This window comes from Glycomyces dulcitolivorans (genome assembly GCF_003265355.1).
Lineage (GTDB): Bacteria > Actinomycetota > Actinomycetes > Mycobacteriales > Micromonosporaceae > Glycomyces > Glycomyces dulcitolivorans.
This window is the reverse complement of the sequence record NZ_QFRW01000327.1, coordinates 1-55745: the sequence shown is the minus strand read 5'-3', so window position 1 is coordinate 55745 and position 55745 is coordinate 1. Positions and strand designations below refer to the sequence as shown.

At 70.6% G+C, this 55745-nt stretch carries 51 protein-coding genes, 1 tRNA gene and 1 pseudogene; 29 read left to right on the top strand and 24 right to left on the bottom strand.

Going from position 1 to position 55745, the window contains the following annotated elements; all coding sequences use genetic code 11:
- The 3 genes and pseudogenes from DI269_RS27340 to DI269_RS25315 all read left to right on the top strand — a co-directional run.
- Positions 1-209, top strand: a pseudogene (locus tag DI269_RS27340) (hypothetical protein); the annotation flags it as partial.
- A 188-nt stretch (positions 210-397) separates the two neighbouring features.
- Complete coding sequence (locus DI269_RS27335; RefSeq protein ID WP_157975202.1) at positions 398-1678, top strand: WXG100 family type VII secretion target; 1281 nt, start codon at positions 398-400, stop codon at positions 1676-1678.
- A 3-nt stretch (positions 1679-1681) separates the two neighbouring features.
- Positions 1682-2326 carry a hypothetical protein gene (locus DI269_RS25315; protein ID WP_112141202.1) on the top strand — a complete coding sequence of 215 codons (645 nt, stop codon included), beginning with the start codon at positions 1682-1684 and terminating at the stop codon, positions 2324-2326.
- A 1-nt stretch (position 2327) separates the two neighbouring features.
- On the opposite strand, the gene DI269_RS25310 is transcribed toward DI269_RS25315, so the two are convergent.
- Both DI269_RS25310 and DI269_RS25305 read right to left on the bottom strand, forming a co-directional pair.
- The gene (locus tag DI269_RS25310) at positions 2328-3509 is read right to left on the bottom strand and encodes a hypothetical protein (RefSeq protein WP_112141201.1); all 1182 of its coding nucleotides are present in this window, start codon (positions 3507-3509) and stop codon (positions 2328-2330) included.
- Positions 3509-4741 (bottom strand): hypothetical protein, encoded by a 1233-nt coding sequence (locus DI269_RS25305; protein WP_112141199.1) that lies wholly within the window; start codon positions 4739-4741, stop codon positions 3509-3511. Before DI269_RS25305 ends, DI269_RS25310 begins: the two co-directional genes overlap by 1 nt.
- A 107-nt stretch (positions 4742-4848) precedes the next feature.
- On the opposite strand from DI269_RS25305, the gene DI269_RS25300 reads away from it, so the two are divergent.
- The 4 genes from DI269_RS25300 (at position 4849) to DI269_RS25285 (ending at position 8154) form a co-directional block, all read left to right on the top strand.
- Entirely contained in the window at positions 4849-5253 is a 405-nt protein-coding gene (locus DI269_RS25300; RefSeq protein ID WP_157975201.1) for a YbaB/EbfC family nucleoid-associated protein, read from the top strand.
- A complete protein-coding gene (locus DI269_RS25295) occupies positions 5250-5651 on the top strand; it encodes a YbaB/EbfC family nucleoid-associated protein (protein WP_112141195.1) in 402 nt (133 codons plus the stop codon). Before DI269_RS25300 ends, DI269_RS25295 begins: the two co-directional genes overlap by 4 nt.
- 67 nt (positions 5652-5718) lie before the next feature.
- Positions 5719-6600: a hypothetical protein gene (locus DI269_RS25290; protein ID WP_157975200.1), complete on the top strand. Its 882-nt coding sequence runs from the start codon at positions 5719-5721 to the stop codon at positions 6598-6600.
- Positions 6601-6771: 171 nt separating this feature from the next.
- Positions 6772-8154, top strand: a complete 1383-nt coding sequence (locus DI269_RS25285) for an RNA-guided endonuclease InsQ/TnpB family protein (RefSeq protein ID WP_198667744.1) — start codon at positions 6772-6774, stop codon at positions 8152-8154.
- Here DI269_RS25285 and DI269_RS25280 read toward each other — a convergent pair.
- Positions 8078-9082, bottom strand: coding sequence for a Gfo/Idh/MocA family protein (locus tag DI269_RS25280; protein ID WP_112141191.1), 1005 nt, complete (start codon positions 9080-9082; stop codon positions 8078-8080). The two genes, DI269_RS25285 and DI269_RS25280, sit on opposite strands and share 77 nt — an antisense overlap.
- Positions 9083-9261: 179 nt before the next feature.
- Between DI269_RS25280 and DI269_RS25275 the strand changes: the two genes are divergently transcribed.
- Positions 9262-9906 carry a copper resistance CopC family protein gene (locus DI269_RS25275; protein WP_112141189.1) on the top strand — a complete coding sequence of 215 codons (645 nt, stop codon included), beginning with the start codon at positions 9262-9264 and terminating at the stop codon, positions 9904-9906.
- Between the two features lie 40 nt (positions 9907-9946).
- On the opposite strand, the gene DI269_RS25270 is transcribed toward DI269_RS25275, so the two are convergent.
- From DI269_RS25270 to DI269_RS25250, 5 genes are read right to left on the bottom strand one after another with little or no spacing between them, the layout of a single operon-like run.
- The gene (locus DI269_RS25270; protein ID WP_112141187.1) at positions 9947-10375 is read right to left on the bottom strand and encodes a molybdenum cofactor biosynthesis protein MoaE; all 429 of its coding nucleotides are present in this window, start codon (positions 10373-10375) and stop codon (positions 9947-9949) included.
- A complete protein-coding gene (locus tag DI269_RS25265; RefSeq protein WP_112141185.1) occupies positions 10366-11529 on the bottom strand; it encodes a molybdopterin molybdotransferase MoeA in 1164 nt (387 codons plus the stop codon). Before DI269_RS25265 ends, DI269_RS25270 begins: the two co-directional genes overlap by 10 nt.
- Positions 11526-12017: a MogA/MoaB family molybdenum cofactor biosynthesis protein gene (locus tag DI269_RS25260; protein WP_112141183.1), complete on the bottom strand. Its 492-nt coding sequence runs from the start codon at positions 12015-12017 to the stop codon at positions 11526-11528. Before DI269_RS25260 ends, DI269_RS25265 begins: the two co-directional genes overlap by 4 nt.
- Entirely contained in the window at positions 12005-12472 is a 468-nt protein-coding gene (gene moaC, locus DI269_RS25255) for a cyclic pyranopterin monophosphate synthase MoaC (protein WP_112141181.1), read from the bottom strand. The genes DI269_RS25260 and moaC overlap by 13 nt, the downstream gene beginning before the upstream one ends.
- Positions 12473-12525: 53 nt before the next feature.
- Positions 12526-12930, bottom strand: coding sequence for a hypothetical protein (locus DI269_RS25250; RefSeq protein WP_112141179.1), 405 nt, complete (start codon positions 12928-12930; stop codon positions 12526-12528).
- A 125-nt stretch (positions 12931-13055) separates the two neighbouring features.
- On the opposite strand from DI269_RS25250, the gene DI269_RS25245 reads away from it, so the two are divergent.
- On the top strand, positions 13056-13424 hold the full coding sequence (locus DI269_RS25245; protein WP_112141177.1) for a hypothetical protein: 369 nt from the start codon (positions 13056-13058) through the stop codon (positions 13422-13424).
- Positions 13414-13824 (top strand): hypothetical protein, encoded by a 411-nt coding sequence (locus DI269_RS25240; protein WP_112141175.1) that lies wholly within the window; start codon positions 13414-13416, stop codon positions 13822-13824. Before DI269_RS25245 ends, DI269_RS25240 begins: the two co-directional genes overlap by 11 nt.
- On the opposite strand, the gene DI269_RS25235 is transcribed toward DI269_RS25240, so the two are convergent.
- Positions 13817-14443, bottom strand: coding sequence for a hypothetical protein (locus tag DI269_RS25235; RefSeq protein WP_112141173.1), 627 nt, complete (start codon positions 14441-14443; stop codon positions 13817-13819). The genes DI269_RS25240 and DI269_RS25235 overlap by 8 nt on opposite strands.
- Positions 14440-16860: an FtsK/SpoIIIE domain-containing protein gene (locus DI269_RS25230; protein ID WP_112141171.1), complete on the bottom strand. Its 2421-nt coding sequence runs from the start codon at positions 16858-16860 to the stop codon at positions 14440-14442. Before DI269_RS25230 ends, DI269_RS25235 begins: the two co-directional genes overlap by 4 nt.
- A gap of 329 nt (positions 16861-17189) precedes the next feature.
- Between DI269_RS25230 and DI269_RS26640 the strand changes: the two genes are divergently transcribed.
- From DI269_RS26640 to DI269_RS28740, 3 genes are all read left to right on the top strand, one after another.
- On the top strand, positions 17190-17846 hold the full coding sequence (locus tag DI269_RS26640) for a DUF1449 family protein (protein WP_115509868.1): 657 nt from the start codon (positions 17190-17192) through the stop codon (positions 17844-17846).
- Between the two features lie 138 nt (positions 17847-17984).
- Positions 17985-20048: an SPFH domain-containing protein gene (locus DI269_RS25220; protein WP_112141169.1), complete on the top strand. Its 2064-nt coding sequence runs from the start codon at positions 17985-17987 to the stop codon at positions 20046-20048.
- 183 nt (positions 20049-20231) lie between these two features.
- Positions 20232-25175, top strand: a complete 4944-nt coding sequence (locus tag DI269_RS28740) for a DNA repair ATPase (RefSeq protein WP_112141167.1) — start codon at positions 20232-20234, stop codon at positions 25173-25175.
- Between the two features lie 141 nt (positions 25176-25316).
- Here the strand turns inward: DI269_RS28740 and tnpB are convergent, their stop codons facing one another.
- A complete protein-coding gene (gene tnpB, locus DI269_RS25210) occupies positions 25317-26561 on the bottom strand; it encodes an IS607 family element RNA-guided endonuclease TnpB (RefSeq protein ID WP_112141165.1) in 1245 nt (414 codons plus the stop codon).
- A 306-nt stretch (positions 26562-26867) separates the two neighbouring features.
- Here tnpB and DI269_RS25205 point away from each other — a divergent pair, with 306 nt between their 5' ends.
- The 7 genes from DI269_RS25205 (at position 26868) to DI269_RS25175 (ending at position 35410) form a co-directional block, all read left to right on the top strand.
- Positions 26868-27545: a hypothetical protein gene (locus tag DI269_RS25205; protein ID WP_112141162.1), complete on the top strand. Its 678-nt coding sequence runs from the start codon at positions 26868-26870 to the stop codon at positions 27543-27545.
- A gap of 147 nt (positions 27546-27692) precedes the next feature.
- Entirely contained in the window at positions 27693-30296 is a 2604-nt protein-coding gene (clpB, locus tag DI269_RS25200; protein ID WP_112141160.1) for an ATP-dependent chaperone ClpB, read from the top strand.
- A 50-nt stretch (positions 30297-30346) separates the two neighbouring features.
- Positions 30347-31573 (top strand): ArsB/NhaD family transporter, encoded by a 1227-nt coding sequence (locus DI269_RS25195; RefSeq protein WP_112141158.1) that lies wholly within the window; start codon positions 30347-30349, stop codon positions 31571-31573.
- A 90-nt stretch (positions 31574-31663) separates the two neighbouring features.
- Entirely contained in the window at positions 31664-32662 is a 999-nt protein-coding gene (locus DI269_RS25190) for a hypothetical protein (protein ID WP_112141156.1), read from the top strand.
- Positions 32663-32694: 32 nt separating this feature from the next.
- Positions 32695-33471 (top strand): hypothetical protein, encoded by a 777-nt coding sequence (locus tag DI269_RS25185; protein ID WP_112141154.1) that lies wholly within the window; start codon positions 32695-32697, stop codon positions 33469-33471.
- Between the two features lie 14 nt (positions 33472-33485).
- Complete coding sequence (locus tag DI269_RS25180; RefSeq protein ID WP_157975199.1) at positions 33486-34523, top strand: hypothetical protein; 1038 nt, start codon at positions 33486-33488, stop codon at positions 34521-34523.
- A 59-nt stretch (positions 34524-34582) separates the two neighbouring features.
- The gene (locus DI269_RS25175) at positions 34583-35410 is read left to right on the top strand and encodes an MOSC domain-containing protein (RefSeq protein ID WP_198667742.1); all 828 of its coding nucleotides are present in this window, start codon (positions 34583-34585) and stop codon (positions 35408-35410) included.
- 47 nt (positions 35411-35457) lie between these two features.
- Here the strand turns inward: DI269_RS25175 and DI269_RS25170 are convergent, their stop codons facing one another.
- On the bottom strand, positions 35458-36396 hold the full coding sequence (locus tag DI269_RS25170; protein ID WP_157975198.1) for a DUF6528 family protein: 939 nt from the start codon (positions 36394-36396) through the stop codon (positions 35458-35460).
- Positions 36397-36536: 140 nt separating this feature from the next.
- On the opposite strand from DI269_RS25170, the gene DI269_RS25165 reads away from it, so the two are divergent.
- Positions 36537-36950, top strand: coding sequence for a hypothetical protein (locus DI269_RS25165; protein WP_112141146.1), 414 nt, complete (start codon positions 36537-36539; stop codon positions 36948-36950).
- A 23-nt stretch (positions 36951-36973) separates the two neighbouring features.
- On the opposite strand, the gene DI269_RS25160 is transcribed toward DI269_RS25165, so the two are convergent.
- The 6 genes from DI269_RS25160 to DI269_RS25135 are packed head-to-tail and all read right to left on the bottom strand — an operon-like array spanning position 36974 to position 40014.
- Positions 36974-37315 (bottom strand): hypothetical protein, encoded by a 342-nt coding sequence (locus DI269_RS25160; protein ID WP_157975197.1) that lies wholly within the window; start codon positions 37313-37315, stop codon positions 36974-36976.
- 54 nt (positions 37316-37369) lie between these two features.
- Positions 37370-37870 (bottom strand): hypothetical protein, encoded by a 501-nt coding sequence (locus DI269_RS25155; RefSeq protein WP_112141142.1) that lies wholly within the window; start codon positions 37868-37870, stop codon positions 37370-37372.
- A 6-nt stretch (positions 37871-37876) separates the two neighbouring features.
- Complete coding sequence (locus DI269_RS25150) at positions 37877-38593, bottom strand: hypothetical protein (protein WP_112141140.1); 717 nt, start codon at positions 38591-38593, stop codon at positions 37877-37879.
- Between the two features lie 4 nt (positions 38594-38597).
- Positions 38598-39299, bottom strand: coding sequence for a WXG100 family type VII secretion target (locus DI269_RS25145; RefSeq protein ID WP_112141138.1), 702 nt, complete (start codon positions 39297-39299; stop codon positions 38598-38600).
- 2 nt (positions 39300-39301) lie between these two features.
- On the bottom strand, positions 39302-39622 hold the full coding sequence (locus DI269_RS25140; RefSeq protein ID WP_112141136.1) for a type VII secretion target: 321 nt from the start codon (positions 39620-39622) through the stop codon (positions 39302-39304).
- 5 nt (positions 39623-39627) lie between these two features.
- Positions 39628-40014, bottom strand: coding sequence for a YbaB/EbfC family nucleoid-associated protein (locus tag DI269_RS25135; RefSeq protein WP_112141134.1), 387 nt, complete (start codon positions 40012-40014; stop codon positions 39628-39630).
- Between the two features lie 358 nt (positions 40015-40372).
- On the opposite strand from DI269_RS25135, the gene DI269_RS25130 reads away from it, so the two are divergent.
- On the top strand, positions 40373-42421 hold the full coding sequence (locus tag DI269_RS25130; RefSeq protein ID WP_198667741.1) for a DEAD/DEAH box helicase: 2049 nt from the start codon (positions 40373-40375) through the stop codon (positions 42419-42421).
- A gap of 72 nt (positions 42422-42493) precedes the next feature.
- Entirely contained in the window at positions 42494-43078 is a 585-nt protein-coding gene (locus DI269_RS25125; RefSeq protein WP_232822899.1) for a DUF4291 domain-containing protein, read from the top strand.
- A 46-nt stretch (positions 43079-43124) separates the two neighbouring features.
- On the opposite strand, the gene DI269_RS25120 is transcribed toward DI269_RS25125, so the two are convergent.
- Positions 43125-43200, bottom strand: a tRNA-Arg gene (locus DI269_RS25120).
- Between the two features lie 107 nt (positions 43201-43307).
- The gene (locus DI269_RS25115) at positions 43308-43991 is read right to left on the bottom strand and encodes a hypothetical protein (RefSeq protein ID WP_112141127.1); all 684 of its coding nucleotides are present in this window, start codon (positions 43989-43991) and stop codon (positions 43308-43310) included.
- A gap of 129 nt (positions 43992-44120) precedes the next feature.
- Between DI269_RS25115 and DI269_RS25110 the strand changes: the two genes are divergently transcribed.
- The gene (locus DI269_RS25110) at positions 44121-45248 is read left to right on the top strand and encodes a winged helix DNA-binding domain-containing protein (RefSeq protein WP_112141125.1); all 1128 of its coding nucleotides are present in this window, start codon (positions 44121-44123) and stop codon (positions 45246-45248) included.
- 27 nt (positions 45249-45275) lie between these two features.
- Here the strand turns inward: DI269_RS25110 and DI269_RS25105 are convergent, their stop codons facing one another.
- From DI269_RS25105 to DI269_RS25095, 3 genes are read right to left on the bottom strand one after another with little or no spacing between them, the layout of a single operon-like run.
- Positions 45276-46973 (bottom strand): DUF885 domain-containing protein, encoded by a 1698-nt coding sequence (locus DI269_RS25105; protein WP_112141122.1) that lies wholly within the window; start codon positions 46971-46973, stop codon positions 45276-45278.
- Positions 46970-47914 (bottom strand): prephenate dehydrogenase, encoded by a 945-nt coding sequence (locus DI269_RS25100; protein WP_112141120.1) that lies wholly within the window; start codon positions 47912-47914, stop codon positions 46970-46972. The genes DI269_RS25105 and DI269_RS25100 overlap by 4 nt, the downstream gene beginning before the upstream one ends.
- Complete coding sequence (locus DI269_RS25095; protein ID WP_112141118.1) at positions 47914-48252, bottom strand: GroES family chaperonin; 339 nt, start codon at positions 48250-48252, stop codon at positions 47914-47916. The genes DI269_RS25100 and DI269_RS25095 overlap by 1 nt, the downstream gene beginning before the upstream one ends.
- 204 nt (positions 48253-48456) lie before the next feature.
- Between DI269_RS25095 and DI269_RS25090 the strand changes: the two genes are divergently transcribed.
- The 5 genes from DI269_RS25090 (at position 48457) to DI269_RS25070 (ending at position 54606) form a co-directional block, all read left to right on the top strand.
- On the top strand, positions 48457-49818 hold the full coding sequence (locus DI269_RS25090) for an AI-2E family transporter (protein WP_112141117.1): 1362 nt from the start codon (positions 48457-48459) through the stop codon (positions 49816-49818).
- Positions 49815-51752 carry an ATP-dependent DNA helicase gene (locus DI269_RS25085; RefSeq protein WP_112141115.1) on the top strand — a complete coding sequence of 646 codons (1938 nt, stop codon included), beginning with the start codon at positions 49815-49817 and terminating at the stop codon, positions 51750-51752. The genes DI269_RS25090 and DI269_RS25085 overlap by 4 nt, the downstream gene beginning before the upstream one ends.
- Before the next feature lie 339 nt (positions 51753-52091).
- Positions 52092-52721, top strand: coding sequence for a DUF47 domain-containing protein (locus tag DI269_RS25080; protein WP_112141113.1), 630 nt, complete (start codon positions 52092-52094; stop codon positions 52719-52721).
- A gap of 2 nt (positions 52722-52723) precedes the next feature.
- Entirely contained in the window at positions 52724-53749 is a 1026-nt protein-coding gene (locus DI269_RS25075) for an inorganic phosphate transporter (RefSeq protein WP_112141111.1), read from the top strand.
- A gap of 95 nt (positions 53750-53844) precedes the next feature.
- Positions 53845-54606, top strand: a complete 762-nt coding sequence (locus tag DI269_RS25070) for an NUDIX hydrolase (RefSeq protein WP_112141109.1) — start codon at positions 53845-53847, stop codon at positions 54604-54606.
- Here DI269_RS25070 and mshD read toward each other — a convergent pair.
- Positions 54593-55549, bottom strand: a complete 957-nt coding sequence (gene mshD, locus DI269_RS25065) for a mycothiol synthase (RefSeq protein ID WP_112141107.1) — start codon at positions 55547-55549, stop codon at positions 54593-54595. The two genes, DI269_RS25070 and mshD, sit on opposite strands and share 14 nt — an antisense overlap.
- Between the last annotated feature and the right edge of the window lie 196 nt (positions 55550-55745).

Sequence of the window (55745 nt, the reverse complement as noted above, 5' to 3'; positions counted from 1 at the left end):
GTGGTGCCGGAGCCGGTGCTGGCGGCGGTCGCGGCGCTGGTGGTCGCGGGGCCGGCATGGGTCGCGGTGGCGCCATGGGCGGCATGATGGGCGGCGCAGGCGGCCGTCCGGGCGGCGCTCCGGGCGAGGACGGCGAGACCGGCACCTGGCTCACCGAGGACGACGACGTGTGGGGCATCGGGAACGAGAACGAAGACCCGTACGCATAGAGCAGTAACCGAGACCGGGTCGGCGGCGAAAGCCGCCGGCCCGGTTTTCCAGTTCAGCGACAACGCGCCAACTGTCGGCGCAATCGCCTCAGTCCCCCCATGGCGTGCGTGCGATAGCTTGGAACGACGGCGCCGCGGCCGCCCCGCTCGCGCGCGCCCCTCAGCCCACCATGTCCAGAGGAGTTCGCATGTCGGATCAACACGGCTCTGACATCACCCAGTACGGGACCCCCGAAGCGCCCGGGGACTTCAGGCGCGCCGTCAACTCCACCCCGGTCGTCGGTTCCGCGACCAGCCTCGCCGAGAACATCTACGGCACCATCGCGGGCGACGACCGCCTGTCCTCGGCCGCGGGCATCCCCGGCGACATCGCCGGGATCGCCATGCAGGGCCTGCTCGCCGTCCGCGACCCCATCTACGCGCTCGTCAACGCGGGCCTCGGGTTCCTCATCGAGCTCATCGAGCCGCTCCAGGACCTGATGGACCAGGTCGCCGGGGACAAGGACGAGATGGCCCGCCAGGGCGAGGTCTGGGGCCAGGTCGGGGACGCGCTCGGCGCGCTCAGCGACGAGACGGGCAGCGCCGTCCGGTCGAACCTCACCGGCTGGTCCGGGGAGGCCGCCGAGGCGGGGTACAACCAGCTCAACGCCATCGAGGCCGCGATCATGGCCTGCTCGAAGGAGGCCGTGAGCGTCCAGACGATGCTCGGCTGGGCGCAGGCCCTGTCCGAGGCGATCGAAGGGTGCATCCGCTCGATCGTCGCCGAACTCCTGTCGTGGCTGGTGACGCGCGGCCTGATCGCGCTGGCGAACAGCGCCTGGTCGTTCGGGGCGTCGGTGGCGACGTTCATCCTCGGCGCCGTCGCCAAGGGCTACGCGATGTTCATGCGGGCCATGCAGTGGGTGCAGAAGAGCGTCAAGGTGTTCTCGAAGCTCGCCACGGTCATGCTGAAGTTCCTCGGCAAGAACCCGTTCCGCGGCATCAACCCCGCCAACGGCTTCGAGCTCGCCGGGAAGGGCCTGTGGCTCGGCGTCCTCAAGAACGTCGGCGTCAAGGCCGGCCTCGGCCTCCTCCAGGGACGCGGCACCGCCCAGAACACCGCGAAGAGCGCGGTGATGCACGCCGGCTGGAACGGGAGCTCGGGCGGCGCCGGCCGGACGGAGGTCGACCTCGCGTCGCTGGAGACCACGGCGGGCAGCTTCGACGGCCTCGCGACGAACGCCGGGTCGATCCAGAACGTCGCGCAGGACGCCTCGGTCACGCAGATGACCTGGGGCCTCACCGGCGCGTTCGGGTTCGAGGACGCCTACAAGGAGAACACGGAGGGCCTCGCCGAGGCGATCATCGCGATCGAGGACGCGCTCGGCGGCTCCGCGGTCCAGCTGCGCGGCACCGCGGCCGACTACCAGTCCGCCGACGACCAGGCCGCGGCCGAACTCAACCGCATCCTCCAGGAATTCGAGCGCTGACGCATGGCGAAGGACCCGGCGGTCGACCTCACCCGCGACGCCCAGCGCCTCCTCGGGGCGGGCTGGCTCGAACCCGAGGAGCGCCTCATCGAGGCGACCCCGGTGTGGCGGCTGCCCGCCCTGGAGGGCATCCCGAAGCCGCCGTGGCCTTCGCTCGGCAAGCGGGCCGTGAAGATCGTCGGGTTGACGCTGCTGTGGATCGTCGGGTCCGTCGTCGTGCTGATCGTGCTCTTGTTCCTCGCCGACGGTCTCGGCGGAGGCGGCGGTGAGAGCGGCAGCACGCGCACCAAGGGGCCCTCGATCGTCTTGCACGGCAAGGGCCGCGAGTCCTTCGCCGGGCGCCTGGTCACTCCGGGGATTCGCCGCCGCGGCTGGTGGGTTTTCACGAACCGCCGCGTCGCGTTCGTCGCCCCCCGGGGCCGCGTGAGCGCCAAGTTCTGGAGCGGTTCGGGACCGGAGAACGAGTTCACGGGCCCCGTCCCGCTCGACACGGTCGCCGAGGTCCGCGACACCGCCTACACCTATGAAGGCGAGGTCGACCGCGTGCGCCGCACCAGGATCCTGCGCCGCCGCAAGCCCGCCGGGCTCTACAAGCGAATCAGGTTCGCCGACGGCTCCGGCATCGACTTCCGCCGCCGCCACCAGTAGGTCAGGCGTTCCCCGGCCAGATCCGCGGCGGCACCCAGTCGTCGGGGTTCGCGTTGTTCTGGTACGTGCGGCCCACGATCGTCTTGGCGCGCTTGGTGATGCGGTGGGCGATCTCGGCGGGCAGGGCTTCGAAGGACTCTGAAACCGGGTCCCAGATGCGGAAGACGCGGACCGGGACGTGGACCACCGCGGCGTCGCCGACGCCGGGGACGTCCAAAGTGAACTCGGTCGAGGCCTCGCCCGCGTAGTCGACCCGGAAGCGGTGCGGGCCAGGGGAGAGCGGGTAGTGCCAGGCGGCCCAGTCGCAGGGGACCTCCGCGTCGTCGATCCAGGTACGCAGGGTCCCGGCGTGGGCGAGGGCGAGCGCGTCTCCAGTGCCCGCGTAGGCGATCGACCCGTCGGGGCCGCGGGTGGCGCGGTACAGGAACAGGTCGAAGACCAGCAGCGGGCCGCCGGTCGCCTTGCCGCGGGCGTCTTCCGGGGACGGGTACGCGGTCGCGCCCGCCTCAGCCTGGGACGCGTCAAGGCGGTTGCCCTTGGCGCGCTTGTGAAGCGACCGGGTCGCGAGGAATCCCATGAGCCCGCCGCCGCCGAGCAGCACGAAGGCGGCGATGCCGGCCGGGCCCGCGACGGCGGCGGCGCCGACCGCGGAGGCGATGACCGCGGTCAGGAGCGCGAGCGCCCCCACGACCGCGAGGAGGCAGCCAGCCCCTGAAGCGTTCGCCGCGCGACCACCGAGGACCGGCAGGAGGTCGGCGGCGTCGCGGACGCGGTACAGCTGGGTGCGGTAGTCGACCTGGTGGCGCACGGCCACACCCTGGCCGGTCGTGAAGTGGACCCGTTCGCCCGCAGCGACGTCGAAGGCGGCGCTGGCGGCATCGGCGCCCTGGACGTCGAGGCGGTGGCGGCCCGGCGCGACTTCGAACTGGTAGCGGCCGTCGCCCGCGGCGACCGGGGCGCCGTCCAAGAGGAGCACGCCGGTGCGGTCGAAGGTCGTTGCGGTGCAGACGAGGACGTCGAGCAGGCCCGATCCCGCGCCCGGATCGAGCGTCGCGGAGCGGCCCGCGCGGTAGTCCGCGACGGTGTCGAAGCGCAGCCGGGGCGCCTCGGGCGCCTCGCAGCGGCGGCCGTCGCGGTCGCGGTAGGCCTCCGGCGGGGCGCCGAAACCGGGCCCGGGGGCCATCAGCCGTTGAGCCCGTCGACGATCGAGGAGTCCGAGGGCCCGCCCGCGCCGGCCATGTTGCCGGTCGCGCCGACGAACTTGATGCCGGCCTCCGCGAGCGGGGAGGCGGCCTTGCCGAGGGTCTCGACGACCCGGCCGAGGATGGTGTTGGCCTGGAGGAACGCGTCGACGGCGGTCTTGTACCGCTTGAGCGCCATGACGATCGACTGGATCGCGGAGCGGATCGAGTTGATCATCGCGGCGACGGCCGCGCCGCCGAAGGTCACGGCCGACAGCGGCCCGGCCGCGGCCCACGTGATGATCTGCTGGCTGCACCACTTCCCGGCGATGTCCAGGAGGGTCTTGCGGATGAGGGTCGCGATGAGCTCGGTGACCTGGAGAAGGCCCTGCATGACCTGGATCTTGTCGCCGACGTCGATGACGGCCTCGGCGAACTGGGCGATCTTGTCGCGGGCGGCGTCGCCGTCCTGCCCGGCCCACTCGGTGAGCATCTCCTCGGGGACCTTCGCGACGGCCTCGCCGATCGGCGGCAGCGCGTCCTTGATCGGGTCCCACCGCTGGATCTCGGCGTTCATCCGCTCGCCGTTGCCGGTGACCATGCCGACCAGGTCGTCGATGGGCTGGATGAGCGAGATGAGGAAGTCGAGCCCGGCCGAGAACAGGAACATGAGCGGGTCGGTGACCATCTGCGCGACGTCGTTCATGGTGCCCAGCAAGGAGTTCGAGACATCCGAGACGGCCCCGATGAGCTCCCCGGCGTTGTCGGCGCGCCCGACCTTCTGGATCTTCTCGGCCGTGTCCATGACCCCGAAGATCGGCTTCGCGTACGACTGCTTCTTCGACTCGGCGGTCTCGAACATCTGGAAGTTCCCGTTGCCGTCGGTGAACGTCGAGCCGCCCCAGTTGATCGAGGACCCCAGGCCCTCCGGCGCGTACTTCGCGAACTCCTGCGCGGTCGCCATGTCGATGTTCTGCCAGGACTCGCGGCACTCCTTGAGGCGCCCCGCATGGCCCTCCAGGCCCAGGGCGAGCATCTCGAACATCTCGCGCAGCTCGCCGAGCATCTGGTAGTAGCCGGGGGAGAAGAACAGGCCGGGGACGCCCCACGCCATCATGTCGAGGCCCTCCTCGTCCGCCTTGCCCTTGAGCTGCTGGGCGGCGGGCAGCTGGCCCCTGAGCTGCTGCTCGGCGGTCTCCAGCTGGGCGGGCGTGACGCCGACCGGTTCACTCATGGGGCACCTCTGACGCTTGGGGCGGGCACGGACTCGTGTCAATATAACGAAGCACCCCAAACCGCGCCACCGGCGAACCTGTTCACACCCGCAACGCAGGCGAGCAGGTGGCCGTTAGCATCGTGTGGATCACCGCGGCCGAACCCGAGGCCGCGCCTGCCCGGGAGGAGAGCGGTATGCCGGAGGATCCGGCCGAGGACATGCGCCGCAAGGCCAAGGACATCGAGCGCCTCGCCGTCGAGCTCGAAGGCGAGGCGGTCAGCGAGGACGGCGCGGTCCGCGTGGTGACCGGCGCGGCCGGGAACGTCAAGGAGCTGGACCTGCGCATGAGCGTGTACCAGATGTCCGGCGTCGAGCTCGGCGAGCTCATCGTCGAGACCATCCGCGCCGCCGACCGCAGGACGCAGGCCGACCTCGCCCAGCGAGTCAGCGCCATCATGGGCACCGCCCTGTCCCCCGACGACATCGGCGGCTCGGGTCTGGCCCCCATCGACCCGGAGGAGCCCCGATGAGCGACCGCGAACGCCCGACCGACCCCGAGTCGATGATGCGCCGCCTGGAGCAGATGCAGGCCGAGGCCGAGGCGATGCTCGCCAAGTTCAACGACCTCAGCGAGCAGCTCGGCGCCGACGCCGTCGAGGTCTTTTCCGAGGACGGCCGCATCCGCGTCAAGCTCGACGCCGAGGGCAAGGTCGCCGAGATCGGCATCGACGAGTACGCGATGCGCATGCGACAGTCCCTGTCGCCCACCATCATGGCGCTCATCCAGGAGGCCAGCGCGACCCACGCGCTCAAGATGGCCCAGATGGCGCAGTCCCTCGTCGGCGACAAGATCGACGTCATGGGCATGGTCAACCGCGACATGCCCGAAAGCCTGCGCGACAAGGCCCGCGACAACCTCGACCGCTAGGACGGGGCCCTCCGGGGCCCCGCCGCAGCGTCACCTCCCGGTTGCCGTAAACCGGTATCTTGCTCGCATGGGAATGAAAGACCGCCTTGAGCAGATGAAGCAGCGCGCGCAGGACGCCGGGAAGATGGTAGTCGACGTCGGCGTCGAGAGCGCCCGCGAGAAGCGCGACGCCGCGACGGGCTTCGCCAAGGGCAAGGTGGACGCCGCCACCGGCTACGCCGTGCAGAAGCGCGACGCCGCCAAGGACCTCGCCGTGAACACGAAGTCCGCGTTCAAGGAAGGCGACTTCGAGGAGCTGCTCGCCCGCCTCCCGCTGCCGGCCCGGCCCGTCCAGGAGGACTGGCAGTGGAGCCTCGCGAAGCTCATCACCGCCGGGAACAAGCCCCCCACCGGCACCGGGATGCTCCTGGGCCTGCTCGACAACTTCGGGACCATCGACATCGGCCCCAAAGAGGTCGGCTTCGACGGCGGCACCGCCAAGTGGCACAAGGTGAAGGCCATCCGGACCCGGTCGCTCGACGGCATCCTCCAGAAGCTGTCGACCGACACGTTCACCGAGACGATCGAGAACCTCCTGCCGCCCGTTCCCGGCCGCGGCTGGGTCTCCGAGAAGGCCACCTCCGCGATCTTCACCCTGTGGGCCATGGTCGCCGACCTCGCCATCCGCGACCCCGAGGCCGGGCGCCGCCAGGTCGTCTGCGAGATCGAGTACAAGGGCTGGATCTTCACCAAGGAGGCCGCGACCGGGTTCTTCACCGGCCCCGTCATGGCGCTGCTGCCGAACCTCGACCAGATCTTCCGCGAGGAGGCCGCCAGCCGCGGCGTCCTCGTCGAGCAGGCCGAGGACACCGCGATCGAGAACGCCGAAGCGCGCGTCGCCTGGCTGCGCGAGAAGCACGCCGCCATCGCCGCGAAGCGCGCCGAGGCGCAGAAGGCGATCGAGTACTAGCAGGCCGGTGCGCGGGGGAGCCCGCGCACCGCGCTACCGGTTTTCCGGAGAGGGCTCCGTCATTTATGGCGGAGGTGAATCCGGGCGATTGCCTGCTCGCAGTCCCGCGGAACGGGGCTGGGGTGAGCAGAGATCCACTGAATTGTCGTACCCTTGGTTTAGGTTTGAGGGGTGCTACTTCGTTATCGGTACCGGGTGTATCCGACAGCGCCACAGCGGGTTTCGCTCGCGCGGGCGTTCGGGTCGGCCCGGGTCGTCTACAACGACGCGGTGGCTGCGAGGAAGCACGCACACGCCGATGGTCTGCCGTACCCGACCACGGCGGTCCTGTCGAAGCAGTTGATCACCGAGGCGAAACGCACTCCTGAACGGTCGTGGCTCGCCGAGGTGTCGGCCGTGGTGCTCCAGCAGGCTTTGGCGGATGCCGACCGGGCGTTCCAGAACTTTTTCGCTTCGGTCAAGGGGAAGCGAGCCGGGGCTCGGGTGGGCCCGCCGCGGTTCAAGCGGCGGTCGAACACGCAGACGATCCGGTTCACCCGCAACGCCCGGTTCAAGGTGCTCGGGAACGGGCGCCTGCGGTTGCCGAAGATCGGGGACGTGAAGGTGGCCTGGTCTCGGGCAATGCCTTCCGAGTCCAGCTCGGTCACGGTCGTCAAGACGCCAACGGGGAAGTACTACGCAAGTTTCGTCGTAGCCGTCGAGGATGGCGCGAACCTGCTCGAACCGCTCACCGATCCGGACGCTGAGACCGGGATCGATCTCGGGCTCAAGGATTTCGCGGTCCTGCGCGGGGGCAGGGTGATCGAGTCACCGAAATTCTTCCGCAAGCTCGAACGGAAGCTTGGGAAGGCGCAGCGGGTGCTGGCCCGCAAGACGAAGGGCTCGGCGAACCGGGCCAAGGCCCGGGTTCGGGTCGCGAAGGTCCACGAGAAGATCAAAGACACCCGGTCCGATTGGGTCGACAAGCGGGTGAAGATGTTGGTGGGCGAGAACCAAGCTCTCTATGTCGAAGACTTGTGTGTCAAGGGCCTGGCTCGGGGGCGGGCGGCGAAGTCGATTCATGACGCGTCGTTCGGCATGTTCCTTGCCCGGCTCGAATCTAAGGCCGCACGTTCGGGCCGGACGTTCGTCAAGGTCGACCGGTTCTTCCCGTCCACCCGGTTGTGCTCAGCGTGCGGGGCGCTCACCGGACCGAAGGGCTTGGAGGGCTTGAAGGCCCGGGAGTGGGCCTGCGGGTGCGGCGCGATCCATGACCGGGATGCGAACGCGGAGATCAATATTCGCCGTGAAGGTAAACGTATGGTGGCCGAGGGGCACTCGGACACGGTAAACGCCTCTGGAGGAGACGTCAGACCAGGGACACCTGGCAGACTCCGCAACCCCCGCATGGGACAGAATGAGGAACCCGTCCGTAGCGGTGCCGTGTCAACGGTGCCCGAGCCGGGAATCCTCGTCCCTTTAGGGCGCGAGGAGGATGTCAAGACTGCTTCGGGTGGGTCTCGCCGGGGTAGCGGAGCCCGATCTGGGCCCGCACCTCGTCGAGGATCTCCATGACCTCGATGGTGGACTGCGGCGGCACCAGGGTCGACTCCAGCCGGCCCTGCCGCAGTGCGCGGTGCACTTCGAGCGCCTCGTGGACGTAGCCGTGGCCGACGTACGGCGCCTCGAACTCCCGGGACGGCCCGTCGTACCGGACCAGCGTGTACCCGCTCGGCCGGTACGCGTAGTCCCGCAGCTCGATCCGGCCCTCGGTCCCCGCGATGACGACCTCGTTCCCGGGCCCGCCGCGGTAGGAGCACGACAGCTGCGCGACCGCCTTGGGGTACTTCAGGGTGATCGCGGTCTGCGCGTCGACGCCGGTCACCTCGTCCATGACGGCGACGGCCGACACCGACTCGGGGACGCCCAGCGCCAGGTGCGCCAGCGTCACCGGGTACACGCCCAGGTCGAGCAGGGCGCCGCCGGCGAGCTCGGGATTGCGCAGCCGGTGCGAGGGCGGCAGGTCGCCGCCGCCGAACGAGAAGTTCCCGTTGACGGACACGACCTCGCCGATCATGCCCTCCTTGATGGCCCGCCGCATCTCCCGGATCGCCGGGTTGCAGCGGGTCCACATGGCCTCCATGAGGAACCGCTGGTGCTCGCGGGCGACGTCGAACATCGTCCTGGCCTGTGCGGCGTTGTACGCGAACGCCTTCTCGCACAGCACGTGCTTGCCGGCCTCCAGCAGCCGGAGCGTCGGCAGATAGTGATGGGAGTGCGGGGTCGCGACGTAGACGATGTCCACCTCGTCGCTCGCCGCGAGCGCCTGGACGGAGTCCAAGGCGTGAGGGATGTCGTACTTCTTGGCGAACGCGGCGGCGCGCTCCGCCGATCGAGAGGCCACAGCGGTGACGCGGCAATCGTCGAGGAGGGCAAGATCTTCCACAAAGGTCGATGCGATTCCGCCGGTCGCCAGGATTCCCCATCGGATCGGTTCAACCATGGACGTAAGCACACCACAACTTCCGGCGATCGTCAACACGAGGGTGAGCGGTACTATCTCCGCCAACCGGGCCTTTTTCGCGCAACCCGGTGACGGTGTGTGATCGCGTCTCGTCCCCTGGTAGGCGGTGTGACGATTCCCCCACTGGGGAACCGGTCCGGCCGTGGCACTATGGCGAAATGCAGACGACCCGAATCAAAGGCGGCATCGCGCTCGCGCTGGCCGCCCTGGCCGGCGGGGCGATGTCGCTGGGCTGGTCCCTGGTGACCGCCGCCCCCGCCTCCGCGCACGCCGCGCTCACGGGCACCGACCCCGAGGACGGCGCCGTCCTCGCGGAGGCGCCCGCCGAGGTGTCGGCGACGTTCTCGGAGAACCTCGACGGGCCCTCCACCGAGATCGCGGTGACCGACCCGGCCGGTGCGGTCATCGACGTGGCCGACCCGGCGTACGACGGCGACACGTTCACCCAGCCGATGCTGTACACGACCCCCGGGACCTATATGGTCGCGTTCCGGGTGATCTCCGAGGACGGGCACCGCATCGACGACTCCCTCGAATTCACCGTCGAGTCGATCCCCGAGGGGCTCTACGCGCCCGGCTCGAAGCCGACGACCGACGCGACCGAGAGCGCCGCCCAGACCTCGGCGGCCCCCGAGTCGTCGTCCGAGGAGGCGACCACCGCGGCAGCGGCCGAAGAGGACTCGAACGCCGGCGCCGCGCTCGCGGCGATCCTGCTCGGCCTGCTCATCATCGTCGTCGGCGGCGTGGTCCTGGTGAAGACCTTGGGCCGCAGAAAGAACGACGCCGGCACCACCGAGAGCTGACTCAGGGGCAGTTCACTCACTCCGCTGTGCCGCCGGGTCCTCAGGGACAGTTCACCCATTCGTCCGTGCCATCGTCGAAGTACTGGTGCTTCCAGATCGGCAGGCGGGCCTTCACCTCGTCGACCAGGTCGGCGCAGGCGTCGAACGCCTCCTTGCGGTGCTCGGCCGCGACGGCCCCCACCAGCGCCGGGTCGCCGATCGCGAGGTCGCCGACCCGGTGCGAGACGACGACGCCGCGCACCCCGGGCCGCGCCGCGATCTCCTCGGCGATCCGCCGCAGCTCCTCGTCCGCGGACGGGTGGCCCTCGTAGGACAGCGAGAGGACCCCGCGGCCGTGGTCGTGGTTGCGGACCACGCCCGCGAACGAGACGACCGCGCCCGCTTCGGCGGCGGCGACCGCCCGTTCATGCTCCTGGACGTCGAGCGGGGCGTCGACGACTTCGGTCCTGATCACGTTGCTCACTGCCAAACCCCCGGAACGGTCGCGAGGTCGACGACGCGCCCGGCTGAGGCCGCGTCGTCAGGAGGGACCACGGCGAACCCGGCGGCGCCCGCGAGGCCGCGGAGCATCGCCGAACCGTGGTGGGCCAGGCGCCGCCCGGCCGGGTCGACCAGCGCGAGGTGCGTGAACGAGCCGCGGCCCGGCACGTCCTCGGCGAGCTCGACCGTGCGCAGCGGCGGCAGCGGCAGGCCGCGCAGGCCCGCCAGGAGCGGCGCGACGATGGTGACGACCGCGATCACGGCCGACTGCGGATTGCCGGGGAGCCCGGCGATGAACTTCCCGTCCGCGGTGCGCGCCAGCAGCATCGGGAACCCCGGGCGCACGGCGACGGTGTTGAGCACGTACTCGGCGCCGATCTCGGCGAGCGCGGCGTGCAGGTGGTCGACCGGGCCGACCATGGTGCCGCCGGTGGTGCACACCAGGTCGGCGTCGGCGAGTCCCTCGCGCAGGGCCGCGACGTGCGCTTCGAGCGTGTCCTCGACCGGGCCGAGGCTCGGCCCGGCGTCGGCGCCCGCGGCCGTGAGCAGGTGGGGGACCATCGGGCCGAGCGCGTCGCGGATCCGGCCCTTCCCGGAGACGCCGCTGGTCAGCAGCTCGTCGCCGAAGACGACGACGCGGGCGCGCGGCCTCCCGTGCGCGGGCAGCGTCAGGTGCCCGGCGGCCGCGGCCAGGCCGATCACCGGCGGGGTGACGGGCGTGCCCGCGGGCAGCAGCTCCTCGCCGCGCCGGGCCTCCTCGCCGGCCTCGCGCCACTCGGGCGCGTGCGGGCCGTCGACGAACCCGTCCTCGACCGCGCTGTGCTCCAACCGGATGATGCCGTCGGTGCCTTCGGGCACTTGCGCGCCGGTCGCGATCTTCACGGCCGCACCGGAACCGAGCTTCTCGGGGATCTGCCCGGCGAGCACTTCGCCGGCGATCCGCCACGGGGCCGGCCCGGCGATCGCCCAGCCGTCCACGGCGGAGGTCGGGAACGCGGGCAGGTCCGACACGGCCACGAGCGGCGCGGCCAGCGCCGACCCGGCGGCCTCGTCGAACGCCAGCTCGGCGGGGGCCGGTTTCGCGTCGTAGCCTGCGGCCCAAGCGGTCTCGCGGGCCTGCGTCCAGGTGATGGGGTCGGTCATGCGTTCCTCTCATGGTCGCCGTCGTGCAGCTGGGCGACCGCGTGCTTCACGAACTTCGCCGTCAGCACGGTCAGCCCGTCCTTCGCGGCGCCCCTCGACCCGGCGAGGTTCACGATCAGGGTCCGGGAGGCGACGCCGGCGATGCCGCGCGACAGGGCCGCGTGCGGGGTCTTCGCGAGGCCGACCGCGCGGATCGCCTCGGCGATCCCGGGGACCTCGAAGTCCACGACCGAACTGGTCTCCTCCGGGGTCAGGTCGAGCGTGGTCAGGCCGGTCCCGCCGGAGGTGACCACCAGGTCGGCGCCGTCGGCGACGGCCTGCCGGAGCGCCCGGCCGACCTCGGCGCCGTCGTGGACGACGACCGGGCCGGTCACGTCGAAGCCGCCGGCGCGGAAGCCCTCCACGAGGATCGGCCCCGACTCGTCCTCGTACACCCCGTCGGCCGCCCGGTTCGAGGCGACCACCACGGTCACTTTCACCTGTGCCATGCGCCGGTCTTCCCCCCGAGCTTCTCTTCCACCTTGATGTCGGTGATGACCGCGGCCGGGTCGACCGCTTTGACCATGTCCACCAACGTGAGGCCCGCGACCGACACGGCAGTCAGGGCCTCCATCTCGACGCCGGTGCGGTCGGCGGTCTTGACGCGCGCGGCGATGTCCACGCCCTCGTCGGTCACCGTCAACTCGACCTTCACCCCGCTGATCGCGATCGGGTGGCACAGCGGCACCAGGTCCGGGGTGCGCTTCGCGGCCATGATCCCCGCGATCCGCGCGGTCGCGAGCGCGTCGCCCTTGGCCAGGGAGTTCTCCCGCAGCGCCGCGACCACCTCGGGCGTGGTGACGAGGCGGCCGGTCGCCAGGGCCGAACGCTGCGACACGTCCTTGCCGGACACGTCGACCATCCGGGCGCTGCCGTGGGAGTCCACGTGGGTGAGGTCTGCCATGCAGCGAAGTCTAGCCGCGGGGAGTGACGGCGCCGAGGTTCTGAAGCGCGCGGCTACCGGCTCCGGACGCTGCTCAGGATCGCGAGGTTCACGCCCACGCCGCTCGCGAGCGCCGGGAAGACGAGGATCAGCGGGAGCAGCGCCTCGAACCGGGACGGCAGGCCGAGCCCGGGCAGGGGCCCGACCAGGACGTCCGGCTCCATGCCGGCCTCGTAGTCGCCGAGGATCGTGATCGGCTCCGGGCCCGAGCCCTGGTCCACGGTCGCGCCCGACCGCATCCAGTTCCCGTCGGTGCACCAGGTGCCCACGCAGAACGGCTCGTCCGGGTTCGGTTCGACCGTCGCGGTCCGGTACTCGCCCCAGAACAGGTAGGAGACGCACCAGACGACCACGGTGAGGGGCACGGCGACCCACAGGAACAGGCCCAGGGCGATGCCGGCCGACTTGACGAAGCGCATGGAGTTCTCCGGAGCGTGGTGGTCGAGGGATTCGAGGGTCCACTGAGATTAGCGGTGCCCGATCCGGATCACGGCGCGGCGGCCGCCCGGACCCGCCGCCGCGGGCCTGTATTAGCGTCGGGTGCGTGATCGAATGGCTCTACCTGGCCGCCCAGGCCGCGGCGCTGGCGATGAGCGCCTGGTTCTTCGTCGAGACCGCCCGCTCGCAGCGGGTGGGGCGGCGCCACTTCGTGGGCGTCGGCGTCCTCGAAGCCGTGCTGCTCGCGCAGCTGGTCGTCGGGATCGCGATGGTGCCGGGCGAGGCCGGCGGCGGCAAGGCGCTGTTCTTCTCGTATCTGGTCACGGCCCTGCTGGTGCCGGTCGCGGCGGCCTTCTGGGGTTCGATCGACCGCAGCCGCTGGGGCATCGGCACCGTGGCGGCCTCCGGTGTCGTCGTCGCGGCGCTGCTGCTGCGCATCCACCAGATTTGGGAGTTCCAGATCCATGTCGGCTGAACCCCAGGCGCGGGCCCCGCGGTCGCTCGCGGACGGCTTCGGCCGCCTCATCGTGCTCGTCTACGTCGTGTTCGCGGTCTCGGCGGGCGCCCGCGCTGGCTACCAGGTCGCGACCAAGTTCGGTGACGCGCCGGTGAGCTTCACGCTGAGCGCCGTCGCCGCCGCGATCTACCTGGTCGCGGCGGTCGCGATCATCCGCGGCGCGGCCCGCACCGCGCTCGCGGCGGTCGGGATCGAACTGGTCGGCGTGCTCGCCGTGGGCGCGTTGAGCTTCGCGGACCCCGGCTGGTTCCCCGAGCCGTCGGTCTGGTCCCACTTCGGTTCCGGGTACGGGTACGTCCCGCTGGTCCTGCCGGTCGTCGGGCTGGTCTATCTGATCAAGCGCCGCCGCTCTAGCTGAAGAACCCGAGGCACGCGACCACCAGGGTCGAGCCGCACAGGACGAGGCCGAGGCGGAAGTTCCGCTCCAGTTTCGCGTGCTCGTCGCCGATGCGCGGGCGCGAGGCGACGCCGATCGTCAACCAGCCCAGGCAGAACGCCGCCAGCGGTGCGGCGATGAGGATCGCGCCGAGGACGATCGCGCCGGTGAGGTCGTCGGCGCGCACGGTGCGGAGCACGAAGAGCTGCACGACGACGCACGCGAGCGCGAACACCCCGTAGACCAGCCCGTTGCGCTCGTCGGCGCGCCACCGAGGCAGCCACGGGGCCCGGTGGGCGAGGTACTTGGCGTCGTCGAGTTCGGTTGCGGCCGTATGGAGGTCCTGTTCGGCGGCGGCGAGTTCGGCGTTCGGGTCGCCCAGAGGTGCGGGTGCGGCGCTGCGCTGCGGGGGCGCGGTGCGGGCGGTTCGGGCGAGTTCGTCGACGGCGGCCCGCTGGGAGGCGGCCTGCTCGGCGAGCCGCTGCGTGCGCTGCCCGAGGGTCTCAGCGACCGTGGCGGTCCGGGCGGCGGCCTCGTCGGCGGTGCGGCGGGCCTCGTCGAGGCGCCGCAGCTGCGCGAGGTAGTCGTCGAAGGCGCTCACTGGCGGGTCCTCTCGATCGAGCCTTCGCCGCTGCGCTGCGGGCCGGGCGCGTGGCCTTCGGGGCGCGAGAACGGGACGACGAGGCGCCCGCCCGCGGTGTCGGCGTGCCGGTCGACCAGGAGCGCCCGCCCGGGCCGGGGCGCCCAGTGCTGGAACTGGGGTCCGAAGTGGCCCATGATCTCCGAGCCGGGGAGGTTGAGGACGAGCGCGCAGGCGACGTCCTCGCGTCCGGCGCTGCCGCCGATGTCGTCGGTGAAGCGGCGGAGGTTGCGCCACCAGCCGAGGAGGTGGACGCCGCGGGCCGGGCCGGTCCGCAGGAGGTCGCGGAGGGCCTTCTGCCCCTTGGCGTCCAGGGCGGCGGCGTCGAGGCCCCAGGCGGCGAGGACGGTGCCGTCGGGGATCTCGGCGAGCGTCGCCGCGAACGCGTCAGGGGCGACCTGCGCGGCGGTGCGCCGCAGGTCGGCGTGGCCGGTGAAGTCGACGCCCCACACCTGGGTCCCGTTGCCCGCCAAGGTTTCCACTGCGGCTTCGAGGGCTTCGCCGCCGACGGGGTCGGAGCCGAGGATCGCGAGGCTGCGGCCGGGCCGGCGGTCGAGGTCGACGCCGGCGGCGGCGAGGTGGAGTGAGACCTCGCGGCCCAGGAGCGCGCGTCCCGGTTTCCGTTCCCCCGGAAGGGCGTCGGCGAGGTGGACGGGCCGGTAGCCGTAGAAGACGCGGGGCGCGCCGACCCCGGCGTGGGCCCGCCCGAGCTGCTCGCGCAGCCGCAGCATGACCTCGGCGTCGGTGTCGGGGAAGCGGGCGATCCGGTCGGCCCCGGCGGTGCCGCCCTCGGGGTTGACGACGACCTGCCCGAGCGAGATCCGCGCGGCCGCATCGTTGTTGGGCTCCAGGACGGTGCGCGCGCCGGGCAGGGCGATGCGCATCGGGAACTGCCCGAAGATCGAGTCCTTCTTCGCCCACAGCGCCTCGATGCCGGAGATCGTCTGCGAGGCGAGCACGAGGTGGACGCCGTACGAGCGGCCCTTGCGCGCCAGGTTCTCCAGCAGCGCCACCGCTTCGGAGGCGACCCGGTCGTTCCCGGCCAGGAGCACCTGGAACTCGTCGGCGACGCACACGATCCGCGGGTACGCCTCGTGCTGGCGCAGCCCCGCGAACGAGTTGGTGCCGTAGCGCTTCATGACGTTCGAGCGCCGCGTCATCTCCTCGTTGAGGGTCTTGAGGACCGCGAGGCCGTACTCGCGGTCGGACTCGACGCCGACGGCCCGCGCGTGCGGGATGAAGCTCGGGTCGCGCTCGGTCGGGATGAACTCGGTGAACGACACGCCCTCTTTGAAGTCGAGGAGGAACAGCGCCAGATCCGAAGGGGCGTAGCGGGACGCGAGCCCGTACAGGACGTCGAGGAGGAACACGGTCTTGCCGCCGCCGGTGCGTCCGCCGACGAGCCAGTGCGGGGTCGCGTCGTCGAACCGCAGCCGCACCTCCCCGGCCGCGTCGCGCCCGATGAGGACTTCCAGGCCCCGGGCCGGGTCGCCGGCCTCGGGGGTCGCCGGGATGAGGTCGGCGAACGTGAGGGTCGCGGCGGCCCTGGCGCGCTCGGCGAGCCGCAGGGCCTCGCCCGCCAGAAACGACGGGTCGGGGGCCTCGGGCCAGGCGACCGGCGCGGCCAGGCGGTCGCCGCGCCCGAACGGCGCCGCGGGCGGGTTCGCGACCTCGACATGGTCCCCGACGGCGTGCATGACGGCGGCCTGCGGGAGGTCCGGGAGGCCGCAGCCGAGGACCGTGACCCCGTGCGCGAGACCGGACCTCGCGAGCGCGTCGATCCGCTCCACGAGGGTGCGCGGCGCGTCGCCGAGGGAGGCGACGACGAGCAGGAGCCGGTCGGTGCGGCGGCCCGCGATGTGCTCGGCCACTTGGGATTCGGCGAGCGCGACGGCATCGGCGGCGGCGCGCGCGTCGGTCGCGACCGCTTCGATGACGCCCGCGTCGGCGAGGGGCCGCAGGGGCGCGAACGAGGCGCCGAGGGTCGCGGTGTCGATGCCGACGACGCGCAGCCCGTTCGGTTCGCGGGTCGCCACGGCGTGCAGGACCGCGGTCCGCACCAGGGCCGCGACGCCCTCGACGCGCGCGTCGACCGAGGTCGCGAGGTGCCCGCGGGACCCGAACGGGACCAGCAGCGGGATCGAGCGGCCCTCGTGCAGGACGATGCGGCCCGCTTGGAGCAGTTCGGGATCGGTGCGCAGGTGCTGGGCCGAGGCGGCGGCCGCGTCGGATATCTGACGTTCCGCGGCCAGGAGCGCGGGGTCCACAGGGGTCTGGAAGGCGGCGTCGCCGAGCCGCTGGGCCGCGAGGGCGGCCCGGGCGGCGGCCGTGTCGCAGGCCGCGGCCGCGTTCGCCAGCGCAGTCTGGAAACCGGGCACCTGGCCTCCCCTTCAAGCGGGTTCGGGACCGCACCGGGCGCGCCCGGACGGCGACTGTACAACCGGTCACACCTTATCGCGGGACGCCACGGCGCGCCGTGGCGCGGGCGCGAACGTCCGCTTTGCGCAACCTTCCCCCGGAGGGACGCGTGCATTACCCTAGAAGCAAGCCCGATCTCGCTGACCCGCGAGTGCCCTGACCCGCCATACCCGCGCGTGCGGAACGCCCCGCGCGCACGGCCCACAGCAGAACCGTCGACGCGACCCGCGCGCCGCCCCGCGGCGTCCGCGAGCCGTCCCCCGGATTCGCCGAGAAGGACCCGTGCCCCATGAGTGAGTTCCTGGATATCGCCCTATCCTTCCCTCCGGTCGTCTTCTCCTTCGGGCTCGTCCTCGTGGTCCTGTACTGGCTCGCCGTCGTCGTGGGCGCCCTCGACGTGGACGTCGTCGACGTCGGCCCCGACCCCGAGATCGAGGCCGGCGGCTTCTGGGGCGCGTTCGGGTTCGGCGCGGTCCCCTTCACCGTCGTCCTGTCCCTGTGGATCACCCTCGGCTGGATCGTCACCGTCCTCGGCACCACGTGGGTGCGCAGCGCTGACGTGTTCATCCCCGCCGCCGCCTCCGGCATCGCCGTGCTCGTCGCCGGCCTCGGCGTCGGCATGCTCGGCGCGAAGCTCCTGACGCGCCCGCTCGCGCGGCTCTTCGACGACGCGCCCGCCACGAACCACGCCGACCTCGTCGGCAAGGTGTGCATCGTCCGCACCGGCACCGTCACCCTCGACTCCGGTCAGGCCGAGGTCATCGACGAGGAGGGCGCGGTGATCCTCATCAACGTCCGCCGCTCCGCGCACGAGCCCGCGGGCATCGACGACAGCCTCTTCGCGCGCCACTCCAAGGTCGTCGTCTTCGACTACGACCAGGTCGACCAGGTGTTCCTCGTCGTCCCGGTCGCGCTTCCTCCGGACTTGGACATGCTCGGGGTATAAGGGGCCTTTGAGGACTTCGCCCGTCCCGGGATCGTGCCGCGGGCGCCCGCGCGGACCCCGCGACCGGCGGGCCTTGGCTATCGTGAAGCCACGCCCGTAACTTCCGACCCCCCTCGAAGTCTCGTAAGGAACCACCGAATGGACGCCTCCAACTCGGCTACCCTGATCACGCTCGTGGTCGCCGCCCTCATCTTCCTGGGCCTGCTGCTCATGATCGTCCGGCTCTACCGGAAGGTCGCCCCCGGCCAGGCGCTCGTCGTCACCAAGCTCCGCACCCGGAAGGTCTCGTTCACCTCCGCGCTGGTCCTCCCGATCATCCACCGGGCCGAGTACATGGACATCTCGGTGAAGACCATCGAGATCAACCGCGCGGGCAAGGACGGCCTGATCTGCCAGGACAACATCCGCGCCGACATCTCCATCACGTTCTTCGTGCGGGTCAACGCCACGGTCGACGACGTGCTCAACGTCGCCGGCGCCATCGGCACCAAGCGCGCCTCCGACCAGGAAACGCTCCAGGAGCTGTTCAACGCCAAGTTCGCCGAGGCGCTCAAGACCGTCGGCAAGCAGCTCGACTTCACCGACCTGTACACCAACCGCGACGAGTTCCGCGACCGCATCCTCAACGTGATCGGCACCGACCTCAACGGCTACTCCCTTGAGGACGCCGCGATCGACTACCTCGAGCAGACCCCCATGGATCAGCTCGACCCCAAGAACATCCTCGACGCGCAGGGCATCCGCAAGATCACCGAGCTCACGGCGAAGGAGTCGGTGACCACCAACGAGCACCGCCGCCACGAGGAGAAGGAGATCAAGCGCCAGGACGTCGAGGCCCGCGAGGCCGTCCTCGAACTCGAACGCCGCCAGACCGAGGCCGAGATCCGCCAGCAGCGCGAGATCGAGACCCTCCGCGCCCGCGAGTCCGCCGAGGTCCAGAAGGTCCAGGCCGAGGAGCGCCTCAAGTCCGAGACCGCGCGCATCAAGACCGAGGAGGCCACGGGCATCCAGCACGAGAACCGCCTCCGCGAGATCGCCGTCGCCGAGAAGAACCGCGAGCGCGTCCTCGCCGTCGAGACCGAGCGCATCGAGAAGGACCGCGTCCTCGAAGTCGTCGCCCGCGAACGCGAGGAAGAACTCGCCCGCATCGCCGCGAACAAGGAGCTCGAAGCGCAGAAGCGCGACATCGCCGACGTCATCCGCGAGCGCATCGCCGTCGAGAAGACCGTCGCCGAGCAGGAAGAGGGCATCAAGCGCCTGCGCGCCACCGAAGAGGCCGAGCGCGAGCGCCAGCGCGTCATCATCCTCGCCGAGGCCGAGGCGCAGGAGAGCCTCGTCAAGGACATCAAGCGCGCCGAGGCCGCCGAGGTCGCCTCCAAGCACCTCGCCCGCCAGCGCCTCACCGAGGCCGAGGCCGCCCAGCAGGCCGCCGAGCTCGAAGCCCGCGCGAAGATCCGCCAGGCCGAAGGGGACCAGGCCATCGCGGCCGCCCCGGGCCTCGCCGAGGTCCAGGTCCGCGAGGCCGAGGCCGACGCGATCGAGAAGGGCGGGCTCGCCGAGGCCAAGGCCGCCGAGGCGAAGGGCAAGGCCGAGGCCGAGGCCCAGGCCGCCATCGGCAAGGCCGAGGCGACCGCGACCGCCGCGAAGGGCACCGCCGACGCGAACGCCCTCAAGGAGCGCCTGCTCGCCGAGTCCGCGGGCCTCACCGAGAAGGCCGTCGCCATGGACGCGCTCTCGAACGCCTCCCGCGAGCACGAGGAGTACCGCCTCCGCCTCGAAGCCGAGAAGGAGCTGCGCGCCATGGAGATCGAGGCCCGCCGCTCGATCGCCGAGCAGCAGGCCGGGGTCATCGCGGCCGGGCTGTCGAAGGCCGACATCTCCCTGGTCGGCGGCGACACCCAGTTCTTCGACCGGGTCGTCGGCGCCATCGGCTACGGCAAGGCCGTCGACGGCTTCGTCGCCCACTCCGAGGTCGCCCAGACCGCGGTCGCCGCGTGGGGCAACGGGTCCACGTCGTTCGCCGAGGACCTCAAGGGCGTCCTCGGCGGGATCGGCACCGAGGACGTCAAGAACCTCACCGTCTCCGCCGCGCTGCTGAAACTCATCAACGGCGGCGGCGACGAAGGCGCCCTGAACGGCCTGCTCGCCAAGGCGAGGGAACTCGGCGTCGCCGAGAAGCCCGCCCTGGAGATCGCCAGGTAGCCGCGACCGGGCACCGCGGGCCCCGCCACCCCAGGGGCCCGCGGTGCCCCCGCGGCGCCGGGGCCGACCGGCCCGTCACGCCCACCGCACATCAGCCGTTCGCTCCGGTTCGCGGGTGCTGTCTGGAACCAGCACCCGCGGACCGGAGCGGGACATCCGACCCGAACGCTCCCAGGGGAACCCATGGCCGAAGAGAAGACCGCCGCAGCCGCACCCGCCGACCCCGCCGCGCAGAGCCTCGACGGCGGCACGTACGAGGTCCTCTCCTCCCGCCTCGCCGGCTACGCCGCCGAGCTCGCCGACCGGGCCGAGGCCCTCAACGCCGCCCGCACCGGCGCGTTCGGGTCCACCGAGCTCACCCTCCTGGGCACCACCCGCATCCGCACCGCGAACAACTGCGTCCCGCGCGACATCGCCCGCGTCGGGGACCGCCTCCTCTTCGGCTACAACGTCCACATGGGACTCAAGTCCCAGACCGGCGTCGCCGACGTCTTCGCCCTGCACGACTTCGAACGCGACAACGGCAATTTCGCGTTCACCGAGGTCACCGAACCCGGCCACGTCCTCGACGACCCGAAGTTCACCACCGACTTCACCGAGATCTACCGGTACTACCGCTCCGCCGAACTCCTCCAGGTCCGCGAGGTCGACACCCGCCTCCTCGCCGTCTTCAAGATCGGTGAGCAGCTCGCCGACCAGCGCGTCCTGCGCTGGCAGCTCCAACCTGACGGCACCGCCGCCTACATCGACGCGCGCGGCGAGGCCGATGCGGTCTGGCCCGAGCCGTACGACTTCGAGTGGACCCAGACCACCCGCGAGCACCACGTCACCGGCCGCCACCCGCACGTCTCCATCGAGGACGAGATCTTCGTCGAGTGCATCAACGGCGACCTCACCGTCAAGATCGAGGACAACACCGACTCCGGCGAGGGCGTCTACTCCGAGCCCGTCGCCGAGCCCCTCCAGTCCCTCGCCGACGCCGAGATCGCCTACGCCCGCATCGGACCCCTGATCATCCTGCGGATCCTCCCGTACAAGGAGACCGTCGCCCGCCACCTCGTCTACAACACCCGCACCGCCACCGTGGTGCGCGCCGACGCGATCGGCGCCGCCTGCCGGCGCCTCCCCGAGGACCACGGCGTCATCTTCCCCGGCGGCTACTACCTCAACGAGGGCAAGCTCAAGACCTTCGACCACGACAGCGCCGGCCTGCGCTTCAAGAAGATCATCCGCTCGCCCAACGGCGAAGACGTCCTCTACGTCTTCTACGACCAGTCCGAGGGCCGCTCGCTCCTGCTGCCGTACAACGTGATCCGCAAGGAGGTCGCGGCGCCGATGAGCGTCCACGGCTACGCGGTCTTCGACGACGGCACCCTCGTGGCCTTCCGCAGCACCGGCGACGAGGCCACCCGCGTCCACCCGATGCAGGTGTGGGCCACCCCGTTCTGCTCCGAAGCGCACGCCGCCGCAACGGAATCCGGCGACACCCCGATCCACCGCATCGGCAACGCCGAGGCCGTCCGCGCCGTCTCCGACGCGCTCTCGGTGGCCCGCATGGTCCGCGAGATGCAGCCCGCGCAGGCGGTCTTCGAGGCGCTCATCGCCGCCGCCGTCCGCTGCCTCGACGACTACCCTTGGCTCGGCGACGAGGGCCTCCACGGCCTGGACGCCAGCCTGCGCCAGGTCCGCGACACCGCCGAGGCCGTCCTCGACGAGTACGCCACGGTCGCCGAGCTCACCGCCGAAGCGACGAAGGCCCTCGAACTCGCCCAGACCGACACGGTCAAGCTCCTGCGCCGCGCCCGCGGCGAGACCCCCAAGAGCGCAGAGGAATGGGTCGGGCTCCTCACCGAGCTGCGCGGCGCCTCCGGGCACCTCGTGACGCTCCGCGAGACCCGCTACATCGACCTCGCCGGCATCGACGTGCTCGCCGCCGACGTCGCCGAATCCCTTGCGACCACAGGGCGTCGGGCCGTCGCGTTCCTGGAGCGCGAGGACGCCTTCACCGCCTACCACGAGCAGATCGCCGACCTCGAACGCAAAGCCGAGGCGATCGAGACCGTGGCCGAGGCGAACCCGGTCCTGGAGGACCTCGACGCCCGCCAGAAGGGCCTCGAAACCCTCACCGAGGTCGTCGCGAACCTCGACATCGGCGACGCCGTCGTGCGCACCGCGATCCTCGGACGCGTCTCCGAAGTCCTCGCCGCCGTCAACCGCGCCCGCGCCGCGCTCGGCGCCCGCCGCCGCGAACTCGCCGTGGGCGAAGGCAAAGCGGAGTTCGCCGCCGAGTTCGCGCTCCTCGGCCAGTCAGTCACCGCCGCGATCAGCGCCGCCGACACGCCCGCCGCCTGCGACGAGCAGCTGGGCCGGCTCCTGCTCGCCATCGAGAACCTCGAAACCCGCTTCGCCGACTTCGACGAGTTCCTGACCCAGCTGGGCGACAAGCGCACCGACGTCTACGAGGCCTTCTCCTCCCGCAAACAGCACCTCCTCGACGAGGCCGCCCGCCGCGCCGAACAGCTCGCGGCCTCCGCCGACCGCATCCTCGAAGCCGTCGCCCGCCGCACCCTCACACTGTCCTCACTGGACGAAGTGAACACGTACTTCGCGACCGACCCGATGGTCGAGCGCCTGCGCAAGGTCATCGGCGAACTCCGCGGCCTCGACGACACCGTCCGCGCCGAGGAGATCGAGGGCCGCATCGCCGCCGCCCGCGCCGAGGCCGGGCGGGCCCTGACCGACCGCATCGACCTCTTCGACGGCGACGCCGTCAAGTTCGGCGAGCACCGCATCCCCGTCAACACCCAGCCCCTCGACCTGACGCTGGTGCCCACGGGCGACGCACTCGCCTTCTCGCTCACCGGCACCGACTACCGCCACGTCGTCGACGACCCGGAGTTCCGCAAGACCGCCCGGTTCTGGAAGCAGCACCTGCCCTCCGAGGACGAGACCGTCTACCGGTCCGAGCACCTCGCCGCGGTCCTCCTCCACGAGCACGGCGCCGCGAAGCTCCTCGCCGAACCCGACCTCCCGAAGTTCGTCTCCGCGGCCGCCGCCGAACGCTACGACGAGGGCTACGAGCGAGGCGTCCACGACGCCGACGCCGCCGCGATCCTCGCCGAGGTCCTGCGCCTGCAAGGCACCGCGGGACTGCTGCGCTTCCCCGCCGCCGAACGCGCCCTCGCGCGCCTGTTCTGGCACACCGCGGACGGTGACGAGGCCATCGATGCCAAAGCGCTCCAGGCGACCTGGACCGCCCAGGCCCGCTCGCTCGCCCGCGCCCGCGACACCTTCGGCCGCGCCGACGTCATGACCGGCCTCGTCGCCGACCTCGAAGCCGCCCTCGCGGGCTTCCTGACCGCCGCCGGCCTCACCGCCCGGGCGCAGTCCCCGTTCACGCCCGATCCGCGCCTCGCCGCCGAGTACCTCGCCGAGCAGCTCGCCTCCGGCACCGCGTTCGCCGCCTCCGACCGGGCCCGCGCCCTCCTCGCCGCCTTCGAGAGCCACATCGGACCCACCGCGTGGGCCGCCCTCGACGACGACCTCGCCGCCCTCGGCGCCGTCGGACTCCGGTGGGACCTCGCCTGGAACTGGCTCGACGCCTTCACCGCCCAGGCCGACGGCGACCGCTTCGACCGCGCCGACCTCCCCGAGGCCCTCGCGCTGCTCGTCGCCCCCGGCGACGCCACCGCCCTCGCCGCCGAACTCACCGCCCAAGTCCCCGGCCTCCTGGGCACCCACGCGCGCATCGAGAACCGCGTCCTGTCCTTCCGCCTCGACGAGTTCCTGGCCCGCACCGGGCGGTTCCGCCGCGACGTCCTCCCCGGCTACCGCGCCTACCAGCGCCGCCGCGCCGACGTCATCGAAGCGCACCGCAGCACCCTCCGCATCGAGGAGTTCAAACCCAAGACGATGGCCGGGTTCGTGCGCAACCAGCTCATCGACGACGTCTACCTCCCCCTCATCGGCGCGAACCTCGCCAAGCAGATCGGCGCCGGCGCGGGCGAGGGCCGCCGCACCGACCAGTCCGGGATGCTCATGCTCATCTCCCCGCCCGGCTACGGCAAGACGACCCTCATGGAGTACGTCGCCGACCGGCTCGGAATGCTCCTGGTCAAGGTCAACGGCCCCGCGCTCGGGCACGAGACCACCTCCGTCGACCCGGCCGACGCGCCGAACGCGACCGCCCGCGCCGAGGTCCAGAAGATCAACTTCGCGCTCGAATGCGGCTCGAACGTCCTGCTCTACCTCGACGACATCCAGCACACCAACCCCGAACTGCTCCAGAAGTTCATCTCCCTGTGCGACGCGCAGCGGAAGATGGAGGGCGTCTGGAACGGCCGCACCCGCACGTACGACCTGCGCGGCAAGCGATTCGCGGTGTGCATGGCCGGCAACCCGTACACCGAGGCCGGCCAGAAGTTCCGCATCCCCGATATGCTCGCCAACCGCGCCGACGTGTGGAACCTCGGCGACGTCCTCTCCGGACGCGACAAGGTCTTCGCCCAGTCCTACATCGAGAACGCGCTCACCTCGAACAAGGTGACCGCCCCGCTCGCCGGGCGCGGCCGCGCCGACGTGCAGCTGCTCATCCGCCTTGCCGCTGGCGACCCGACCGCCGCCCCCGACGGCCTCGCCCACCCGTACTCGGCGGGCGAGCTCGACCAGGTGCTGTCCGTGCTCCGCAAGCTGGTGCGCATCCAGGAGACCGTGCTGCGCAACAACCTCGCGTACATCGCGTCCGCCGCGACCGACGACGCCGCGCGCACCGAGCCGCCGTTCCTGCTCCAGGGCTCGTACCGGAACATGAACCGGCTCGCGGAACGAGTCGTTCCGGTCATGAACGACGACGAACTCGAAGCGGTGATCGACGACCACTACGCGGGCGAGGCGCAGACCCTCGCCTCCGGCGCGGAGTCGAACCTGCTCAAACTCGCCGAGCTCAGAGGACGCCTGGGCGGCGACCGCGAGACGCGCTGGGAGGCCGTCAAGGACGCCTTCCGCCGCGAGCAGACCCTCGGCGGATCGAGCGACGATCCAATGTCGAGGGCGGTCGGCGCCATCACGCTGCTGTCGGACCGCGTGGCCGGAATCGAGTCTGCTCTTCAGCGAAGGCATGTTGACTGACCCGCGGCGCTAGCCCGCAGTGCCGTTCGAATTCCGTGGGCTTCTGCCATGGGATCCGATCCTCATAGGATTGACCGACCATCAGGTCGGCCTTCCCGCAGCAGTACCGCTGCCAGCGGGGCTGGTCTTGTGCGGTTTCTGTCAGGCTGTTTTAGCGTCGCCCGGCAACTCCAGGTCGACGGCTGCGTGCACCAGGTTCGCCAGGTTGCGCGCAGCATTGGCATCGCGGTCGAGCACGAATCCGCAGTGCTCGCACCGGTAAGTCCGCTCGGACGGGGACAGCTTGGCTTTCACCGTCCCGCAGTTCGAGCAGGTCTTCGAGGAGGGCAGCCACCGGTCGGCCACCACGATGTTCCCGCCGTTCCAGGCGGTCTTGTACGCGAGCTGCCGCCGAAACTCGCCCCACCCGGCATCCGAGATCCTGCGGGCGAGTCTGCGGTTCTTCACCATCCCGGCGACGTTGAGGTCTTCGACCACGATGGTGCCATAGGTCCGTGCGAGCCGGGTGGTCAGTTTGTGCAGGGCATCGCGACGCTGTTCGGCCACTCGGGCATGTGCTTTGGCAAGGGCGTCCTGGGCCCGGAGCCAGCGGGCGGACGGCGGAGTCCCGGGTGCGGGGCCCTGCCGTCGGGCGAGTCGACGTCCCGCCCGGCGGAGTTTTGAAAGGGCCTGGTCAAGGTGTCGCGGGTTGGGAATGAACTCGCCGGTGGACAGTACTGCAAGATGTTTGACTCCGAGGTCGACGCCGACCACCGCGGTCGGGCGCTCAGGCACCCGTTCTCGATGCTCGATCTCGCAGGTGAAGGACACGAACCAGCGGCCCCCTCGCCCTTTGGAAAGCGTGGCCGACAGGATGCGGCCGGTTCCGCGGCGAAGGTGCCGGTGAAGCTTCGCGGTGTTCTCACATGTGCGGATCGTTCCGAGGCGGGGAAGCGTGAGGTGTCGGCGGTCGTCTTCGACGCGGATCGCACCGGTCGTGAACGAACACGAGAGGCGGGAGCGACGCGTCTTGAAGCGTGGGAAGCCCATCGGCCTACCGGCGCGCCTACCCTGCTTGGACCCGCGCCAGTTCTTGAGCGCGGCGGCGAGGTCTGCGCAGCCGGAGGCGTATGCCTCCTTGGAGTTCTCGCTCCACCAGGGCGCGACCGAATCCTTGCGGGAGTTCCATGCCTTCCGCAGCCCGTAGGCCGACCATTCCACGTTCGGAGTCAGATCCGGCTCGGCGATGCCGTAGGACCGTTCGGCCTCTCGCTGATCGAGGTTTGCCTTGACCAGGGCGAGCATGTGGTTGTACACGAACCGGCGCCCGCCGCAGTGGGACAGAAAGGCCGCTACCTGCTCGGCGCGCGGGTCGAGCGCGAACCTGTATGCCCTCACCACCTTCATTCGTTCGCCTCCTCGGGTCGGTCAATCCTGGGAATTTCATACACCGGATCTAACGAATGTCGACCCGGAAAGTGACGCCGATACACAAGAAATTCTTTGCTCCGGGTCGTGCGGGCGGCGAAGCCGGATCGTCTTGATCGCAACCCGAAGCGTTCTGGAGCTGGACCAGCGCAGCACGGTACGGTAGACCTCGCCCGCTCCTTTGAACATCGGTGCATGGCAGCACGCGTAAGCACTCACAACAAAACAGCCACGAAGCGGTTTTCAAGCCCTGCAACCGCTGACCATTGAATGAGGGAGGTCCCCGTGCCGACGAAGACGGGAGATAAGGTCCGGATCATCGTCCTGGGCACCGGCCCCGACGCCGACACCGCCCGCGCGATCGCAGAGTCCGACGCCGATGTCGCGCTCGCCAAACAGTTCACCAAGACCGTGACCCACCTGGTCGTCGACGACACCGTCAAGCCCGCCGAGCCCCGCGTGAAGAAGGCCGAGGAGGCCGGCGTTCCGGTCCTCACCGTCGCCGAGTTCCGCGACCTGCTCACCGCCGGCGCCGAGGACGAGGAGTCCGCGGCCGAGGAGACCGCCGAAGCCGCCGAGGTCGACGAGGCCCCCGACGCCGGCCCCGAGGTCGTCGACGAGCCCGAGACCGCCGCCGCGACCGCGGACGTCGAGCCCGAACCCGTCGCCGAAGCCGAGCCCGAGCCCGTCACCGCGCCCGCGGCGGAGCCGGTCGAGGAGCTGGAGCCGGTCGCCGAGGACGAGAAGCCCTCGGAGGCGGCCCCGACTGACACCGTCGAGACCGAGCCGGTCGCCGAGGCGATCGACGAGCCGGAGGAGACCGCGGCCGACCCCGAGAAGGCCGTCCCGTCCCAGGCGGAGGCGCCCGCCATCGAGACCACCGACGCCGGGGCCGAGAAGTCCAAGCCCGGCTTCATCGCCAAGATCAAGTCGATCTTCGGTCTCACCGGCGCCCGCAAGTAGCGTCCGGAAGCCGAAAGCCCCGAGCCCGCAGGGCTCGGGGCTTTACGCTTTTCCCGGTTCGCTAAGGGCGAACGCGTAAGGTTTCGACGTTAAAACTTGAGCCGTCTAGACTCAACTTGCTACCCGACGAGAGGAAGGCAGACCGCAGTGGACGTCAACCGCCTGACCACCAAGAGCCGCGAAGTGATCTCCCAGGCCGCGCGCACCGCCGCCGCGAACGGCAACCCCGCCGTGGAGCCCTGGCACCTCCTCGACGCGCTGCTCACCGTCGACGGATCCACCGCGCCCGGCCTCCTCCAGCTCGTCGGCGTCACGCCCGGCACCGTCTCCACCGAGACCGAGCGCCGCATCGACGAGCTGCCGTCCGCTTCCGGGCCGTCGGTGTCCGAGCCGTCCATGGCCCGCGACTCCCTGCGCGCGGTCAACGCCGCCGACAAGATCGCCACCGACTACGGCGACGAGTACGTCTCCACCGAGCACCTCCTCGCCGGCCTCGCCCAGGCCGGCGGCGAGACGGGCCGCCACCTCGCCGACCTCGGCGCCACCGACAAGAAGCTCATCAGCTCCTTCCCCACGCTGCGCGGCGGCGACCGCAAGATCTCCTCCTCCGACCCCGAGCAGGGCTACAAGGCCCTGGAGAAGTACGGCGTCGACCTCACCGAGACCGCCCGGTCGGGCAAAGTGGACCCCGTCATCGGCCGCGACACCGAGATCCGCCGCGTCATCCAGGTCCTGTCGCGGCGCACCAAGAACAACCCGGTCCTCATCGGCGAACCCGGCGTCGGCAAGACCGCCATCGTCGAGGGCCTCGCCCAGCGCATCGTCGCCGGCGACGTCCCCGAGTCGCTGCGCGACCGCCGCGTCATCCTCCTCGACCTCGCCAGCATGATCGCCGGCGCCCAGTACCGCGGCCAGTTCGAGGAGCGCTTCAAGTCCGTCATGGAGGAGATCAAGTCCTCCGACGGTGAGATCATCCCCTTCATCGACGAGCTCCACACCATGGTCGGCGCCGGCAAGTCCGAGGGCTCCCTCGACGCCGGCAACATGCTCAAGCCCGCCCTCGCCCGCGGCGAGCTCCACATGATCGGCGCCACCACCCTCAACGAGTACCGCGAGCACATCGAGAAGGACGCCGCCCTCGAACGCCGCTTCCAGCAGGTGTACGTCGGCGAGCCGTCCATCGAGGACACCGTCGCGATCCTGCGCGGCCTCAAGGAGCGCTACGAGGTCCACCACGGCGTCCGCATCACCGACTCCGCCCTCGTCGCCGCCGTCCAGCTCTCGGCCCGCTACCTCCCCGACCGCCGCCTCCCCGACAAGGCCATCGACCTCGTCGACGAGGCCGCCTCGCGCCTGCGCATCGAGATCGACTCCCGCCCCGAGGAGATCGACCAGGTCGAGCGCGCCGTCCGCCGCCTGGAGATCGAGGAGACCGCCCTCCAGAACGAGACCGACGACCCCGCCTCCGCCGAGCGCCTCGCGTCCCTCCAGCGCGAACTCGCCGACCAGCGCGAGCGCCTCGCCGTGCTCTCGCGCCAGTGGGAGTCCGAGAAGGGCCGCATCTCCAAGGTCTCCGACATCAAGGAGGAACTCGACGACCTCAAGACCCAGGCCGAGCGGGCCGAACGCGAATACGACCTGGAGAAGGCCGCCCAGCTGCGCTACGGCCGCATCCCCGAACTCGAAGGCCAGCTCGCCCAGGCCGAGGCCGACCTCGCCAGCGCCGACACCGACCCGGCCCACCAGCCGATGCTCAAGGAGGAGATCGACGCCGACGAGATCGCCGACGTCGTCTCCGCGTGGACCGGCATCCCCGCCGGGCGCCTCCAGGAGTCCGAGACCCACAAGCTCCTCCACGCCGAGGAGGTCCTCGGGGAGCGCGTCGTCGGCCAGCTCGAAGCGGTCACCGTCGTCTCCGACGCGCTCCGGCGCGCCCGCGCGGGCCTGTCGGATCCCAACCGGCCCACCGGGTCGTTCATCTTCGCCGGCCCCACGGGCGTCGGCAAGACCGAGCTCGCGAAGGCCCTGGCCGAGTTCATGTTCGACGACGACCGCGCCATGATCCGCATCGACATGGGCGAGTACACCGAGCAGCACTCGGTCGCCCGCCTCATCGGCGCGCCGCCCGGCTACGTCGGCTACGAGGAGGGCGGCCAGCTCACCGAGCCGGTCCGCCGCCGCCCCTACTCCGTGGTGCTCCTGGACGAGGTCGAGAAGGCCCACCCGCGGGTCTTCGACACGCTCCTCCAGGTCCTCGACGACGGCCGCCTCACCGACGGCCAGGGCCGCACCGTCGACTTCCGCAACGTCATCCTCATCATGACCTCGAACCTCGGCTCCTCGGCCCTGGTCGACCCGCTCCTGGAGGACTCGGCGAAGCGCGACCAGGTCCTGGCGTCGATCCGCAGCCACTTCAAGCCCGAGTTCCTCAACCGGCTCGACGACATCGTCATCTTCCACGCGCTCGAACACGACCACCTCAAGGAGATCGTCACCGTCCAGCTCGGCCACCTGGAGCGCCGCATGGAGACCCGGCGCCTGCGCCTCGACGTCAACGACGCCGCCAAGTCCTGGCTCGCCGACCGCGGCTTCGACCCCGTCTACGGCGCCCGCCCGCTCCGCCGCCTCATCCAGTCCGCCATCGGCGACCCGCTCTCCCGCGAGCTCCTCGAAGGCAAGATCATCGACGGCGACACCGTCAAGGTCGCCACCACCGACCTCGGCGACAAGCTCACCGTCACCAAGGGGTAGTCCGTCACTGACCGTGGCCGCCGGGCCGATCGGTTCCTACCATTGGCCCGGTGACCGAAACCCCGACGCGCGTCCGGCGTGCCCTCGACTGGCTCGACCTGGTCAGCCTCGGCGTCCTCGCCGCCGGGCTGCTGTGCTGGGCCACCGGGGCGCTTCCCACGGACGGCGCGCTCGCGAGCCTCGGGCGCGTCGCCCCGCTCGTGCTGTTCCTCGGCACAGTCATGGTCATGGTCGCGATCGTCCAGGCCTCGCAGCTGTTCGACGTCGCCGCGCTGGGCCTCGCCCGCCTCGCCCGCGGCAGCCACGCCGCGCTGTTCGCGGCCTGCGTGCTCCTCGCCTCCGCGACCACGATCTTCCTCAACCTCGACACGACGATCGTGCTGCTCACGCCCGTCATGCTCGCCCTCGCCGCCGCCACCCGCGCCCCGGCCCTCGCGCTCGCGATGACCACGGTCTGGCTCGCGAACACCGCGAGCCTGCTCCTGCCAGTCTCCAACCTGACGAACCTCCTCGCCGCCGACCGCATCGGCCTCGACCCCCTCGCGTTCGCCGCCCGCATGTGGGCCCCGCAGCTCGCGGTCCTCGCCGTCACCGCCCTCTGCCTGTGGGTCGGTTTCTGGCGCCGCCGCCACCGCGAACGGGACCGTTATCTCGTCCCCGCCGAGCCGCTCCCGATCCGCGACCGACGCTTGTTCTGGACCGCTGCCGCGGTCTGCGCCGGGTTCGTCCTGGCCGTGGTCGCCGAGGTCCCCATCCAGATCGTCTCGACCGCCGCGGCCGCCGTCCTCGTCGCCCACTGCGTCCGGCGCCGCCGCGACCTGCTCTCCTGGCACCTCATCCCGTGGCGGCTCCTCGTCCTCACCGCGGGCCTGTTCCTGCTGGTCCCGGCCGTCATGCGCCACGGCGGCGACGCCCTCGTCTCCCATCTCGCCGGCAGCGGCGCCGGCGACGCGGGCGTCTTCCGCGCCGGCCTCACCGGCGCGGGCCTGTCGAACCTCGTCAACAACCTGCCCGCCTACGCCGCCGTGGAATCGGTCGTTCCGCACGGCAGCGGGGACGCGCTCCTCGGCGTCCTCATCGGCACCAACGTCGGCCCGCTGATCCTGCCGTGGGCCTCCATGGCGACCCTGCTCTGGTTCGACCTCGTCACCGGCCGCCGCCCCGGCGTCCCCGAGGACCAGCGGATCCGGGTCCCGCTCGGGCGCTTCGCCGCGACCGGCGCGGTCCTCGCAGTGACCGCCACGACCGCGGGCCTGGCCGCGCTCGTCTGGCTCTGAGCACACGACCGATCCGGAACGCAATACCACTATGGAATGAAAGTTCGCGGTTCGACCGAATAAGCCGTCATCATTGGTCATAGTGCTCCCATGGCCATCTCTGGGAACACGGGCCCCACGCGACGCCTGACCCGCCGCACCGTCCTCACCGGCGCGGCCGCCCTCCTCGCCGGAGCCGCGGCCGCCGCCGCGAGCCCCGCCCGCGCAGCAACCGCCCCCCACATCTATGCCGCTGCCACCGGCTGGACCGGGCGCGGCGGCGAACTCCTCGTCCTCACCGCCGAGACCGATTCCGACCGCGCCTCCGACCATGTCCTCCGCGTCCTCGAACCCGCCGAAGCCGCCGACGGCACCGTGACCGGCGTCCTCGGCCCGCCCCTCCCGCTGCCCCTGCCCGCCGACTTCACGCCCCACTCGATGGCCGCGACCGGCGCGACCCTGTGGCTCACCGGCGCCAGGGAACTCGCCCCCGACCGCGCCCGGCCCGCCCTCGTCCGCATCGACGAAGGCGCCGGCGAATACGTCGACCTGCCCGTCCCCCAAGGGATCCGCTCTGGCCTCGCCACCGCCGTCACCCCGTTCGGCGGCGGCCTCGCCGTCGCCGTCGAAGGCGGCCCCGACGAGCACCTCACCATCCTCTCCCGCAGCCACCTCGCCGTCTCCCACGACGGCGGCCGCACCTGGACCGAGCAGCAGCTCGCCACCGGCCTCGGCGAAGGCAACGGCACCGTCCTCGCCGAGACCGACCGCGGCCTCTTCGCCGCCGTCGCCGACGGCGCGGGCACCCAGTACGCCTACACCGGCCGCCTCACCGAATCCACCGGCCTCGCCCTCACCCCCGCGGGCACCGTCGCGAACGCGGGCCGCCCCATGGCCGCCGTCGCCGACGACACCCACGTCAGCCTCTACTCGGACAAGGACGGCGCGATCACCGAGACCCGCTTCACCGACGACGCTCGCACCGAGACCGCCTTCGGCGGCACGGCCCTCGACTGCGCCTGCCTCGGCGAGATCCTCGCCGTCCCGGGCCGCAGGGGCCTGTGGCTGGAGACCGACGGCACGACCATCCACATCAGAGGGAATCGATAGCGACAGGGAATCTATAACGACGAGGAGGACCGATGGCATTCCCCAGCAGCGGCAAGGCGTTCGCCCGATCGAGCTGCGAACTCCCCGACGTCACGCGCGACTGGCTGTGGGCCACGGCCTGGAAGATGCGCTACCGGACCGCCTTCACCGGCGACGGCTTCGGCGTCCACCCCTCCGCGACCTCGTTCACGATGCACGCGGAGACCCACAAGCAGGCCGGACGCGTGGTCCGCGACCTCGACGCCCTCGGCCGGACCTACGGCTACAACGGCGGCACCTGGCCCTACCAGTGGACCGGCGTGGCCGGCGCGAAGGTCTGCAAGCCCGGCTACCACCGCTACGGCGCGGCCATCGACTTCACCCACTTCAACTGGGGCGAAGAGCTCTTCGTCGACACCGCCGTCCACGGCAAGGCCCGCCGCTACCTCCGCCGCCGCTACCTCGCCGTGATCGCCGTGTGCCGCAAGCACTTCGGCACGGTCCTGCACTGCTACAACGACCCCGACGGCTCCCACTGGAACCACATCCACGTCGACCGCGGCCGCCGCGCCGTCGCCGCCGACTGGGACTACCAGACCGACACCACGATCATCCAATGGGCTGCAAGGGATCTCGCCGGAATGTCCAAAGTGACCATAGACGGCGACTTCGGCCCGCAGACGAAGAAGGGCCTCGAAGCACTCCGCAAAGCCTTCAAGACCGAGGAGCTCGACCCCACCGCGTCCTCGGCGAACTACCTCGTCTGGCTCGACCTCATCGCCCGCCACGGCATGGCCGACCAGGACGCCGGCGCCTACCGGGCCGAATGACGAAGGAGGACACCATGATCCGACGCAGGACCCGCCTGGCCGCCACCGCGGCCGCCCTCGGCCTCCTCGCCGCCACCGCCTGCGACCAGGTCGCGGGCGGCGGCACCGACGCCGGAGTCTTCTACGGAATCGGCGACGACCACCTCCTCTACCGCTGGGACTCCGCCGCCGCACCGGCCCACGACCAGGAGCCCGCCGCCGCACCCGTCCTCGACCTCAGCGGCGTCTGGACTGCTGAAGGCGACGTCGGCACCGTCCTGCGCGCGTCCCTGAGCATCGACCCCCGCCAGCAGACCGCCGCGTGGATCGAAGGCGCCTCACCGAACGCGGTCCTCAAGTTCGGCGAGCTGGCCTCCGGCGAGATCACCACCGCGACCGAATACCCCCTCGACCACGCCTGCATCGACCCGACCTGGCTCGCCGACGGCTCGGCCCTCCTTGTCCACCGCGGCGCCGTCTGGGGCGCCGAATCCAGTACCGCCCAGGACGACACGACCCCGATGCCGGTCCAGGCGTGGGGCGCGACCGAGTGGTACTCCCCGACCGCCGGCCAACTTCCCACCACAGTGGACCTGCAACCGGTCGGCTGCCACCTGCGCTGGTACACCGCCGACGACGGCACCGCCCAGGCCCTGTACCACAACCTCCCCGTCAGCGAGCTGTACCGGATCGACGCCGAGGGAACCGTGCTGGAGACGATCCGGGTCGGGGGCTTGACCGGTACCGAGCCGCTCACGATCGGCCTCGTCGGCGTTGACCCGACCGGCCGGTACGCGTGCGTGGTCGACGACTACGGCCCCTACGGCGCCTTCAAGGGAGGCTTCACGATCCGCGCCCAGGAGGGCACTCGCGTGATCGACCTCGACACCGGCGAAGCGGCAGGCTCTGAGGGCTCGCCGACCTGCACGTCGCTCCACGAGGACGGCTACGTGAGCCGCTCCGACGCCGACGTCAGCTTCATCGACTACCAGGGCGAAACGAAATGGACCGTGGAACTCCCGGCCCAGATCAAGGAGTCGCCGGTGCTGTTCTACTACCCGGCCGAGTCTTAGGGCCGGTGTCGGGGCCCGGCCCTAGCCGGTCGCACGGTCAGCGGGCTTACGATGCTGTCGTGAACACACTCGCCGCCATCCGCCGCCACCCCCTCAAGTCCGCCGCCGCCGAGCACCTGACCGAGACCGCGATCGGCAAGCGCGGCCTGGACGGCGACCGCACCTGGGCGTGCTTCGACGCCGACGGCACCATCGGCACCGGCAAGCAGCCGAAGCTGTGGGGCTCGCTCCTCGACGTCACCGCGACCTACGTTGCGGGACAGGACGACTCGGATTCCGAGGTTCTGCTGACCGTCCCCGGCGGCGCCCCCGTCACGGCCGGCACACCGGAGGCCGACGCGGCCCTCTCCGCCTGGCTCGGCCGCCCGATCCGCATTACGCGGACCGCGCCCCAGGAGGTCAAGCGGCACCACTGGTGGCCCGACGAGCCCGGCATGATCCCCGAATGGGCCGCCGACGCCGAGCCCGGCAGCGAGACCGTCCAACGCGTCGGCGGCGCCGCCGACGGCCGCTTCTTCGACTTCGGGCCCCTCCACCTCGTCACCACCGGCGCCCTGGAGGGCTTGAGCACCGAACACGGCGCCGCGGTCGACCCGACCCGCTTCCGCCCCAACCTGATCCTCGACCTCCCCGCCGACCCCGAACCGGGCCGGCAGATCGCCATCGGCGACGACGTGCTCCTCGAAGTCACCCTCCCGACCCCCCGCTGCATCATCCCCTCGATCGCCCACGGCACGGCCCCGGCCGACCCGGGCCTGCTCAAGACCCTCGCCGCGAACCACCGGATCGAGGTCCCGGGCTACGGCCGGGCTACGTGCTTCGGCTTCTACGCCGACGTCGTCACCACGGGCAAGGTGCGAACCGGCGACAGGGTAGAAGTCCGCTGACAGAAAACGGCCAGGCGGAGAGCCGCCTGGCCGTTCAATACGTGCGCCTAGTTGTAAGCAGTTGTGTAATACCGAGCTTTGTAGAATTCGGCGCCCGACCGGGTCTGATCGGCTGACTGCGAGAACACGACCGTCGGGCTGCCCCAGTCGCGCGAGCCGGCGTTGTCGCCGCGCACGTAGAAGTACTCGCCGGTGCTCATCTTCACGTACGCCTTGATGCGGGTCGTCGTGTGCAGCGTGGTCTTCGCCAGCGACGACTTGTTGATCGAGTAGACCCCGTACGAGTCCGAGACCTGCATGAGCGACGAGTTCGAGAAGTCGGGCTGGAGGTCGTGCCCGAGCCCGGACAGCGTCACCTTCTTGCTCGACGCCTTCAACCGGATGTTCCGGTAGGTGCCCGACACGGTGTACGCCTGGACGATCTTGTCGCCCGAGGCCCACAGCAGCGAGTTGTTCGGGTCCCAGACCACGCCGTGCGCACCGGCCAGCGACACGGTCTGCACCTTCGCGAGCGTCGACGGGTCGGAGATCTTCGTGGGCGCGTACACGGTCAGGAACCCGTCCGAGGAGGCCGAGACGAACGCCCCGAGATTCGGGATCCGCTCCAGCGCATGCGGATTGCCACCAGGCGTGGCACTCCACAGCACATCATTGAGCTCCTGGTCCTTCTCGTCGGTGATGTTCCAGATCCCGACCTTGCCGCCCGAGGCGGCCGCCAGCCCGATCGCACCGAACTGGGCCGTGTCCCGGATGCGGCAGTCGGAGAGGTTCGACCACCCGCCCGTCCCGGGGCTCCAGGACTTGTACGCGTTGGCGTTCGTGAACGCCTTGTTCTTGTCGAACACGAACACCTTGTTGGCGACCTGCTCCGTCACGATGACCTTGAAGTTCGCGGTGTCCGCCGCCGCGATCCCGGCACCGACGGCCCCGGCCGTCGCCAGAGGCGCGCCGATCGCGAGCGCCCGCAGCAAGTTTCGTCTCTTCACGAGTAGCTCCTCTAGGGGGTAGGGAGAGTCCGGACCCGATCCGGGCCCTGAACCGACCCCAGTGTGCCCCACCGAATCCAGGCTCCGGCGCGCACCTGCTGTTCACCCACGCAACGGCACCGGCCCACTACACTGCGGAAATGAACCCGCTCCGCCGCCTCCTCTACGGCCCCGGCCGCCTCCCCGGCGACCTCCACACGGCCCTCCGAGCCGAAGGCCTCACCATCCTCGCCGAAGCCGTCCCCGGCTCCGTCACCTACCGAAACCTCAAAACCCCCGGCCGCCGCGCCAACTGGATGCGCGAGCCCCTCGTCGTCGCCATCGCATTGAGCACCAAGCGCTTCGTGGTCACCGCCCGCCGCTCCAAGCACATAGACGTCCCCATCACCGCCCTCACCCGCTACAACATCCAGGTCACCAACCCGAAACCCGACCAACTCCTGATCGAATACGACCTGAACACCACCAACCCCACCTGGCAAGGCCAAGTACAACTCCGCCTCAAAACCAAAGAAGCAACCCGAATAACCCGAACCCTCACCCAACTCCAGTAACCCCGGTAGTTCGAGCCGCGTGGTTATCGAAAGACCCTCCAGGTCACGCTGTCCCCGGCCTTGAACTCGACCGCACCGCCGTCGAAGTCAACCCGCAACCCGGCCACCTCGCCGACTTCGTTCTTGATCTCCGACACGCCCACAACGGAATCGAAGCCGGGTGTCCCCAGCGGGCCGTCGGCGTCCTCGAACCGCCAGCTCTCAGGCGGCTGCGCCCAGTCGGGGAGCCGGGGCCAACTTCCGTCCTCGATTCGCAGGGTCCAATCCGTATCCGAGGTGAGCAGCAGCGAACTGCCGTCAGCGAGCACCAGCAGGTATGAATCGGGTGCGAATGCGCCGCCATCGGAATACGACAGCGCCTTCATCCCCGTAACCTGCGAGGACGTCATCTTTTGCAGCAATGAGGCCAGCGGTAGCGCTCAGGTCCGATACGGGTTGAAACCCTCCGGCAGGCCGATGACGGGAATCTCCGGAGCCCCCTTGATCTCCTCGATGGCACCGGTGACGGTGAAGACGCCTTCGTCCAAGTCATCGACATCCACGAGCACCTCACCGAACGACCCGTCCTCCGCCACCAGGATCCAGAGCGCATCAGAGGCGGCATTCGGAGCCGCGAGAACCGCGCGGGCCTTGAGCCTTGCGCACAACTGCGAGGCGACCGCGGCTTCGGGAAGCTCCCCGACCAACGACGCGAACTCCTCGCCGGCATTGAAGACCACATACTCGCCGTACCGGTCGGGATCGCGCTCGATGAGGACCGCCGGCATCCCTTCAACCCTCGCCTCGACCGCATGCGCCTCGCCCTGCCGCCAATCGAGCGCCTCGATCAAGTCGGCCGAAACGCCGAAGACCGCACTGGTCGCGCTCACGACCTCCTCAAGCCGTACACGACTCAGGAACTGAAAGCTGTATCCGTCCATTCCCGCCTATCCCTGGTATCGGTTGCTGTGCTGGAACACGTCGAGAGCGGCATCCCAGACTCCCGGCTGGTTCAGGTACGGGTTCCTCGAGATGTTCTGTCGGGCCTGATCCAGGTCGCCATTCGTTCCCATCATTTCCTTCAGTACCTGGTACTCGGCTCGGTTGAGATTGACGAATCCGTCGCCGCTTACCGGGAAGAGCGTACCGCTCGGCATTTCCATGCCGTAGATTCGACCGTTCACCTCGTACCGCTGCGTATCGGGATTCCATGTCGCATTCCCGGCCTTGATGTCCGCGATGTCCCCTGCCACATCGGTGCCGGGGAGGACGATCGTGTTCTCATTCTTCGCCGGGTTGTTGGGCCGGATCTGATTGAGGTTGTGCCGCTTGTTCGGCATTCCCGGATCGATCTTGGCCGCAGGGCCTTCGACCGGTTTCTGCGGGTCGGTGATGTCCGGCTGGCCGTCGCCGTCGGAGTCGCCTGCACGGCCGGTCTTGGCCTCGGTGTCGGCGGTGTCGTGGACCTCGGCCATTTCGGTGGAGGCGTTCTTGCCCTGGAAGTCCAGGCGTTCCTTGCGTTCGTCAGAGTCCTTGGGGCGGCCGGTGAGCGGGTCGACGTCGTTGTCGCCTCCGCCGGGGGTCGAGTCGCCGCCTCCGGGTTTCTTGCCCGCGAGGGCGAGCCCGATGCCGAGGAGCAGGAGGAGCCGCAGCGTGCGTCGCATCGCCTCACACCCCCAGGAGGGTCTTGAGGTTGGTGAACGACTGCACCAGGGCCATGCCGTAGCCCATGATGATGCCCGCCCACTTCACCACCGCCGCGACGATCTGCGCCGCGATGACCGGGATGGTGACCACGAAGATCGCCTCGACGGCCCACACGATCACGTGCCCGACCAGTTCGGCGATCAGGTCGCGCACGATCTCGTGCGTGATCTGGACCAGGCTCCCCGCGCCCTCGGTCGCGGCCGCCATCGCCTCGGCGGTCGCCGCCAGAGCCGACGCTGAGGTGACGTTGTGGGCCATAAGCGACTTGTACGACTCGGCCGCCTCCCCGGTCCAGGTCGGCATGTCCGCGTCCAGGTGCGCGGTCAGGTCCTCGACGATCGCCAGCAGCTCGCCGGACATGTTGCTCCACGTCTGCGCGTGCGCCATGACCACGTCGGCCTTCCCCGTGACCTCCTGGAGCATCTCCCGCAGCGGCTCGAAGTACTCCAGCGCCCAGCCGATGCCCGCCGACAGCAGTGCGCTGAACGGGTCGAGCACCGACCCGACCACTTCGAGCGCGAACCCGCCGCCGGCGAGCAGGTCGTCCACCCAGCCTTCGGACTTGAACGCGTCGATCATGCCGTGATAGGAGTCCAGCGGCCCGGCCCCCGTGTACCACTTATTGGTCGACTGGACCGGCGCGATGAGCGAGTTGTCGGACATCCCTACACCCCCATCCGGTCGCGCAGCTCCGAGAACGCCGTCCCCGAATCCGAGTCGCTGGTCTCGTACTCCTCGGCCGCCGCGCGCAGCGCGTTCGCGGCGATGGTGAAGTTCTCGGCGAGGTACGACGTGATCCGGTCCTGCGTCTGGTGCCGCGACTCCATGCACCCGGAGATCCAGCCGCACAGCGTCCCGTACGCCTCGTCGTCCTGCTCGATGTAGTTGCTGGCGTCCATGACCGCGTCGAACCGCTCCTTGAGCGTCTCCAGGTACCTGGCGTGCGCCCGCAGTTCCTCGGGATCGACGGTGTATCCGCTCCCCATGGCGCTCAGCCCTCCTCGTCGGTCTTCGGCATCAGCTGCGACCGAACCCGATTCGCGATCGCCTGCCCCGCAGCCGAATCCGCCCCGAGCGTCTCCGAGATGATCTCCGCAGACCGCTCCGCGATCTGCGCCTTCGCGACCTGGATCGCGGCCAGCACCGCCTGCGCCGTCTCCTCGGTACTGATCCGCCGGGTCCGCTCGCTCAACACCAGGTCGACCAGGTTCCCGCTGGAATCCACGGTCACCTGCGCAAGCCCGAACGGGTCGGCCGCAACGACCTTCAAACCCTCGAACTGCTCGCTCATCGCCTGCGTATCGGCGGCAAGCCGATCGATCCGGCCCTTCCACGCCTCAAGATGCTGTCTGGATGCCTCCGGGTCGGGGATTCCCATACGCACTCCTCATTCAGTTGACGGCACAAGGGGTCATGCGCCGGTGACAACCCGAGAGCTTATCGGAGTTCCGCCACCGGATGGGTCAAGCGTCTCCGAGTGCGGCCGAACCTGAGACGCCGGTCGGTGTTTTCACAGCGTTGACGGCGGGAACGATCGCTGGGGCGTCCCGGCTCATACAATGGGTGCCCTCCCGACCCCTGGAGTCCCCATGGCCAGCACTCGACCCGACAAGCGGAAGCTCCGCGAGCGCGCTCGCGAACAGGTTGCGCGTGCCCGTGAGACGTTGCGGCAGTACGAGAGCCTGGCCGCCGCGCCTGCGCAGTTGCGCAATGCCGTGCGTGGGCATGCGGCGGCGATGGCGAGTGAGGATGTGTCCGGGCGGCTCGTGACGATGCGGGTCACGGAGTTGAAGAAGGTCGCCAAGGGGCTGCGGCTGGCGAAGCTGGAGCAGGCCGGGATCACCACGGTTGCTGACGTGCTTGCGAACTCACATGAGCAGTTGATGCAGATCCCGGGGGTAGGGGCGCAGACCGTCGACGAGGTGAAGGCCGCGGCGGCGTTGGTGGCGGAGCGGTCTCGTGTGGACGCCCGAACCCGGTTCGACCCGGTGCGGCGGGACCCGCGGCAGACCAGGATTCTGGCGCACCTCCAGGCGGAGCGGGCGGCGACGGAGGCGGTCGGGGAGCTGCGGGAGGCCGTGCACCGCTTCCGGGAGCGGGCGATGCCGTACTTCGCGGCGGCCGACCGGGCCGGCAGCAGACTGGCCATGTTCTTCTCAAGGCGGAAAAGAAGAGTCGAGACGCTGGCGCGCCTTGACCTGCTTGAGGCCGTCAATGCCGAGCACGAGACCCATGCGCTGGAACGCGATCTCGCCACGGCGCTCGACCGGGCCCGGCCCGAGCGGTGGAACTCCGATGAGCTGTGGCGCGACTACGAGCGCCAGGCGGCGAGCGTCAACACGCAGTTCGCGAAGATCACCGGCGCCGATGCGGAGGACGCCGAGCGCGCCGAGGACTTCGTCGGCGAGGACCTGCGGCAGGCGATCGAGACGCTGCCGTTCGACCGGTCGCTGCTGCGTACCGATCTCCGCTTCTACCAGCTTTTCGGCGCGAAGTACGTGATCTACCAGAAGAGGGCGATCATCGGCGACGAGATGGGCCTGGGCAAGACCATCCAGGCCCTCGCGGTCGCCGCGCATCTCGCTGCGAAGGGCCAGCGCCGCTGCCTCGTCATCTGCCCGGCGAGCGTCGTCCCCAACTGGCTCAACGAGATCCGCAAGCACACGAAGCTGGAGGCGTTCGGCCTCCACGGGCCCGGCAGGGAGGAGGAGGCCCGGAAGTGGCTGCGCCGCGGCGGGGTCGCGGTGACGACGTTCAACACCATCGACCGGCTCGAATCGCTGCCGCAGCGTGCGAAGATCGCGCTGCTGGTCGTTGACGAGGCCCACTACATCAAGAACCCGAACGCGAAGCGCAGCATGGCGGTCGGTGCCGCGATCGGCCGCTCGAAGCGGGCGCTCCTGCTGTCCGGCACGCCGATGGAGAACCGCGTCCAGGAGTTCAAGTCGCTCATCGGCCACCTCCGGCCCGACCTCGCGGAGCAGGTCGGCCAGGGCGACGAAGTGGTCGGCGCCGAGGACTTCCGACGCACGGTCGCTCCGGTGTACTTGCGGCGCAACCAGGAGGACGTGCTCACCGAACTGCCCGAGAAGATCGAGGTCGAGGAGTGGGTGCAGTTCAACGGGAGTGACGAGGACGAGTACCGCGAGCAGGTCCGGCGCCGCAACCTCATGGGCATGCGCCGCGCCTCCTCGGCCATGCCGGGCTCGGCGAAGCTGGAGCGCCTGGCCGAACTCGTCGACGACGCGGGTGCCGAGGGCCAGAAGGTCATCGTGTTCTCGTACTTCCTCGACGTGCTCAAGGCGGTGGGTGAGCGGATCGGGGACGTCGCGATCGGCCCGATCACCGGGAAGGTCGCCGCCGCGAAGCGCCAGGCCATGGTCGACGAGTTCGCCCGCCGCGAAGGCCCCGCCGTGATCCTGGCGCAGATCGAGGCCGGCGGCGTCGGCCTGAACATCCAGGCCGCCTCGATGGTGGTCCTCGCTGAGCCGCAATGGAAACCGAGCATCGAGCAGCAGGCGGTCGCCCGCGCCCACCGCATGGGCCAGACCCGCCGCGTCCAGGTGCACCGCCTGCTCGCCAAAGACGGCGTGGACGACCGGATCCGAGAGGTCCAGGAGCACAAGGAACTCCTGTTCGAGCACTACGCCCGCCGCAGCGACGCGAAGTCGACCGGCGCCATGGCGACCGCCACCGCCGTGGCGACACTCGACGACGACTCGATCCCCTTGGAGCAGCGCATCATCGCCGCCGAACGCTCCCGCCTCGGCATCGACCGCCGGTAAGCGTCCGAATCGCGCTTGCGGCCGTCCCCGCGTCCTGCGAACATCCGGGTCATGGAAAACCCCCGACCCCCGATGCGACAGATCCGCGCGGCCTACGACGACAAGACCATCACCGTCTACCAGGCGTACGACCCCCACATCGCCGACCCGGCCCTCGCCGCGCAGACCTTCGTCTCACCGTTCAAGCGCGACCGCATGACCTGGATCAAGCCCTCGTTCCTGTGGATGATGTACCGCTGCGGCTGGGCGACCAAGCCTGGTCAGGCCCGGGTCCTCGCCGTCTCGATCACGCGTGAGGGCTTCGAATGGGCCCTTGCCAACTCCTGCGGCAGCACGCCCGCACAGGACGAGACGCACGACGCCTGGAAGCAGCGCCTCGCCGACTCCCTGGTCCGCGTCCAGTGGGACCCCGAACGCAGCCTCCGACTCGGCAGGCTCGACCACCGCTCCATCCAGATCGGACTCTCCGGTGATGCGGTCCACCGCTACGTGAAGGAGTGGATCACCGGCATCGCCGACGTCACGCCGCTCGCCCATCAGATCGCCGAGCGCATCGAAGCCGGCGCCTTGGAACAGGCCCGCGAACTGCTTCCCGCAGAGCGGCCCTACGTGCTCACCGAAGCCCTCGCCGCTCACGTGAAAGCGGATGCGGACTGAGCGCGGACAGCAAGAAAGCCAGGTCTCAGACCTGGCTTCTCTGTGGTGGTGCGCCGCGAGGGATTCGAACCCCCAACCTTCTGATCCGTAGTCAGATGCTCTATCCGTTGAGCTAGCGGCGCTTGGCGGCTTGATCTGTTCGATCAGGCCGGGCATAACCTTACCTGGCGCTGCGTCGAGGCTGCAACCGGGTTCGATGGTGTGCTGTGGGTCATTCGTCCCGGTCGGGTCAGCTGTTGTCAAGGACCGTGCGGGTGAAGGCGCGCCAGGCGTCGGGGAGGCGTTCGGCGCGGTCGGGGGCTTCGGCGGCGGTCCAGAGGGCCAGTTCGGCGTCGAGGACGTCGGAGCCGAGGAGGTAGCGGTCGACGAATTCGGCGCGGTGCTCGCGGCCGGGGAAGAAGTAGTCGGCGGCGGCGAAGAGGGCGACGTAGGCGCGGTGGACGCCGGTGATGATCGTCTCGGCGATCTCCCAGTGGTCCGAGGCGGCGCGGAGGCGCGCGGCAACGGCGTCGGTCTCGGCTTCGAGCGCGTGGCGGGACGCGTCGGCGAGGGCCTGCGGGAACTCGGTCACCTCGGCGCGGGCCTTCGAGCCGAGCTCGGAGTCGTCGGCGAGGAGCGTGCCCTCGGCGAAGGCGCCGATCACCCGGAGCGGTTCGGAGTGGGGGTGCCGCCAGCCTTCTCCGCGGTTGAGCTCAGCCAGGAGCTCCTGGAACTTCGCGACGGTGAGGTGCACCGCCTCGTCGCTGGCGTCCTCGGGGACCTCGCCGGTCTCCCACACGCACACGAGTTCGGCCTCCTCGCCGAACCCGGACAGGGCCGGGCCCTGCGCGTAGGCGAACGCCAGGCGCTCGTCGTCGTTGATGTCGGCGAGGACGTCGGTGGAGAGCCTGAGGACCGCGTTCGGAAGGGACATGCCGCAATTGTGTCCGTTCCTCGCAACCGCGTCCACCCGGTCAAGCAGAGGTTTCGTCCGTGATTCCGGCCATTGGGGCGCGTGGTTCGGCGGAGGGCTCATGTCGCCTTCTCCCGCTAGCATGAGCGAATGTCGACACCCACCGGAGACCTCACCCCCGCAGGCATCGCGGCCTGGCGCGCCCGTTCGCAGCGACTGTGGGGCGAGCGCTTCGCGACGCCGCTGGAGGCGTTCCGGCACCTCGGGGTCGTCCAGTCCCAGGAGTACCAGCCCTCGAAGCTGACGCCCGCCATGCGGGCCGTGCCGGACCGGGACGGGCTCGCCTATGCCGGTGCGGACTCGGTCGACGCGGTCATCGACCGCGGTGAGGTCGTGCGCACCCACGTGCTGCGCCCGACCTGGCACACCGTGCCCGCCGAGGACCTGCGGATGCTGCTGGCCGCGACCGCCGACCGGGTCATGCAGCTCATGGGCACGAACAACCGGAGCCTGGGCCTGACCATGCAGATCCTTGACGGCGCGGCCGAGGCGCTCGCCGCCGCGACCGCCGGCGGGCGGCACCTCGACCGGGCCGAGGTCGTCGAGGTGCTCACCGAGGCGGGGGTGCCCGATCCGAGCGGGGTGCGGCTGTCGCACCTGCTGGAGCACGCGGAGCTGACCCAGGCGGTGTGCTCGGGCACGCCGAAGGACGGGAAGCAGACGTACGCGAACTTCGAGGAGCGCGTCCCGGCCGGCGAGATCGGGAAGGACGACGCGGTCCGGGCGCTCGCCGAGCGGTTCTTCAACTCGCGCGGGCCCGCGACGGTGAAGGACTTCACGCGCTGGGCGACCCTGAAGGTCGCCGACGCCAAGGTCGCCGTCGGCGAGCTGGGCCTCAAGGAGCTGCGCCACGACGGCCGCGTCCTCTACTACGCGGGCGAGCGCCCCGAGCCGGTCGAGGGCGGGCCGGTCGTCGACTTCGTGCAGGGCTTCGACGAGATGCTGTGCTCCTACACCGACACCAAGGACTGGGTCCTGCACCACTCGGTGCCGCGCAGCCTGTTCCCGGACCGGCCGCGGTTCAACTCGGCGATCCTCCTGGACGGCCAGGTCATCGGCAACTGGAAGGCCGCGGTGAAGAAGGACCGGGTCGTGATCGAGACGTGGCGCGCCCGCGGCTTCACCGCCGCCGAGATCGCGGCCCTGCGCCGCGGCGCCGACCGGCTGCGCGCCTGGTTCGGCAGCCCCGAAATGGAACTCGGCCTCGAACACGACTGAGCGCGATCGAGGCCGAGAACGGTGTCGTCAGAGGCGCGCCAGCGCCTCGGCGAACGGGGTGAGGCCCATCGAGCCGAGGTTCAGGGCGTCGGTGTGGAACTGCTTCAGGCTGAACTCGGCGCCCTTGCGGCCCTTGTAGTCCTCGCGGGCCTGCATCCACAGGCGCTCGCCGACCTTGTACGACGGGGCCTGGCCGGCCCAGCCGAGGTAGCGGTTGGTCTCGAAGGTGAGCATGTCGTCCTCGATCGTGCGGGTGTGGGCCCGCATGAACTCGAACATCTTCTCGCCGTCCCACTCCTCGCCCTGCCGCCAGCCGAACGGGTTGTCCGCGGGGATCGCGAACTCGCAGTGGAGGCCGATGTCGACGATGACGCGGGCGGCGCGGAACGCCTGCGCGTCGAGCATGCCCAGGCGCCCGCCCGGGTCGTCCTCGTAGTAGCCGAGCTCGTCCATGAGCCGCTCGGAGTAGAGCGCCCAGCCCTCGCCGTGGCCCGAGCACCACATCATCTGGCGCTGGAAGCGGTTGAGCAGCTCCACGCGGGCCATGGTCTGGCCGACCTGGAGGTGGTGGCCGGGGACGCCCTCGTGGTACACGGTCGACTTCTCGCGCCACTTGCCGAACAGCTGCTGGCCCTCGGGAACCGACCACCACATCGCGCCCGGACGCGAGAAGTCCTCGCTCGGGCCGGTGTAGTAGATCGCCCCGTCCTCGGTCGGCGCGATCTTGCAGTCGATCGTGCGGATCTGCTCGGGGATGTCGAAGTGCTTGTCCGCGAGGTCGGCGATCGTCGAGTCGGCGAGCTCCTGCATCCAGTCGCGGAACACGTTCTTGTCGGTGAAGTTCTCGTCGGGGTCCTGGTCGAGGAACGCCACGACCTCCTCGATCGACGCGCCCGGCTTGATCCGCTCCGCGGTCGCGCGCATGTCCGCCTCGATGCGGGCCAGCTCCTGCCAGCCCCACGCGTACGTCTCCTCCAGGTCGATCTCCGCGCCGATGAAGTAGCGCGACGCCCGCGAGTAGCGGTCGCGGCCGACCGCGTCCTTCTCGGGTGCCTGCGGGGCCAGCTCCTCGCGCAGGAACAGCGCGAAGTTGTGAGTGGCCGAGCGCGCCCAGGCCGCGCTGTTGCCGAGCGCGATCTTCAGCGGCCCCGAGGTGATCGGCTCGCCGTCGATCGTCACCGAGCTGATCAGGTTCGCCCAGAAGTCGGTGCCGGGCCCCTTGATGCCGTTCCAGTTGTCGCAGTGGGTGGCGACCTCCAGGACCTGGCGCTTCGCGGCGACGCGGCCGGCGGCGGCCTCGGCTCGGAGCGTCTCGGTGAACTGCTTGAACGCTTCCGTGACGGCGGCCAGGCGGGCCGCGATGTTCTCGGCGGCGACCTTCCCGTCCTTCGGCATGAGGTCGAAGATCTGGCGCACGCCGTGCACGGGGGAGGCGAGCACGTTCAGGTCCAGGTAGGCGTCGCCGGCCTCGTGCCGCTCCAGCTGGAGTCGCAGCCGCTCCAGGATGGCCTCCTTGGCGACGCGCTCGCGCTCGTCCTCGGGCTCCTCGGCGTCCAGGTCGGCGATCGCCTGGCGGGTGAGCGCGGCCTGCGCTTCGAGCCCGGCGGGCGAGAGGTCGTCGATCTCATGGTCGTGTCCGGGGACGCCCATGGAGGTGGCGAACAGCGGGCTGAGGGCGATGGCGTCCTCGACGTACTTGTCGGCGATCTGATCGATTCTTCTCATGGAGTGGACTTTACGCGAGGTCGCCGGACGACCGCGACCTCACTTTCCACGGCCTCGACCCACCCTCCGCCCCTGCCCAGGGCGAGGAGCGCGTCCCCCGTGAGGGTGATCTCCTCCGCCTCTCCGGGCGCGGGCGGCCAGGCTGCGCGGACCGCGCGGGCCCGGTCGAACCAGCCGGCGACGGCCTCGGGGCGGTCGCGCTCGGCGTCGACCGACTGCCACGCCTCGTCGAGCTGCGCGCCGAAGTCTTCGAGGGCCGCGAGGAGCTCGGCGCGGTTGCCTTCGACCATCCCGGTGAACAGCGCGGTCGGGCTGGCCGCGACGCGGGTGCCGTCCCGGTACGACCCGGCCGCGAGCGCCTGGGAGAGCGGGTCGTCGGCGGTGTGGACGAGGGCGGCGGCGACCAGGTGCTCCAGGTGGGAGATGCGGGCGGCGGCGCGGTCGTGCTCGGCGGCGGTGGCCGGGACGACGCGCGCGCCGATCGAGGTCCACAGGCGCGCGAGGGTCAGCCAGTCGCCGAGGGCGGTGTCCGCTTCGAGGCACAGGACCCAGACTCGGTCGCGGAAGAGGCCCGGCTCGGCGCTGGCGAACCCGGCGGTCTCCTTGCCGGCCATGGGGTGTCCGCCGACGAAGCGGGGGTGCGCGGCGAAGGCGCGGAGCGCCTCGGACTTGACGGAGGCGGTGTCGGTGACCAGGCCGCGGTAGCGGCCGGCCGGGAGCGTGTCGGCGGCGACCGCGTCGAGGTGGCGGACGGGTGCGGCGACGACGGCGACGTCGGTGTCGAGGAGGTCGGCCGGGTCGGCGGTGACGGGGAGGTGCGCGGCGGCGGCCTCGCGGGTCGCGGGGTCGGGGTCGTGGCCGATCACGTCGTGGCCGGCGTCGGCGAGGGCGAGGGCGGCGGACCCGCCGATGAGGCCGAGCCCGGTGACCGCGACGCGCATCAGAGGTAGAGCCCCGTGCCGTCGTTGTCGACGCGTTTGGCGGCGACGGCGTGGATGTCGCGCTCGCGCAGGAGGATGTAGGTGCTGCCCTGGATCTCGACCTCGGCCTTGTCCTCGGGGTCGAAGAGGACGCGGTCGCCGTTCTCGACCGAGCGCACGAGCGGCCCGACGCCGACGGCCGCGGCCCAGTGGAGGCGCCGGCCCATCTGGGCGGTCGCGGGGATGACGATCCCGGCGGCCGAGCGGCGCTCGGAGTCGGCGTCCTCGCGCACGAGGAGGCGGTCGTGCAGCAGGCGCACGGGCAGGCCGGTCGTCGAGTCCAACGGAGTTTCGGTCACAGCGCCCCACCCTACCCTCGGTCCGGCCCCCGGGGGCTGGCGTGTCGCGCGCCGGGCCCCCGGCTCAAGGGTGCCTGCGGGGTGCGACAACTTGGGGCGGTGGCGCCTGCGGGCCCCGTCTCGGTGGTGCTGGCTGGATGGGGATGGTCGCACCGAACCGGTACGGTACGTGGTGACGTTGCACCCGCGTCTTTGGGAGAGACCGTGAGCCGATTCCGCCGTACGACCGCCCGGGCCCGCCAACTCTGGGTCGGGATGCGGGTCAACCCGGTCGCCGAGCGGGCTCTGGCCGGGCGCGGGGAGGACGAGCCGGCTCCCGAGGACGCCGGCGGCGGCGACCTGCCGCCCGAGGACCCCACGCCGGTCGACCCGGAGCACCCCGAGCGCCGCTACGTCCCGACCGGGCTGGTCGTCGGCGCCGCGTGGTCGTGGCGGCTGCTCATCATCGGGACGCTCTTGGCCGTGGTCCTGTACCTGCTCAGCCGCGTCACCATGGTCGTCATCCCGGTCGTCATCTCGTTCCTGCTCGCCGCGATGCTCCAGCCCCTCGCGGCCTGGCTGATCCGCCACCGCTGGAACAAGTCCCTCGCGTCGATCGTCGTGCTCATCGCCGGCCTCGCCGCGGTCGGCGCGATCATCACGTTCGTCATCCAGCAGTTCATCGAGGGCGTCCCCGACTTCTACTCCTCGATCGTCACCGGCCTGCGCGACGCCCAGGACTGGCTCGAAGCCGGCCCGTGGGGCCTCGACGGCGCCCAGGTGGCCGAAGTCCTCGCCGACATCCAGAACCAGATCACCGACTGGTACCAGGTCAACCAGGAGACGATCGTCCAGACCGGCCTCTCCCTCGCCGGCTCGACCGCCTCCGGCCTCGGGAACTTCGTCACCGGCCTGTTCCTGGTCCTGTTCACCACCTACTTCTTCATCCGCGACGGCCGCCGCATCTGGACCTTCCTCACCGGCTGGCTCCCGCGCCCCGCCACCGAGTCGATGCGCTACGCCGGCGGCGCCGGCTGGTCGACGCTCGTCCAGTACATGCGCACCATCGTGGTCGTCGCCGCCGTCGACGCGATCTTCATCGGCCTCGGCCTGTGGCTGCTGAACATCCCGCTGTGGCTGCCGCTGACCACCCTCGTCTTCCTCGGCGCGTTCATCCCGATCATCGGGGCGACCATCTCGGGCGCAGTCGCCGTCGTCGTCGCGCTCGTCGGCACCGAGAACGGACTCGTCAACGCGCTCATCGTCCTCGGCATCGTCCTGGCCGTGCAGCAGCTCGAATCGAACCTGCTCCAGCCGTTCCTCATGAGCCGCGCCGTCAAGCTCCACCCCCTCGCGATCGTCCTCGCGGTCACCGCGGGCGGCTTCGTGTGGGGCATCATCGGCGCGCTCGTCGCCGTCCCGCTCCTGGCGATCGTCAACGGCACCGTCCGCGCCCTCAACCGCTTCAAGGAGGCCCGCCGCGAAGCCCAGGCGAGGGGCCTCGGCGACGGCGAGGCGACCATAGCGGCCGCCCACGCCGACGGCGACCCGATCGACGGCGGGCGTCAGGCGGCCCAGGAGGCATGAGCGCCGACACCGAAGCCCTGAAGATCCTCGACGCCGCAGTCGCGGCCACCCCCGGCGGCGCCACCCGCGACGGGCAGCGCGAGATGTGCGCGGCCGTCGCCACCGCCGTCGACTCCGGGAAGCACCTGCTCGTCCAGGCCGGCACCGGCACCGGCAAGTCCCTCGCGTACCTGTGCGCGGCACTCGCCACCGGCAAGACCGTCGTCGTCTCCACCGCGACCCTCGCCCTCCAGCACCAGCTCGTCGCCGTCGACCTGCCGCGCCTGGTCGAGGCCGTCGCGCCCGTCCTCGGCCGCAAACCCTCCTTCGCGCTCCTCAAAGGACGCCACAACTACCTCTGCAAGCGCAAGATCGCCGGCGACGAGGAAGAGGACGACGGCGCGATCGAAGGCACCGAGCAGCTCAAATGGGCCGGGCAGCAGGCGTCCTTCGCCAAGCAGGTCCAGCGCCTCTACGACTGGGCCAACGACACCGACACCGGCGACAGGGACGACCTCGACCCCGGCGTGAGCGACCGCGCCTGGAAGCAGGGCTCGACCACCTCCAGCGAATGCCCCGGCGCGAAGGACTGCGCGCAGGGCCCCGACTGCTTCGCCGAGCTCGCGCGCGCCCGCGCCCACGAGGCCGACATCGTCGTCACCAACCACGCGCTCCTGTCGATCGACATGATGAACGAGCGCTCGGTCCTCCCCGAGCACCAGGTCCTCATCGTCGACGAGGCCCACGAACTGGTCGACCGCGTCACCAACGCCGCCCGCGCCGAGCTCCACCCGGCCCGGCTGCGCTGGCTCGCCCAGCGCGGGCGCCGCCTCATCGACACCGATGTGGCCGACCAGATCCGCGAGGCCGCCGACTCGCTGGAGAACGCCCTGAACATGGCGGGGGAGCGGCGCTTCTCCGGCGACCTGCCCGCGCCGCTCACCGAGGCGCTCAACCTCGTCAACGCCTCGTGCGTCAAGGCCACGACCCACCTGAGCGCCCTCGACGCCGAGACGAAGAAGCAGCTGAGCGCCCAGCAGCTCAAGGCCGGCCTGGTCGAGGCGATCGAGACCGCGGGCCGGTGCATCGGCCCCGCCGGGGACGACGTCATCTGGGCCGAGCCCAACGGGCCCGTGCTCGTCGCCGCGCCGCTGTCGGTCGGCGGGCTCCTGTCGGCGATGCTCTACGAGGACCGCACCGTCATCGCCGCGTCCGCGACCCTGACGCTCGGCGGGAAGTTCGACACCGTCGCCCGCAACATCGGCCTGCCCGGGGACGGGCACGGCTGGACCTCCCTCGACGTCGGCTCCCCGTTCGACTACGCCAAGCAGGGCATCCTCTACGTCGCGGCCGCGCTGCCGCGCCCGACCGCGTCGGGGCTCTCGGCCGAGGCCGGGAAGGAGCTGCTGCGCCTGGTCGAGGCCAGCCGCGGCGCGACCCTCGGCCTGTTCTCCTCCAAGAAGGCCGCCGCCGAAGCCGCCGAACTCCTGCGCGCCCAGACCGACTACTCGATCCTGCTCCAGGGCGAGGAGACCCTCGGGTCCCTGGTCAAGCGGTTCAAGGAGGAGGACTCGACGTGCCTCCTCGGGGTGATGAGCCTCTGGCAAGGGGTGGACGTGCCGGGCATGACCTGCCGCCTCGTCGTCGTCGACCGCATCCCGTTCCCGCGCCCGACCGAGCCGCTGACGGCCGCCCGGTCGGAGGCCGCCGACGCGGCGGGCCGCTCGGGCTTCGCGGAGGTCTCGGTCCCGGCCGCGGCGATCCGGCTCGCGCAGGGCGCCGGGCGGCTCATCCGCCGCACCGACGACCGCGGCGTCGTCGCGATCCTCGACTCGCGGCTCCAGACGAACCGCTCGTACGGGAAGTTCATGCGGGACTCGCTGCCGCCGTTCTGGTACACGACGAAGTCCGACTCGGTCGCCGGCGCGCTCGGAAGGCTCGCCGACAGCGCCTGAACCGGCGCGGCGAACCTCGGAGTCCGCTCGGAATTCGGAGTGCGCGCGTGCGCCCGCATATTCCATGCGCTTCGGGGAACCCGCTTCAACGTGCCCGGAACGGGAGACGGTGTCCGCTTCGGGAGCGCCGAATACATCGAAGATGAACACTAGATGAATTCGAATGAAACCTTTGCATAACCCCAGCTTGGAGCGGTTTCGTGGAGTCTCACACAGGCGCCTTCACGATCTTGTCTCGCGTTCACCTGGATGTTAACTTCGGCGTGACGATTTCCAGCCGTCCCCTGGCCCGATCGGTACAGTGAGGACAGTCAAAGCGACCGAAAGCAGGGGTGCCCGGTGCGGTTCTCGCTGAAGCCTCAGGACGACGCGTTCTACGCCTTCTTCAACGATGCTGCGGACAACATCCGCCGCGGCGTCGGGATCCTGTCCGAGCTGGGCGACGACGCGCCCGACTTCCAGAAGATCTCCGAGCGCCTCGTCGACGTCGAGCACGACAACGACCAGCTGACCCACCGCCTGTTCAACAAGGTCAACTCCACGTTCGTGACCCCCATGGACCGCACGGACATGTACCACCTGGCCGGGAAGCTCGACGACATCCTCGACCACATCGAGGCCGCCGCGAACCTCGTCTACCTCTACGGCCTCTCCGACCTCCCGGCCCTGCCTCGCGAGATGATCGAGCAGATCACCGTCCTCGGCCAGCAGGCCGACCTCCTCGTCGAGTTCATGCCCAAGCTCAAGGGCCTCAACTCGTCCATGCAGGAGTTCTGGGTCGAGTGCAACCGCCTGGAGAACGACGGCGACCGCGCGTACCGCATGCTCCTGGTCCGCCTCTACTCCGGCGAGTACGAGGCCCTGACGGTCATGAAGCTCAAAGAGGTCGGCGACGAGCTCGAAGCCGCCTGCGACTCGTTCGAGTCGGTCTCCAACGTCGTCGAGTCCGTCTACGTCAAGGAATCCTGAGCGTGGACAGCGTCACCATCGCGGTATTCCTCTGCATCGCCGCGGCGCTCCTGTTCGGCTACACCAACGGCTTCCACGACTCCGCGAACGCCATCGCCACGTCCATCTCGACCCGGGCGCTCAAGCCCCGGGTCGCGCTGGCGATGGCCGCGGTCGGCAACTTCGTCGGCGCGCACCTGGGCGCGAAGGTCGCCAAGACCGTCGCCGAGGGCATCGTGGTCCTGCCCACCGGCATCGAGGGCCTCCTCATCGTCATGTCGGGCCTGCTCGGCGCCATCACCTGGAACTTCATCACCTGGTACTTCGGGCTGCCCACCTCGTCCTCGCACTCGCTGTTCGGCGGCATCGTCGGCGCGACCATGGCCGGCGGCTGGCTCCTCGCCGACGACGCGAACATCTGGGTCCTGTGGCACGGCATCGTCGACAAGATCGTGCTGCCCACGCTGGTCTCCCCGGTCGTCGGCTTCGTGCTCGGCTTCCTGTTCATGATCGCCGTCTACTGGGCCTTCCGGCGCGGGCGCCCCGACAAGCTCAACCGCGGCTTCCGCCACGCGCAGACCGTCTCGGCCGCCGCGATGGCCCTCGGCCACGGCATGCAGGACGCCGCCAAGATCATCGGCGTCATCGTCCTCGCCCTCTACACCGGCGGCATCCAGGACAACGCCACGCACATCCCGCAGTGGGTCTACTGGGTCGCCGCCGCCGTCATGGCCGCCGGCACCTACGCGGGCGGCTGGCGCATCATCAAGACGATGGGCCGCAAGATCATCGACCTCGGCCCGCCCCAGGGCTTCGCGGCCGAGACCGTCGCCAGCTCCGTGCTGTACGCGAACACGTTCCTGCTCGGCGCGCCGATCTCGACCACGCACACCATCACCTCCGCGATCATGGGCGTCGGCTCGACCGGCGGCAAGCGCGCGGTCCGCTGGGGCGTGGCCCGGTCGATCGTCATCGCCTGGATCATCACGTTCCCGATCGCGGCCCTGGTGGGCGCCCTGTTCTACCTGCCCATCCAGTTCCTCGGATAACGCGACGAGGACGCGGCCCGGCCCTGGCGGCCGGGCCGCCTCCGTTTCCGCCGTTGCGCACCGGCAATGGCCCCGATTGGGCTAGCGTGACTTCCATGTCCATCCAGCGCTTCGGGAAGTGGGACTTCAGGGCGGTCGACTCGGCGTCGGCGGCCCGCGCCCTCGACCGACTCAAGGAGCAGGGCGCTCCGGCCGAACCCGAGCGCGCCGCCGTCGTCGTCCTCCTGCGCGAGGCCCCGCTGCGCGTGTTCCTGCTGCGGCACGCCGCCAAGGAGCCGTTCGGCCTCCCCGCGATCGGCCGCGCCGACCTGCCGGGTCCGGGCGCGCGCGAGCGCTGGGCGCACCTGGACGTGGACTCGGGCTACGAGCGGTCCTCCCACGGCCCCAGGGGGTCCCTGTACGGCTTCCCGGGCGGGCGCCACAAGCCCGACGACCCCGACGTCGCCATGACCGGCGTGCGGGCCGTCGAGGAGGAGACCGGCGCGATGGTCGCCCTCCAAAGGGCGTGGGCCCGCTGGGTCACGCCCGAGTACGAGCAGGTCCGCTTCGACACCTGGATCTACGTGTCGACCCTCGCCGAGGGCTTCCAGCCGCGCATCCGCGTCCGCGAACCCGAGTACGCCACCTGGATCGGCCCCGAGCAGGCCGTGTGCCAGTACGGCGGCCAGATGTCCATGCCCGAGGCCACGACGCTCGCCGAGCTGTCGCGCTACTCCACCGTCGGCGAGGTCTTCGCCGCCGCCGAGCAGCGCGAGATGTCGCCGATCCTGCCGCGCGTGAGCCTCCGTGAAGGCGAGGCCCGCCTGGTCCTGCCCGGCGAAGAGGACTACCCGGCCGGGGCGCTCACCCGCGCGTGAGCGGCTTCGCCCACTGCACGTCGGTGCGCACCACCTCGAAGCCCTGCTTCCGGTACAGGCCCACGGCCTTCGTGTTCGACTCGTCCGCGTAGAGGTCCACCTGCTGGATGCCATGCGCCGCAAGGTGGGCGAGCCCCGCCAGCGTCAGCGTCCGGCCGAGGCCGGTGCCCTGGGCCCGGGGGTCGACGCCGAGGACGTAGACCTCTCCGATCCCGCCCTCCACTTTGGTCCAGTGGAAGCCGAGCATGCCCTCGTCGTCCTCGGCGATCAGGAGGCCGTCCGGGTCGAACCAGGACTCCTCTTGGCGCGCACGCAGATCCGCGGCCGTCCAGCGTCCCTGCTCGGGGTGGTCGGCGAACGCGGCCGCGTTCACCCGCAGCCACTCGGCCTCGTCGCGTCCGGACCTGAAGGGCCGCAGGCGGACGCCGTCGGCGAGCACCGCGGCCGGGGCCTCGCCCTTCGGCCAGTTCTTGCCCGCGCCCTCGGGCCACGCTGCGGGCCAGGGGAACCCCCCGAGCTCGCGCGAGAACTGGAACAGCACCCGCGCCCGCTCGAACCCGTGCGCGGCCGCGAAGCGCTTCGAGACGTCGAGGTCGCCGTGCGCCCAGACCCGGAGCTCGGCGGCGCCGGGAGCGACGGCGCCGGGCTTGACCCAGTCCAGGACGGAGGTCAGCAGCCGGTCGCCGACCCCGCGGTTCCGGTGCCCCGGATCGACCGCCAGCTCCGCTTCCGCGACGTCCCCGACGAGCTCGGCGCCGGCGTACGCGATGACCGAGTCGTTCAGCGGCACAACGAAATGCCTGCGGTGCTTGTCGGGGTGCTTCGACAGGCCGAGGGTGGTCTGCTCGTTGAAGGGGGCGATGCCGTCCGCCTCCTCGCAGCGGCGGGCCATGGTAACGATTCTGTGAATATCCCGACCCGGAAGTGAAGCATGTTGCGCCATGGGGTTACTCTATTCCTGGACTCAGCACCGTGCCGGGGTGCTGAGTCCTTTACTTTGCCCAGAGCGCTGTCATGACCTCGCGCGGGCGGGCGGTGGCGGAGAAGGTGGGATTCGAACCCACGGTGGGTTTTGACGCCCACGCCGGTTTTCAAGACCGCTCCACAAACCATGAGTGACCTGCGGTCAGGGACAGGGC

Coding starts and splice junctions, on each gene's coding strand:
- DI269_RS27335 (WP_157975202.1), top strand. CDS start 398: ATGTCGGATCAACACGGCTCTGACATCACCCAGTACGGGACCCCCGAA.
- DI269_RS25315 (WP_112141202.1), top strand. CDS start 1,682: ATGGCGAAGGACCCGGCGGTCGACCTCACCCGCGACGCCCAGCGCCTC.
- DI269_RS25310 (WP_112141201.1), bottom strand. CDS start 3,509: ATGGCCCCCGGGCCCGGTTTCGGCGCCCCGCCGGAGGCCTACCGCGAC.
- DI269_RS25305 (WP_112141199.1), bottom strand. CDS start 4,741: ATGAGTGAACCGGTCGGCGTCACGCCCGCCCAGCTGGAGACCGCCGAG.
- DI269_RS25295 (WP_112141195.1), top strand. CDS start 5,250: ATGAGCGACCGCGAACGCCCGACCGACCCCGAGTCGATGATGCGCCGC.
- DI269_RS25290 (WP_157975200.1), top strand. CDS start 5,719: ATGGGAATGAAAGACCGCCTTGAGCAGATGAAGCAGCGCGCGCAGGAC.
- DI269_RS25280 (WP_112141191.1), bottom strand. CDS start 9,082: ATGGTTGAACCGATCCGATGGGGAATCCTGGCGACCGGCGGAATCGCA.
- DI269_RS25275 (WP_112141189.1), top strand. CDS start 9,262: ATGCAGACGACCCGAATCAAAGGCGGCATCGCGCTCGCGCTGGCCGCC.
- DI269_RS25265 (WP_112141185.1), bottom strand. CDS start 11,529: ATGACCGACCCCATCACCTGGACGCAGGCCCGCGAGACCGCTTGGGCC.
- DI269_RS25260 (WP_112141183.1), bottom strand. CDS start 12,017: ATGGCACAGGTGAAAGTGACCGTGGTGGTCGCCTCGAACCGGGCGGCC.
- moaC (WP_112141181.1), bottom strand. CDS start 12,472: ATGGCAGACCTCACCCACGTGGACTCCCACGGCAGCGCCCGGATGGTC.
- DI269_RS25250 (WP_112141179.1), bottom strand. CDS start 12,930: ATGCGCTTCGTCAAGTCGGCCGGCATCGCCCTGGGCCTGTTCCTGTGG.
- DI269_RS25240 (WP_112141175.1), top strand. CDS start 13,414: ATGTCGGCTGAACCCCAGGCGCGGGCCCCGCGGTCGCTCGCGGACGGC.
- DI269_RS26640 (WP_115509868.1), top strand. CDS start 17,190: ATGAGTGAGTTCCTGGATATCGCCCTATCCTTCCCTCCGGTCGTCTTC.
- DI269_RS25220 (WP_112141169.1), top strand. CDS start 17,985: ATGGACGCCTCCAACTCGGCTACCCTGATCACGCTCGTGGTCGCCGCC.
- DI269_RS28740 (WP_112141167.1), top strand. CDS start 20,232: ATGGCCGAAGAGAAGACCGCCGCAGCCGCACCCGCCGACCCCGCCGCG.
- tnpB (WP_112141165.1), bottom strand. CDS start 26,561: ATGAAGGTGGTGAGGGCATACAGGTTCGCGCTCGACCCGCGCGCCGAG.
- DI269_RS25190 (WP_112141156.1), top strand. CDS start 31,664: ATGGCCATCTCTGGGAACACGGGCCCCACGCGACGCCTGACCCGCCGC.
- DI269_RS25185 (WP_112141154.1), top strand. CDS start 32,695: ATGGCATTCCCCAGCAGCGGCAAGGCGTTCGCCCGATCGAGCTGCGAA.
- DI269_RS25180 (WP_157975199.1), top strand. CDS start 33,486: ATGATCCGACGCAGGACCCGCCTGGCCGCCACCGCGGCCGCCCTCGGC.
- DI269_RS25165 (WP_112141146.1), top strand. CDS start 36,537: ATGAACCCGCTCCGCCGCCTCCTCTACGGCCCCGGCCGCCTCCCCGGC.
- DI269_RS25160 (WP_157975197.1), bottom strand. CDS start 37,315: ATGAAGGCGCTGTCGTATTCCGATGGCGGCGCATTCGCACCCGATTCA.
- DI269_RS25155 (WP_112141142.1), bottom strand. CDS start 37,870: ATGGACGGATACAGCTTTCAGTTCCTGAGTCGTGTACGGCTTGAGGAG.
- DI269_RS25150 (WP_112141140.1), bottom strand. CDS start 38,593: ATGCGACGCACGCTGCGGCTCCTCCTGCTCCTCGGCATCGGGCTCGCC.
- DI269_RS25145 (WP_112141138.1), bottom strand. CDS start 39,299: ATGTCCGACAACTCGCTCATCGCGCCGGTCCAGTCGACCAATAAGTGG.
- DI269_RS25140 (WP_112141136.1), bottom strand. CDS start 39,622: ATGGGGAGCGGATACACCGTCGATCCCGAGGAACTGCGGGCGCACGCC.
- DI269_RS25135 (WP_112141134.1), bottom strand. CDS start 40,014: ATGGGAATCCCCGACCCGGAGGCATCCAGACAGCATCTTGAGGCGTGG.
- DI269_RS25130 (WP_198667741.1), top strand. CDS start 40,373: ATGGCGAGTGAGGATGTGTCCGGGCGGCTCGTGACGATGCGGGTCACG.
- DI269_RS25125 (WP_232822899.1), top strand. CDS start 42,494: ATGCGACAGATCCGCGCGGCCTACGACGACAAGACCATCACCGTCTAC.
- DI269_RS25115 (WP_112141127.1), bottom strand. CDS start 43,991: ATGTCCCTTCCGAACGCGGTCCTCAGGCTCTCCACCGACGTCCTCGCC.
- DI269_RS25110 (WP_112141125.1), top strand. CDS start 44,121: ATGTCGACACCCACCGGAGACCTCACCCCCGCAGGCATCGCGGCCTGG.
- DI269_RS25105 (WP_112141122.1), bottom strand. CDS start 46,973: ATGAGAAGAATCGATCAGATCGCCGACAAGTACGTCGAGGACGCCATC.
- DI269_RS25100 (WP_112141120.1), bottom strand. CDS start 47,914: ATGCGCGTCGCGGTCACCGGGCTCGGCCTCATCGGCGGGTCCGCCGCC.
- DI269_RS25085 (WP_112141115.1), top strand. CDS start 49,815: ATGAGCGCCGACACCGAAGCCCTGAAGATCCTCGACGCCGCAGTCGCG.
- DI269_RS25070 (WP_112141109.1), top strand. CDS start 53,845: ATGTCCATCCAGCGCTTCGGGAAGTGGGACTTCAGGGCGGTCGACTCG.
- mshD (WP_112141107.1), bottom strand. CDS start 55,549: ATGGCGCAACATGCTTCACTTCCGGGTCGGGATATTCACAGAATCGTT.